The sequence below is a fragment of the Reyranella sp. genome (genome assembly GCF_052439685.1).
GTDB lineage: Bacteria > Pseudomonadota > Alphaproteobacteria > Reyranellales > Reyranellaceae > Reyranella.
In genome coordinates, this window is sequence record NZ_JBQVQG010000002.1 from 452,382 (window position 1) to 502,038 (window position 49,657).

Here is a 49,657-nt window from a genome sequence, read left to right on the forward strand (position 1 = left end):
GGCCTGGCAGGCTTCGGCAAAGAAACTGGAAGAACTAGGTGCCATCGTCGAGCCCGTGAAGATCCCCGAGTGGTATTTCAATCTCGGTGTCGGCGCGGGCTCGATCTCGGCCTCGGAACTGTGGTCGCTGCATCGCGGCTGGATCGAGGACATGAACCAGCCGATCGGCGCCGGCGTGCGCGGTCGTGCGATGGCAGCCAAGGGCTTCGCGCCGGCGCTCTACGCCGAAGAACTGCGCCGCATGGCCGGACGACGCGCCGAATTCAACGCGTGGATGGCGCCCTATGATGCACTGCTCACACCTGCGCTTGCCTCGGGTGCGATTCCAGTCACCGAGGTCGACGAGACCTCGCCCGCCATCTCGCTGATGACGCGTCCCGGCAACTATCTGGGCCTGTGCGGCCTTTCGCTGCCGAACGGATTTTCGAACGGCCTGCCGATCGGTATCCAACTCCTCGGCAAGCCCTATGCCGAGGGCACGGTGCTCCGGATTGGCAAGGCGCTGCAGGACGCGACCGACTTCCACAAGCGGACGCCGGACCTGTCGGCGCTGGGTCTGTAGGGTCTGTCGCTTCACCGTCATGCAGCGCGTCATCGTAAACGCCGTGCTGTTGCAAGGAGGTAAAGTCCTCCTTGCCCGACGGAGTCCAGCGCGGAAGGCCTATCCGGATTTATGGAGTTTTCCCGGCGGCCACGTCGAGCCGGGCGAGACGCTGGAAGAAGCGCTGGTCCGCGAGACGAGCGAAGAGATTGGAATCGTGCCGCTCACCTACTTTGCCCTCGGCACCATTACAGACCCGGACGCACCTGCCACCTATCACATGTTCGGCGTCACCTCGTGGGAAGGTGAACCGGCGATCCTGGACGACGAGCACACGGAACTGACCTGGTTCGATCCGGCAAAGGCCGCGGGCCTTCCGGATCTCGCACTCGAAGCCTATCGTCCATTGCTGAGAGGCTTGATCTCAGTTGAATGAATGAGTCTTCCAGGCAAGGAAGTCAGTCATTTCGACCGGAACGCCCCTCGAATGCCTCGGGGCAGGCTCCGCCGCGGAGCGGAGAGATCTTCTCTCTACGATTTGCCGGCTGTTGGTGGAGCGAAGGTCGCCACTGCGCACCTTCGGTGCTCCGTCGAGACGACGGTGTTTTTAAAGCTCAGTCGCGTTGCGGCATGCCTTGCGGCACGACGGTCTGTATCAGCGAGACGTCGAGCGCTTCGTAGTCGTGATAGCGGATCGTGTCGTAGAGTTCCTGCCGGGTCTGCATGCGGTCGATAACGTTCTGGGTGCCACCATCGCGCTGGATGGCGGCAAACACGCTCTCCTGCGCCTTGTTGGCGGCCCGCAGGGCCGACACCGGCCAGATCACCATCCGGTAACCCATCGCCTCGAACTCGGATGCCGTGAAGAACGGCGTGCGGCCGAACTCGGTCATGTTGGCCAGCAGCTTCACGCCGGGCATCGCCCGGGCGAAGGCACGGAACATCTCGGCATTCGTCAGGGCCTCGGGGAAGATCGCGTCGGCACCGGCTTCGAGATAGAGCCGCGCCCGCGCCACCGCGCCGTCGATCCCTTCGCTCGCCGCCGCATCGGTGCGTGCGACGATCACGAGACTGCGCCGTGCCCTGGCGGCCGCCGCGACCTTGGCCGCCATGTCATGCGGCGGGGCGAGCTTCTTGTCGTTCAGGTGGCCGCATTTCTTCGGCAGGAGCTGGTCCTCGAGATGGACGGCGGCAGCACCCGCTTCCTCGAACGCCCGCACCATGTGCATGACATTCAGCGCCTCGCCATAACCGGTGTCACCGTCGACCAGGACCGGCAGGCCCGAGGCGCGCGCCACCTGGCGGATGAAGAAGCAGACCTCGTCGACCGTGATGACGCCGAGATCGGGCAGGCCCATCGATGACGACATGGCGGCACCGGACAGGTAGAGGGCCTCGAAACCCGCCCGCGCCGCCTGGAGCGCTGCGATGCCGTTGTGCGTGCCCGGCATGCGCAGGATCTGCGGCCGCTCGAGCAGCGCGCGGAAACGGACTCCAGCCGGCTCGACCGGCAGATTGGCGGCAACGAGATACGGCATGGTCTCTCCCCCTTCAGCTCTTTTGCGGCTTGCGTCCCTGCCAGCCGACCATGAGGCCCGCGCCGACGACCACGGCGGTCCCGAGCCAGGTGTAGAAGTCCGGCACCTCCGCGAACATGAGGTAGCCCACGATGACCGAGCCAATCATCTGCGTATAGTTGAACGGCGCCACGAAATTGGCCGAGGCGTAGGTCATGGCCTTGGCGACGCAGTAATGGCCCAATGCCCCCAAGGCCCCCAGCGAGCACAGCAGCACCCAGTCGGCCCAGCCCGTCGGCGTCTTCCAGTGGAAAGGCAGCCAGGCCGACATGAGGATCGCCCCCAAGAGCACGCTGTAGAAGATCGACGTGGCGGGCGCGTCGATGCCCGCGAGCCGCCGGATCAGGATCTGGTACATCGCGTAGCAGACGGCGCTGCCCAGCAGCAGCAGCGACTGCCACTGGAACACGGCACTTCCGGGCCGGATCACGATCAGGACGCCGGCGAAGCCGACGATGACCGCGGCCATCCGGAAGAAGGTGATCCGCTCGCCCAGCAGCGGCCAGGCAAGCAATACGACGGCAAGCGGCGCCACGAAGGTGACCGCGATCGCCTCGGCGACGGGAATGGACTTCACCGCCGAGAAGAAAAACAGCGTCGACAGCATCATCATCACCGAGCTGACGAACTGCGTCCCGATGCGCCGCGTACGCAGCAACCCGAGCCCCATGCGCGGCATGAACACCGCGGCGACCAGCACCAGGTGCAGGATGATCCGGAACCAGACGATCTCCTGCGGATCGTAGGTTGCGGCCAGCAGCTTCACCAACCCGTTCATGATCGGGAACAAGGCGCAGGCCGTGCACATGAAGAGCACGCCCAGCAGCGGCCGCGACGTTCGGCTGGGCGCCTTGAGCTCGGCCACCGTCGATCTCAGCGCAGGAAGCGTTCGAGCGAACCCAGCAGCAGTGTGCCGCCCGTCGCGATCACGATCAGCGAGGCGGCGATGGCGGTGAAGCGCCCGATCTCCTGCGAGCGGCCCTCGGCAATGATCAGCCGGTGGGCCACCATCGACGCCATGCCGATGGCGGCCAGGGTGATCGCCATTCCGAGCGCAATGGCGATGACGCCGACCACGCCGGCCCACAGCACGTCGAGCGCGATCGAGAGCAAGATGATGATCAGCGCGCCGGCGCAGGGCGCAATGCCGGCCGCCGTCAGCAGCAGCCAGCCGGCGATCGTGCGCTGCGGCGCCTCCCGGCCATGGTCGTGGTGGTGGCCGTGGGCATGATCGTGATGATGATGCTCGTGCCCATGGGCATGCCCATGCTCATGGCCGTGATGGTCGTGGTCGTCGCCGTGCCAATGCTCGTGCAGCCGGCCGGTGATACCGGCCCACAGACGCCAGAAGCCCACCAGCACGATCAACGTGTAGGAAAGGATCTCGACGTTGCGCACTTCGCGCAGTGCGCCCAGCAGGCCGACCGTCGAGGACAGCTTGAGTGCGCCGGCAAGGAGAAGCGCCGCGAGCGTGTGGGTGAAGGCGATCCAGCCGCCGGCGAAGATGCCCTCGATCCAGGCGCGAGGACGGCTGCTATCGAGGAAGTAGGCCACCACGACGGCCTTGCCGTGGCCCGGGCCCAGCGTGTGCACGACGCCGTAGCCGAAGCACACCGTGACCAGAGTCCACAGCGCGAGCGAGCCCGTACCCGACTGCACGTCGCGCAGCGAGGTCGACAGGACCTGGTTGATGCGGCGCTGGTATTCGGCCGAGTAGCGCGCGAGTTCGGCGACACCGTCGCTGAACACCAGCGCGCAGCCGAGAGCGACGAGCAGAAGAAGCCCCACCCACAGGAAGGGCGAACGGAGAGCGGAAGTTTTCACGGAAGCTGGCATGTCACCACGTCGGCGAAGAAGGGATAGCCGCGCACGAACTCGGACTTGTGTGTCGGATGCTTGCCCAAGGTGCAGCCGGCCTGAACCGAGGCCTTGTCGACCTCGATCCGGATGAAATCCTCGGGATCGTACGTGGCGATCGACACGAGCTTGGAGGGCCGGGTCAGCGCGAAGCGCATCACATAGACGAGATTGCGCGCGCCCTGCTTGCGCGGCACGCCCGGCGCGTCGGCCCGCTTGTTGGCCGGCATCGGCATCCCGGCATTGTCGCCGGCGTTACGGTCCCATTCCGGCGGAACGAAACTCGCCGGATCGTCGATACGCACGGAAAACTGCGGCGCCTTGGGCGGCCGGAAGTCCTTTCCGCCGGTGTTGATCCAGCTCAGGTACCCGTCCTTGCCGAGCTCGGGCATCATCTCGTCGGCGAGCAGCTTGGTTTCGCGGGCAGAGACCTTGCCGTTCTTGTCCTCGTCGATCAGCGGGATCTCGACCTCGCTGGAGAACGGGTCGAATCGCCATTCGATCTCGACATGCGTGTATTTCCCATCCTTGACGACCATGCGCACGACCTGCTGCACGACGATGTGCGGATGGGCGAGCGCCACCGCCGGTGCGAACAGCGTCAAGGCGGCCAGGATCGGGGCGAACAGCCGCCTCACGCCGGCTCCTGGTGCGGCACGGGGCGCGGCTTGCCCTCGTCGTCGATCGCCACGAACACGAAGGTGCCGTGGGTAACCCGGATGTCGGTTTCCTCATGCCGGCGCTGGACGACGGTCTCGAGCCCGATGGTGATCGACGTCCGGCCGACCTTCACGACTTCGCCATAGATCGACACCATGTCTCCCACCTTGATCGGCTCCACGAAGGTCATGGCCGTGATCGCCACTGTGGCCACCCGCCCCTTCGCCACCCGGGCCGCGAGCGAGCCGCCCGCGATGTCCATCTGGCTCAACACCCAGCCGCCGAAAATGTCGCCATTCCCGTTCATGTCGGCAGGCTGAGGGACGATCCTTACGATGGGATCGCGGCGACTTTCGGACATCAATTCCTCACCGGATGTGGTTGCTTTCACGCGGTTTTGCTACCATACCCATGCCGGACCGGCCACCCAGCGATCCCCTCGCGCGGCCGCGGAAAGACAAGAAGCAGGCATGGCACGAAACGGCGATCTCTTTGATCGGTCTGGCGGCGGCAAGCGTGCCGCGGGTCCGAAGGAAAACTCCTACACGGCGAGTGACATCGAGGTGCTGGAGGGCTTGGAGCCCGTCCGCAAGCGCCCCGGCATGTACATCGGCGGCACCGATGAACGGGCCATGCATCATCTGGTGGCCGAGATTCTCGACAACTCGATGGACGAGGCCGTCGCCGGCCATGCCGACACGATCTGGCTCGAAATGCTGCCGGGCAACTACGTCGCGGTGCGCGACAATGGCCGCGGCATGCCGGTCGATCCTCATCCCAAGTTCAAGAACAAGTCGGCGCTGGAGGTGATCCTCACCACGCTGCATGCCGGCGGCAAGTTCAACAGCAAGGTCTACGCCACGTCGGGCGGCCTGCATGGCGTGGGCGCCTCGGTCGTGAACGCGCTGTCGGACGACCTCGTCGTCGAGGTCGCCCGCGACCGCCAGGCCTGGACGCAAAGCTTCTCGCGCGGCCTTCCGGTCTCGAAGCTGAAGCCTGCCGGCCCCGCGCCGAACCGGCGCGGCACGATCGTCACCTTCCATCCCGATCCCGAGATCTTCGGCAAGCAGCAGTTCGCCCCCGAGCGCCTCTACCGCATGGTGCGCTCCAAGGCCTACCTGTTCCGTGGCGTCGAGATCCGCTGGAAGTGCGACAAGTCCCTGCTCAAGAACAGCGGGATTCCCGAGGAAGAGACGTTCCGCTTCCCCAACGGACTGAAGGACTACATCACGTCCGAGATCGGCCAGCGGCCGACCGTCGTGCCGCAGCCTTTCGCCGGCGAGGCCAAGAGCGAGAGCAACGGCAAGGTCGAGTGGGCCGTGTGGTGGCCGAACGACGAGGAAGGCTTCGTCCGCTCCTACTGCAACACCGTGCCGACCGCCGAGGGCGGCACGCATGAATCGGGCTTCCGCAGCGCCTTGGTGCGCGGCCTCAAGCGCTACGCCGAGCTGACCGGCAACCGCAAGGGTTCGGTCATCACCGCCGACGACGTGATCGATGGTTCTGCAGCCCTGGTCTCCGTCTTCATCGAGCAGCCGCAGTTCCAGGGCCAGACCAAGGAAAAGCTGGTCAGCGTCGAGGCGACCAAGATCGTCGAGACGATCGTCGGTGACAATTTCGAACACTGGCTGATCGGCGACAAGGAAGCCGGCAACGTCCTGCTGGAGCATGTCGTGGCCAAGGCCGAGGAGCGGCTGCGCCGACGGCAGGATCGCGAGCAGCAGCGCAAGACCGCGACGCGCAAGCTGCGCCTGCCGGGCAAGCTCGCCGATTGCTCGAGTTCGTCGTCGACCGGCACCGAGATCTTCCTGGTCGAGGGCGATTCGGCCGGCGGTTCGGCCAAGGCGGCGCGCAATCGCGAGACCCAGGCGATCCTGCCGCTGCGCGGCAAGATCCTAAACGTGGCCAGTGCCACGTCCGAGAAGATGCGCGAGAATCAGGAGATTCAGGATCTCATCCAGGCGCTGGGCTGCGGCGCCGGCACTCACTATAATGACGATCGGCTGCGCTACGAGCGGGTCATCATCATGACCGACGCCGATGTCGACGGCGCGCACATCGCCTCGCTGCTGATGACGTTCTTCTATCGCGAGATGCCGAAGCTGATCGAGAACGGACATCTGTTCCTCGCCCAGCCGCCGCTCTTTCGCATCAGCAAGGGCGGCCGCACCGAATATGCGCAGGACGACGCCCAGAAGGACGAGCTGATCCGGACGGTGTTCAACGGCAAGGCCGACATAACGCGCTTCAAGGGCCTGGGCGAGATGCAGTCCGTCCATCTGCGAGAAACCACGATGGATCCGGCCAAGCGTGTTCTCCTGAAGGTCGACGTGCCGCTGATCACCGGCACCGAACCGGAGTCTCGCGTCGAGGACATGCGGACCCGTACCCTCGTCGAGGACCTGATGGGCCGCAAGCCTGAGAAGCGCTACGCCTTCATCCAGGAGAACGCCCGGTTCGCCCGCGACCTCGACGTCTGATACGGCTTACGCCGACCTGACGGACCGCGCGCAGAAATGTGACATTCCGGGAGTGGCGCCCGGCGCTATGATTGGAAAATATTCCGCGGAGGAGTTTGCCCAATGCGTTTCAGGTCCAAGATCGCCGCCGCCCTGCTGGCGGTCGCCGCCCTTCCGGCCGCGGCCTATGCCGCCGTGATCGGCGGCACCTACTACGCGGTGCAGTACGACTATCGCGAATTCTTCGCCGCAACGGACGGCAAGAACTTCCAGGTGGTGATTCATGGCAATCCCTTCCCCGGCACCGATCCGGCGGTGGTGGCGCGTGACCTGCTGCCGATGATGCAGGCGGCCAAGCCGATGCCCCGGCTCACCTTCACCTACGAGACGCCGGCGGAAAAGCCGCGGCCCGACTACCGCCTCATGCTGGTTTTCGATCCGGCCAACGATCTCAACAGCGACTCGGTCTGCAAGGGCACCGTGCGCTTCAAGCCCGGCAAGCCCGGCGTCTTCAACGTCTATGCCATCTACTGCCGCAACGACATGACGATGTCCGAGACCACCGCCTGGACTCCTGCGAATGGCCCGACCGACCCGCGGATCGGCGAGCTTTTCCGTGAACTGTTCATGGTCGTGTTCTCGGACTCACCGTCCCTGCGCCCGAACCAGGGCGGCGGCATGGGCCGCGATTAGCCGTCCCGGGCGCCCAAGCGCTCCACAGGGAACTTCTGCTAACCAGACGGCAATGGCCGTCTGGTATTCCCTCCTCGATCTCGCCCTCTCCCGTCTCGACGCGGAGGCCGCCCATGGCCTCGCCATCCGCGCCCTGAAGACAGGCCTCCTGCCGGGCGACCGGCGGACCGATGCCGTTTCCCTGGCCACGACGGTATGGGGCCGCTCGCTGCCCAACCCGATCGGTCTGGCCGCCGGCTTCGACAAGAATGCCGAGGTCGCCGACGCCATGCTGGCGCAGGGCTTTGGCCTGGTGGAGATCGGGAGCGTCACGCCGCGGCCGCAGGAGGGCAACCCGCGCCCCCGCCTGTTCCGGCTGCCGCAGGACCGCGGCGTCATCAACCGCATGGGCTTTCCCGGCCAGGGTCTCGACGCTGCCCGCTCCCGCCTTGCCGCCCGTCCGCGGCGCGGTTTCGTCGGCGTGAATGTCGGCGCCAACAAGGATAGCGTCGATCGCGCCGCCGACTATGTGACGGGCTGTGTGGCGCTGGCGCCCTATGCCGATTACCTCGTGTGCAACGTGTCCTCGCCCAATACGCCCGGTCTGCGCAACCTCCAGGGCCGCACCGAACTCGCAGGCTTGTTGAAGCGCGTGCAGGACGCGATTGCGGCCAAGCCCGTCCCGCTCGTGGTCAAGATCGCACCGGATGCCACGGACGAGGATCTCGACGACATCGTGTTCGTCTGCCGCGACCTCCGGCTGGACGGCATCATCATCGGCAACACGACCCTCTCCCGCCCGTCCTCGCTGAAGTCCGAGCGACGCAGCGAGACCGGCGGACTGTCGGGTGCCCCGCTCACAGCCCTGTCGACCGAGGTGCTCCGCAAGGCCGCCCAGCGCGTCGAGCGGCAGTTCCCGCTGATCGGTTGCGGCGGCGTGGGATCGGGCGCCGACGCCTACGCCAAGATCCGCGCCGGCGCCACGCTGGTGCAGCTCTACTCGGCGATGGTTTACGAGGGACCGCCGCTCATCCGCCGCATCAAGGACGAGCTGGCGGCCCTGCTGGCGCGCGACGGGATAAAGTCGGTGGCGGACGCCGTCGGTGCAGACGTTCACGGCTGATCCTCATCGCATCGCGAAAATCTAAACCGCAGACGCGGGACTATTGAGGCCATACACTCCCGGCAGGGAGATAAACGCCGTGCCGCTCTGGATACCGATCACCGTCGCAGCCGCTCTGTGCCAGAACATCCGCACGACGATGCAGCAGAAGATTCGCGGCATCCTGAGCGTCGATGGCGCCAACTTCGTGCGCTATCTCTACGGCGCCCCGCTGGCGCTCGGCATGCTCGCCTTCCTGGTCTTCGTGACCGGGCGACACGTGCCCTCTCTCTCGCTGCATTTTTTGGCCCTGGTGACGATCGCTGGCGTGGCGCAGATCGTGGCCACGTCGTTGATGATCCACGCCTTCTCGCTCCGGAACTTCGCGGTCGGCACGGTTTATTCCAAGACCGAGACGGTGTTCGTGGCCCTGTTCGCGACCTTCATCGCGGGCGAGCCGCTGAAGCTGGGTGCCTGGGCCGGCATCCTGGTCTGCCTGGGCGGCGTGGCCATCCTGAGCGTGCGGGGCAAGTTCTCCGACGTGCGCGGGGTGCTGGCCGACCTCACGCACAAGGGCGCGCGCTACGGCATCCTCTCCGGCGCGATCTTCGCCGTCGCCGCCGGCACGATCCGCGAGGCTTCGAAGCTGCTCCCGGAGGGCGACTTCATGGTGCGCGGCATCACCGTGCTGGCCTGCATGAACACCATCCAGGTCATCCTGATGGCGCTTTACCTGTCACGGCGCGACCGGCCGCAGCTCTCCAAGGTCTGGTTCAACTGGCGGTCCTCGATCTGGGTCGGCATCTTCAGCGTGCTGGGATCCGCCGGCTGGGCTCTCGCCATGACGCTCGAGAACGCTGCGCTGGTCCGCGCCGTCGGCCAGATCGAGCTGGTTTTCACCTTCATCTCCTCCCGCCTCATCCTCAAGGAGCGGCCGTCCCTCGGCGAGTGGATCGGCAGCCTCCTGGTGGTCGGCGGAGTCGTCCTCATCCTCGCAACCCGGTGATCCCATGACAGACATGACGAGGCCGCTCGACGGCCTGCGCATCCTCGATTTCTCGACCACCATCGCCGGCCCGCACTGCAGCCGCCTGCTCGCCGACATGGGTGCCGACGTCGTAAAGGTCGAGGCGCCCGAAGGTGACCTGATGCGCTCGCGCCCGGTGCAGCGGGACGGGTTCAGCACGATGTTCGGCCAGCTCAATGCCGGCAAGAAGTCGATCGTGCTCGATCTCAAGAAGCCGGAAGCGGTCGCTGCCATCAAGAAGCTGGCAGCCACAGTCGACATCCTGGTCGAGAACTACCGGCCCGGCGTCATGAAGCGGCTGGGCCTCGACTATGCCGAACTGTCGAAGGTCAATCCGCGGCTGATCTACTGCGCGATCTCGGGCTATGGCCAGACAGGTCCCGGCGCCGGCCGTCCCGCCTACGCACCCGTCATCCATGCCTCGACCGGCTACGACATGGCGCATCTCTTCTACCAGCAGGGCCGCCAGCGGCCCGACAATTGCGGCATCTTCGTCGCCGACTACGCCAGCGGCGCCTACGCGATGGGCGCGATCCTCGCTGCCGTCCACCAGCGCCATGCGACCGGCAAAGGCCAGATGGTCGACGTGTCGATGTTCGAGACGCTGGTCGGCATGCTGCTGGGCGAGGTCAACCGCGCGCAGTTCGACTTCGAGATGCCCTCGCGGCCGATGTACGGCCCGATCGAGGCGAGCGACGGCTATGTGATGCTGGCGACTGCGAGCGAAAAGACTTTCCAGGACATGGCGACCGCGGCCGGCCGGCGCGACTGGCTCACCGACCCGCGCTTCGAGAAATATCATGACCGACGCATGAATTGGGGCCTGCTCGTCGACGAGCTCGAGCAGTGGTCGAAGAAGATGAGCGTCAAGGAAGTGGTGGCCGCGCTGGAGAAGCAGGGCGTGCCGTGCTCGCCCTATGTCACGGTCACCGAGGCGCTGCAGGACCCGCAGGTGGAGCATCGCGGCTCGCTGTGCACCATCGAGGATGGCGGCGGAACCTATCAGTCGCCGGCCCCGCCTTTCCGGTTCTCCGGCTCAGCCCTGCAGAGCGGCCCCAAGGTCGCCGCCCTCGGCGAAGACACCAAGGCCGTGCTGGCTCAAGCCGGCCTGACCCAATCCGAAATCGAGGCCCTCGTTAAATGATCGATCCGCGTACCCCCATCCTGGTCGGCGCCGGCCAGATCACCGACACAGTCGGCAAGCCGTCGAGCGAGCGCTCGCGGGTCGCCTTCTGCGCCGAAGCAGCCAACCAGGCGCTCGAAGACACGCAGGCCGCCATCGGCGGGCACGCGCTCGGCCATCTGGTCGACGCCATCGCCGTCATGGAGTTTTTCAGCGACATCAGCCCGCGCTTCGCCTCGCCCTACGGCCGGTCGAGCAACCCGCCGCAGAGCGTCGCCAACCGGCTGCATGCCGATCCGAAGCAGCTGCTGTACACGCACTCGGGCGGCAACATGCCCCAGTATCTGGTGAACAAATTCGCCGAGCAGATCGCCCGGGGCGAGACCGAGCTGGCACTGATCTGCGGCGCCGAGTTGCTGCGCAGCACGCAAAACGCGCGGCGTGCCAACATGAAGATCGATTGGAACGAGGACCCGGGCGGCGGCGAGCCGACCCGCATCGGCGATCCGCGCTTTGGCTTCAGTGAGGAGGAGGCGCGCCACGACCTGCGCGCCGCCATCCACTTCTATCCATTGCTGGAGAACGCCATTCGCGGCGGCCTGAAACGCGACGTCGGCAGCCACATGAAGGCGATGGGCCGGCTATTCGAGCGGCTCGCCGCGGTGGCGAAGGACAATCCGCTGGCGACGCGCCGCGAGGGCTACAACGCCGAGGCCCTGTCCACCATCTCCCCGGACAATCGCTGGATCTGCTTCCCCTATCCGCGCCTGATGAACGCCAACGCCATCATCGACCAGGCGGCGGCCGTGCTCGTCACCTCGGTGGAGAAGGCCCGCGAATGGGGTATCCCGCAGGACCGCTGGGTTTTCCTGCACGGCTGCGCCGACGGTACCGACACGTGGGTGGTGTCGGAGCGTGAGAAGCTCGACGCCTCCCCTGCGATCCGCGGCTGCGCCCGCATCGCCCTCGACATGGCCGGCAAGAAAGTCTCCGACATCGACGCCTTCGACCTTTACAGTTGCTTCCCCTCGGCCGTCGAGGTCGCGATGACCGAGATCGGCATCGCCGAGGACGATTCACGCCCGATCAGCGTGACCGGCGGCCTGCCGTTCTTCGGCGGCCCCGGCAACAACTACGTCACCCACTCGATCGCCGAGATGATGAACGTGGTGCGGGCCAAACCCGGCTCCTTCGGCATGGTGACCGCCAACGGCAACTACCTCACCAAGCACTCGGCCGGCCTCTACTCGACCGAACCCACCAAGGGCGCATGGAAACGGGAGGACCCGAAGAAGTTCCAGGCCGAACTCGACGCGCTTCCGAAGCGCCGGGTCGCGACCAAGCCCACGGGGACCGGCACGATCGAAACCTACTGCGTCACCTACGGCAAGGACGCGCCCGAACGCGGCTACATCCTGGGCCGCCTCGACAGCACGGGCGACCGCTTCGTCGCCATGACGCCCGACGATCCCGCCCTCGTGGCCGATATGCTGACGCGCGAGCAGCTCGGGCGTAAGGTCTCGGTCTCCGAATCGGGCGGCCGCAACGTCTTCCAACCACTCTGAGCAACCCATGCGCCGGCGGCTCGCAATACTACTGTCGAAGCTCGCCGGAAGTCTGATTACTCTGCTGCTGGCTTTCGCCCAGCCCTCCTCAGCGCAATCAGATGCCGACTGGGCGGCGGGGAAGGCCGCTGTAGCGAGAGAATCAATTGGCACGCCCGAAGGCTGTCAGAATATCTGGGAGTTCTATTGGCGTTGGGCCAAGAACGGCAGCGTGGAGGCGCGCGTCGAGCTCTGGAAGCTCATAAGCCTCGGCTGGCTAAAGCCCCCAGGCTTGAATCAGGACACGGAGACGCTGTTGCGTCACCACTACACTCTCCTGATCCATAACATCGCGAGCGGCGAGCCGGTCGTCCTCGAGGCGGTCGAGCGCATGGTCACCGTTGATCGGCCGATGACTCAATCCTCGGCAAAACCGTACCTCGAATGCGTGAGGGCCCGTGACAAGAGCGCGTGTGTCGGTTCGCTCGTCCAAGCCGGCCTTGTTGCCGACTTCGATGCGTATGCGCGAGAATTGGACATGCTCGCGGCTGCCCCAGACGCCAAGCCCGCCTCCTGTCCGGACGGCGCCTTCCATTTTCCCCGATTAAAGAAGTAGTCTCACCTATCTGCAGGTCGAGGAATCCATGCCGAACGTGCTGAACGCGGCGCAGACCGCCGAATACAACGAGAAGGGCTTCATCTATGCACGCGGGCTGTTTGCGCCCGACGAGGTACAGCTGCTGACCCGCGCCATGGAGGAAGATCCCGCCGTGCGCGACAGCATCCTCGACCGTCGCGATGGTGAGGGCCGTTCGACGCGCATCGCGCTCTGGAATCGGGCTGGAGACAGCGTTTACGGACTGGCTGCGCGCGTGCGGCGTATGGTCGACACGTCGGCGGCGCTGCTGGGCGGGCCGGTCTATCATTACCAGTCGAAGCTGACGGCCAAGGAGCCGGAGGTCGGCGGCGCCTGGGAATGGCACCAGGATTATGGCTACTGGTACTACAATGGCTGCCTGCGCCCCGACATGCTCTCGGTCATGATCGGACTCGACTGCACCAACCGCGAGAATGGTTGCCTGCAGATCGCCACGGGATCGCACCGGCTCGGCCGCATCGATCACACGCCACTGTCGCCGACCCAGAACGAGGTCGATCCAACGCGCATGCCGCACATCCTCGAGAAGTGCCCGGTCGAGTATTGCGAGCTCGAAGCCGGCGACGCGCTGATCTTCCACTGCAACGCGATCCATCGCTCCGATGCCAACCGCTCGCCCAACCGGCGCTGGACCCTGCTGATCTGCTACAACCGGGTCGACAACGACACCTTCACGAAGGTCGACGATCGATACTACGTGCCGCTCGAGCCGGTCGACGACGACGCGATCCGCCGGGCCGGCCTGCGCTTCGCGCGCGGCGACGGGCAGGAACATTTCGCCAGCAAGCCCTATGTCCCCGACCTCCGAAAGGCATCGTAGAGATCATGCCGGCCCCCAGACTGATCGAGATCCTGCTGAAGCAGCGCGAAGCCCAGCTCAAGGACGGTGCGCCGACCGCCGAGCAGCGCATCGACCGGCTCAACCGCTGCATCGCGCTCCTTGTCGACCGGCGGCGCGATATCGAAGCAGCTCTCACCGAAGATTTCGGCGCCCGCTCGCCCACCGTGACCGCCTTTGCCGACGTCGCGAGCTCGATCGGCCCGCTGAAGCATGCGCGCGACCACGTCAGAGGCTGGATGAAGACCGAACGGCGCCGGACGACGCCGCGCATCCTGGGGTTCCTCGGCGCGCGGGCCGAGATCCGCCACCAGCCCAAAGGCGTAGTCGGCGTGATCAGCCCCTGGAACTTCCCGGTCAATCTCACCTTCGCGCCGCTGGCCGGAGTCCTGGTCGCCGGCAACCGGGCGATGATCAAGCCGTCCGAGACGACGCCCGCCACGTCTGAACTGCTGAAGCAGATGTTCGCCAGCGCCTTCGACGAGAGCGAGATCGCCGTCGTCACCGGCGGCCCGGAGGTCGGACAGACCTTCTCATCCCTGCCCTTCGACCATCTGGTCTTCACCGGCGCGACCGCGATCGGCCGCCATGTGATGCGGGCAGCCGCCGAGAACCTCGTGCCGGTGACGCTCGAACTGGGCGGCAAGAGCCCCGTCGTCATCGGCCGCTCGGCCGACATGGGCGTTGCCGCGGCGCGGATCATGAACGGCAAGACTCTCAACGCCGGCCAGATCTGCCTGGCGCCGGACTATGTGCTGGCGCCCGCCGACCGCCTGCCCGACTTCGTGGCCGCCGCGAAGACTTCGATCGGACAGATGTTCCCGAGCATCCGCGAGAACCCGGACTACACCGCCATCGTCACGGACCGCCACTATGCGCGGCTGATGGACTATCTCGACGACGCGCGGGCCAAGGGCGCGGAGATCGTCGAGATCAATCCAGGCGCGGAGGACCTGCGCCAGCAGCCCCATCGCCGCATCGCGCCGACCCTGATCCTGAACCCGACCGACGACATGAAGGTGATGCAGGAGGAAATCTTCGGGCCGCTGCTGCCGGTGAAGGCCTATCGCGACGTCCAGGAAGCCATCGACTACATCAACGGCCACGACCGGCCGCTCGGCCTATATTATTTCGGCAGCGACGCGGCGGAGCGCGACCGCGTGCTCGACGGCACGACGTCAGGCGGCGTCACGGTGAACGATGTCGTGATGCACGTCGCCCAAGAAGAGCTGCCGTTCGGTGGCATAGGCCCGGCCGGCATGGGCGTCTATCACGGTCATGACGGCTTCCGTGAATTCAGTCACCGCAAGTCGATCTACCACCAGATCAAATGGGACCTGGCCCCGCTGCGCATGCTGCGCCCGCCCTATGGCGCGGGGCTCGCGAAGTATCTCTCGATGCAGATCAAGCGCTGAAAGCGAAAGGTCCCTCGCAAGCGAGGGACCTTTATGTTCACGCCGCCTTGATGTTCGAGCGTTTGATGCGATCGAGATTGGCGCCCTCGATGCGCACCAGCCGGGTCAGACCGTCGCGCTTGGGCGAGTGGACGACGCCGACATCGTAGAAGTGGCTGTCGCCCGGCTTCAACACGTAGGTATTGGCGGGCTCGACCAGGGTCGGCTCATCGCCCTCACCCTTCTTGACGATCCGCCAGTCCGTCATCTCGGTGTCGCCGGTGGCCAGGCCGTAGATCGCCCAACTGGAGCCGTGATCGTGCGGCCCGCCGTGCGCGGCCGTCTCGTAGACATGTCCGCAGATGCAGAAGCCCAGCTCCGGATCCTCGTACAGGACCTTGCGCGGGCGACACTGGTCGGCGGTCAGGTGCGTGGCGACGAATTCATCGTCGAGCAGCACCTTCGACACCAGCTTGCAGACTTCCTGCTTCCCCGCGATGCCGGAATCGGCCTTGAGGGCCTTGCCGATATCGGCGCTCAACTGCTCGAGAGTATAGGTCATTCCTTGCCTCCATCTGAATATCCATAATCGCACGGTGGATACTGGAGATCACCTCTTCGCCACCGCCGGCAATCGCTCTGCGAGCCGTTCGCTGGCTAGACGCCCAACCTCTCCAGCGCCGTGCTCAACCGCGCGCCGGTCTGCTCGGCCTGCGCCCGGCGCTCGCGCTGCTCCTCGACGACCTCTTCCGGCGCGCGTGCGACGAAGGCGGCGTTGGCAAGCTTGGCGTCGATCTTGCCGACCTCGTCGGCGAGCTTTTTGATTTCCTTCTGGAGACGCGCGCTTTCGGCCTTGAGGTCGATCACGTCGCCGACCGGGAGGGCATAGGTCGCCTCGCCGACCACGATCTGCAGCGACGCCTTGGGCGCCGATGAAGCCGCCTCGACGCCCTCGATGCGGGCCAGGCGTTCGATGGCCGGGCGATGCGTCTCGAGGCGCGCCGCAGTCATGTCATTGCCGCCGATCACCAGCAGCTTGAGCTTGGCACCAGCCGGCACGTTCAGCTCGGCACGCGCCGACCGAATGTCCTGGATCAGCTTCACCAGCCAGCCCATCTCGGCATCGGCCGCTGCATCGACGGCCGCCGGTGCGGGCCAGGGCTGGCCGATCAGCGGTCCATGTTCGGCACGGTGGCCGAGCTTGTCCCACAGCTCCTCGGTGATGAACGGCATGACCGGGTGCATCAGCTTCACCGTCTCGCGCAGTACGAAGGCCGTGACGGCGCGCGTCTCGTCCTTCTCCGGCCCGTCGGCGCCCTGCACGATCGGCTTGGTGAGCTCGACATACCAGTCGCAGACGATGCCCCAGACGAACTCGTAGAGGGTGGACGCGGCCTCGTTCAGGCGGAAGTCGGTCAGCGCCTTGTCGATCGCCAGATTGGCGCGCGCGAGTTCGCCCAGCATCCACTTGTTGACGGGGAGCCTGGCCGACGCCGGATCGAATCCCTTCGGCAGCGCCGCACCGTTCATCTCGGCGAAGCGCGTCGCATTCCACAGCTTGGTCGCGAAGTTGCGCGCGCCCTCGACACGGGCCGGCGCGAGCCGCAGCCGGCCGGCCTGGGAGGCGGCCAGCGACGTCATGGTGAAGCGCAGCGCGTCGGCGCCGTACTTGTCGATCAGCTCCAGGGGATCGATCACGTTCCCCTTGGACTTGGACATCTTCTGGCCCTTCTCGTCCGTCACCAGCCCGTGCAGGTAAACGGTGCGGAACGGCACCTCCTTCATGAAGTGCATGCCCATCATCATCATGCGGGCGACCCAGAAGAACAGGATGTCCCAGCCCGTGACGAGCGTGCTGGTCGGATAGTATTTCGCCACTTCCGGCGTCTGGTCCGGCCAGCCCAGGGTCGAGAACGGCCACAGGGCCGAACTGAACCAGGTATCGAGAACGTCAGGGTCGCGTTCGAGCGTGACGTCCTTGCCGTAATAGACCCGCGCCTCTTCCTTCGCCTCTTCCTCGGAGAGCGCCACGAAAACCTTCTTGTCCGGCCCGTACCAGGCCGGGATCTGGTGTCCCCACCACAGCTGGCGCGACACGCACCACGGCTCGATGTTCTCCATCCAGCGGAAGAAATCCTCGCGGCCGCGCTCGGGCACGAACTTCACGCGGCCGTCGCGCGCGGCGGCGAGCGGCGCCTCCGCGAGCTTCTTGGCGTCCGCGTACCACTGCTCGGTGAGATAGGGCTCGACCGGCACGCCGCCGCGATCGCCGTACGGCACTGCATGCGTGTGCGGCTCGATCTTCTCGACGAGACCCAGCTCTTCCATTTCCCCGACGACGACCTTGCGCGCCTCGAACCGGTCGAGGCCGCGATACTTCTCCGGCGCCTTGTCGTTCACCCGTGCGAACTTGTCGAAAATGTTGATGGCTTCAAGATTGTGTCGGCGGCCAACCTCGAAATCGTTGAAGTCGTGCGCCGGCGTGATCTTGACGGCGCCAGAGCCTTTCTCCGGGTCTGAATATTCGTCGCCCACGATGGCGATCCGGCGGCCGACCAGTGGCAGCACCGCATGCTTGCCGATGAGGTGCTTCCACTTCGGGTCGTCGGGATGCACGGCGATGCCGGTGTCGCCCAGCATGGTCTCCGGCCGCGTCGTGGCGACGACGATGAACTCGTCCGGGCTGCCCTCGATCGGGTACTTGAAGTACCAGAGATGGCCCTTCACCTCGCGCGACTCGACCTCGAGGTCGGAAATCGCGGTCAGCATCTTGGGGTCCCAGTTGACTAGCCGCAGATCCTTGTAGATCAGGCCCTGCTTGTAGAGTTCGACGAACACCTTGAGCACGGCCTTCGACAGGCCCTCGTCCATGGTGAAGCGCTCGCGGCTCCAGTCGCAGGAGGCGCCGAGCCGGCGCAGCTGGCTGGTGATCGTGCCACCGGAATAGGCCTTCCACTCCCAGACCTTGGCCAGGAATTCCTCGCGGTTCAGCAGCTTCTTGTTGGCATCGTTGCGGGCGGCGCCCTCGACTGCGAGACCGATTCCTTCCTGCTCGAGGTTGCGCACGACCACCATCTGCGTGGCGATGCCCGCATGGTCGGTTCCGGGCTGCCAAAGAACGTCATCGCCCTTCATGCGGCGCCAGCGGATCAGCACGTCCTGCAGCGTGTTGTCGAGCGCATGGCCCATGTGGAGGCTGCCCGTGACGTTGGGCGGCGGGATGACGATGCAGTACGGCTGCTTCGGCGACTCGGGATGGGCGCGGAAAGCCCCGGCCTTCTCCCACTCTGGGTAGCGGCGGGCCTCGATTTCCTTGGGGTCGTAGGTCTTGTCGAGCATCTTCTGGCCTTAAACGAAAAACGCCACGGTTGCGACACCGTGGCGATGATTGAGGGTGGCGCCCGGGGTCAGCGGCGAGTCAGCCGCGCAATCTCGCGTTCGACATAGCGCTCGACCATCGGCGGCAGGTTGGTGTCCAGCCATTCCTTGAGCATCGGGCGCAGCATTTCCTTCACCAGCTCCTCGATCGTCTGCCCGGCGCCGCCGACCCTGGGGCCGGGATCGGTTGCCGTCGGCGGCGGCACGCTGTCCTGGACTGCCTGGTTCAGCCGCGCAAAGGCCGAACTGGTGGCGCCCGCGACGCCCGCTCCGACCAGCGTTTCGCCGGCGCCCGCCTTCGCGGCCGGCTTCTCGCTGACGGTAGGTTCCGTGGAGGGCTGCGGCATCTCGGCCACGTTCACGGGATCGATCGGCGGCATCGCTGCGGGCTGTTCGTTCGGCATCGACTTGGGTTCTTCCACGATCTCGGTGAGCAGTAAGACGTCGTCGCGCGGCGCGGAGGGCAACGCAGACGGCAGTACGGGAGGTATCACGAGCGGACGCTCGGCGGGCCCGGCGTTGGCACTGCGCAGGCCCCCGACCTGGGCGCGGGCCTCGTCATCCGAGATGATCTTGCGGATGGACGCCAGGATATCATCCATCGAGGGGTCCTGGCTGGGACCGCTCCTCGCGTCGCTCATTTGCCGCCGCTCCCCATCGGGGCAGCCCCGGCCACGCCGGCCGGCGAAGTGGACGGCGGGATGTTGCCCGTACCGGATTCGCCACTGCTGCCCCAGCCGATCCAGCGGGAGCCGACATCCCTGTAGTAGCGCTCCTCGTCGTAATACTCGACCGGCAGCGCCAGCGTCCGGGCGGTCAGGCGACCGATACCCGCCAGCACGCCGTAGTAAGCGACCTGCACGTCATGGCGAGCCTGGATCAGGTTGACCTGCGAGTTGAGAAGCTCCTGCTCGGCGTTCAACACGTCCAGGGTGGTGCGCGAACCCACCAGCGCTTCCTGCCGCACGCCGTTCAAGGCGACTTCGTTGGCGCGGACCTGCGATTCGAACGACGTGACGCGCGAGCGCGAGGAATCGAGCTGGCGCCAGGCCCGGATGACGTTCTCCGCCACGGCGCGTCGGGCGCTGTCCAGCTCGTTGCGCCGCTGTCCGACCAGCTCGCGGGCCGAGCGGACGCGCGACCATTCGCTGCCGTTCTGGAAGATCGGGATCACCGCCTGGAGGCGGACAGCGTAATTGTAATACTTGTCGTTCGGAACCTGCAGGTCGAACTGCTGCTGCAGCGCCCCCACCAGGTTGACCTGCGGCAGCAGGTCACCGACCGCCGAGTTCACGCCGTAGTTGGCGGCCGTGATGCGATGCGCGGCGGTGACGGCGCGGGGGCCAGCATCCATCGCCAGGCCGATCGCTTCCTCTTCGGACGACGGCAGGCCGCCGATCAGAGGGATCTCGCCCAGCTTGCCCGGCTTCTTGCCGATCGTGCGCTGGAACGCCGCTTCGGCGATTCGGACCTGGGTCTCGGCCTGCACCAGGTCGGCCTTGGCCAGTTCCAGGCGCGCCTCGGACTGCGATACGTCGGTGATGGTCAGTTCGCCGACCCGGAAACGTTCGCGTGTGGCGTCGAGCTGCTGCACCAGCACCCGCACGTTGTTGCGGCGGGCGTCGGCGATGCCGATGTTCTGCACGAGGTCGGCATAGGACGTCACCGCCGACAGCAGCACGTTCTGCTCGGTGTCGGCGAGCTGGGCACGCTGCGCCTGAATGTTGGACTGGGCCTGCTTGGTCTCGGCAATCGTCTTTCCGCCGCGGAACAGCGGCTGGACCACCTGCAGGGTCGTGAACTTGCCGTTCAGCGCATAGAAGGTCGGCGAGCTGCGCTGCGAGTACGAGTCCTGCTCGACCTTGTTGTATTCGACGTTCAGGGTGACACGCGGACGCCAGTTGGCGACCGCCTGAGACAGGGTCTCATCGGTCTGCCGCAGGATCGCGCGGCTGGCCAGAAGATCGGGGTTGCTGTTGTAGGTCGTCGACAGCGCCTCGACCAGGCTCTGCGACCACGCGCTGGGAGCTCCCCCGAGCCCGACCGCCAGGATGCACGCGGCCGCGGTGCGGGCATGCCTCAAACCGGGCCGGATACGCATTGCTTTACCCTCATCTTTGGATGGCACCCTAGCATCAGGCGCAACACTGTGGGTAGCCCTCGGCATGGGAAAGACCTGAACGCGTCAGAAGGTAAAGCGGGCGGGCCGCGCGAAACCCGGCAGCAAGGGCGTGCCGGCATCGAACAAAGGCCGCCCCGACACCACTCCGCCCTGCTTCACGAAGAGATGCGCAACCCCGAGCGCGCCGCTCGGATCGGCAATGACCGTCGCCAGGCGCCCACCCTCGGCGAGCTGATCGGCGATGGCCCCAGGAACTTCCGGCACCGCGCCTTCGATCAGGACGATGTCATAGGGAGCGGATGCTGCGGCGCCCTGCTCGGCCGGGCCCGCCACCTGCTCGACGCCGGTCACGCCCAGTTCCTGCAGGGTCTTGCGGGCAGCTGCGGCAAGGCCCGCATCGGCCTCCACTGCTACGACCGACTTCGTCAGCCGGCCCAGAATGGCCGCCCCATAGCCCAGGCCGGCGGCTGCGACCAAGGCCTTGTCCTCGGGGCGAGGCTGAAGGATCTGGATGAGACGCGCCAGCACCATCGGCTCCATCATGAAGCGCCCGTTGCCCAGCGGCACGTCATCGTCGGCGTAAGCAACCGACCGCAGCGCCTCGGGCAGGAAACGCTCCCGCGGCAGTTCGCTGAGCGCCGCCAGCAGTCCGGCATCGTTGACCCGGTTGGGCCGGAGCTGCCCGTCCACCATGTTGCGTCGCGCGAGCGCGAAATCCGTCATCGGCTGCCCCCTAGATGTAGCGGTGTTATATAGGCGGCAGCGGACGACAGCGTCAAAGGTCTCTCCGTCGCGCCCGGCTTGACCGGTCCGTCACACCATGAGTATAGCACCGCGCGCTTTCGTGCGGCCCGGTAGCAAAGCGGCTATGCAGAGGACTGCAAATCCTTCCAGGCCGGTTCGACTCCGGCCCGGGCCTCCACGAATGCACAAGCGAGAGGTCTTGCATGAGCCGACATGCTCTGTCACAAGACCGCGCCTTCGCGGCAGAGTTACCGCCGTCGCGACGAGTTTCATTCCGGAGTAGCTCAGCGGTAGAGCAGGCGACTGTTAATCGCCCGGCCGTAGGTTCGATTCCTACCTCCGGAGCCAATTGGGGGCCGTTCTCGAAAGAGAGCGGCCCCTTTTCGCTTATGGAGTGCATGTCATGCCTTCGGTCGCGCTGCCCGGTGAAAAGGCCGAACTGCTCGAACGGACGGTAGCCTTCCAGGGCTACTTCCGTCTCGCCCGCTACCGGTTCCACCACAGCCTCTACCGCGGCGGCGTGAGCGGCGCGTTCGACCGCGAGGTCTTCGAACGTGGCCAGGCTGCCGCCGTGCTGCCCTACGACCCGGTCCGCGACGAGGTCGTGCTGATCCGCCAGTTCCGTGCCGGCACCTTCGCGGCCGGGCGCCATCCCTGGTGCTGGGAGATCGTGGCCGGCATGATCGAGGACGGCGAGACGCCGGAAGATGTGGCGCGGCGCGAGGCGGTCGAGGAGGCCGCGATCGAGATTCAGGATATCATGCTGCTCTACAGCCTCGTGCTGAGCCCCGGCGCCTGCTCGGAAACCTGCAACATTTTTCTGGGACGGATCGATTCCACCGGCGTCGGTGGCGTCCACGGGCTCGCCACGGAGAACGAGGACATCCTCGTGAAGACGATGCCGTTTGCCGACGCGCTGGCACTGCTCGCTCGCGATGAGATCGACAACTCGGCCGCCGTGATCGCCCTGCAATGGCTCGCGCTCCACCGCGACGAGCTCCGCAATCGCTGGCCCTGAGGCGTCGCCCTACTCGTAAAGAAACCCGACCGGCCTGCCCTGGGTACGTTGCGGCCGCGCCTCCGTACGGGTGACGATGCGGCCGGCCAGCCCGTCGATCTCGTCGCGCTGGGCCGTCGTCCATCGGCGGAGATCGTCCATGCCCTTGAGGAGGCCGAGCCGGAGAAGCTGCGTATTCTCCCCCAGCCCCACCAGCGTCGCCGCGTTTTTCCCGGCGGTGATCGAATCTCCCATCGCGAGTTCGAACCGCTTGCCCGCCCCGTCCTTGAACTCGGCGGTGCCGCGAATGACGCGGTAGACCACGACCTCGCCCTTCCCCAGTCCCGTGATGTCGGCGGCACCGGCCGTGCCCTTGGGCAGCAGGGACTGGCCGCGCGGGTCGGTGGCAATGATGTGGCCGACGACAAGATGTCCGCTTGGCGCCACGATAGCGAGGTCACGGACGTGGGCGGGCATGGGTGATTTCACGATGCCGTCGGGCAACGGACGGTAGAGCGCGTCGAGCGACAGCGGATCCTGGAACCAGAAGCTCGCCGCCGGCGGGCGGTCGTGGAACGGATGGCTCCAGGCCAGACGCGGCGTCTCGGCCTCGTCGATCTCGTCCGAGTGGACCACCGTGGGATTGGGGAAGGTCGTCGGCTCGGTTATGAACGCCTCGATGAACTTGCCCGAGTAGCCCATGGAGAGCGGATCGGGCACGACCGTCTGCGCGGTCTTGAGGTTCGCGTCCGTCGGAAGTCCCGACCAGCTGTAGGAACTCTGCCGGTGCACGATCGCGCTCTGCAGGATCAGCGCGCCCGGCCCGACATGATGCAGCAGCCCGTCATAGTCGAAGGTGAAGAGCCCCGACGTGACCAGCACCAGCTGGAAGCCGCCCGGTGGAAGATGGAGGTGGAAATCGGTCGGCCCGGCGTCCGGCCGGTAGATCGGCAGGTTCGTCGCGACTTCCTGCAGCAGGAAGGCCTCGTTGTTTGCCTGGAAACCGTTGATCACGCGATTGTAGAGCGCCTGCGGTCGATAGATCGGGTCGTAGGTCGCGTCCCGATCGCGGTCGATGGCCACGAAGTCCTGATGATTGAGACGGATGGGATCGCCGTTCGGATGAACGAGGCTCGCCCAGTTCGAATGGACAGCGGCAGGCGCACTCATGGGATCTTCCAATCTGGGCCCTGCAGGGCGCACGAGCCCGATAGGGACCATGCGAATTCCGGGCCAATCATGCCGCCAAACGGTATCGTCCGGTTGCGATCCCCCCTGCTCCCTGTCTACGGTCCGGCTCGGGGGCGGCGCAGCGTCAGCAGAGCGAGTAGGTCATGAACGTCCGGTCGGGTTTCATCGATAGCATCGGCAACACGCCGCTGATCAAGCTGCGCGCCGCCTCCGAGGCGACGGGCTGCAACATCTACGGCAAGGCCGAGTTCCTCAATCCGGGCGGCTCCGTGAAGGATCGCGCCGCGCTTGCCATCATCGAGGACGCGGAGAAGAGCGGGAAACTGAGGCCGGGCGGCGTGATCGTCGAGGGCACGGCCGGCAATACCGGGATCGGCATCGCACTGGTCGCCAATGCGCGCGGCTACCGCTCGGTCATCGTAATGCCGGAGACGCAGAGCCAGGAGAAGAAGGATATGTTGCGCCTGTGTGGCGCCGACCTGCGCCTCGTCCCGGCCGCGCCCTACTCCAACCCCAACAACTATGTCCGCTTCTCGGGTGCGCTGGCCGAGGAGCTGGCGACCAAGGAACCGCACGGCGCGATCTGGGCCAACCAGTTCGACAACACGGCCAACCGGGACGGCCACTACCGCACGACGGGGCCAGAAATCTATGACCAGACCGACGGCAAGGTCGACGGTTTCACCTGCTCGGTCGGCAGCGGCGGCACCCTGGCCGGCGTGGCGCGGGCCCTGAAGGAGCGGAACCCCGAGATCAAGATCGCGCTCAGCGATCCCATGGGCTCGGCGCTGTTCAACTGGTTCGCCAAGGGCGAGCTCAAGGCCGAGGGAAACTCGGTCACGGAAGGCATCGGCCAGGGCCGCGTCACGGCCAATCTCGAAGGCACGCCGATCGACATGGCCTATCAGATCACCGACGAGGAGGCCCTGCCCGCCCTGTTCGACCTGATCGAACATGAAGGCCTGGTGCTGGGCGGCTCGACCGCCATCAACGTCGTGGGCGCCATGCGCCTCGCCCGCGAACTCGGACCGGGCAAGACCGTCGTCACCATCCTCTGCGACGGCGGCAGCCGGTATCAATCCAAGCTCTTCAACCCGGACTTCCTGCGCGAGAAGAACCTGCCGCTCCCGCGCTGGATGGCGTGAGCGCGCCCGCATGAGCCGGGTCGTCGTCTGCGGCAGCCTCAACATGGATGTCGTCGTGCAGAGCGCCCGGCGGCCCGCGCCGGGGGAAACGCTCCTGGGCGCGGAAGTCTCGTTCCTCCCCGGCGGCAAAGGCCTCAACCAGGCGATCGCCTCGGCGCGGCTCGGCGTGCCCACTGCCATGGTCGGCGCGGTCGGCGACGATGCCTTCGCCAACAGCCTGCGCGGTTACCTGGCCGACAACGACGTCGACAGCACCGGCGTGACCGAGATCGACGGGCCGGCGACGGGCGTGGCGCTGATCCAGGTCGCGGAAGGCGACAATTCGATCACCGTCGCGTCGGGCGCCAACATGCACTTCACCGCCGCGATGCTGCACGACGAGCCACGCCGCGACGAAGTGTGGGTGGCGCAGTTCGAGACGCCGCTTGCCGCCACACAGGAAATCCTCACCCGCGCCCACGCGGCCGGCGCCCGCACCGTCCTCAACCTCGCGCCCTATGCCGAGCATCCGTCAGCGCTGCTGCAATCGGTCGATGTCGCCGTGCTGAACGAGATCGAGCTCTCCCAGGCGACGGGCACCAGGCTCGACTCGGCGAGTTCGATGGACGACGTCGTCGCGGCCTGCAACGTCCTGCGCGAGCGCGGCGCGCGAGCCGTGATCGCGACATTGGGCCCGCGCGGCGCCGTCGTCGTCGGCGCGACGGGCGTCGACACCATTCCCGCTTTCCAGACGGAAGTCGTCGACACGACGGGCGCCGGCGACTGCTTCGTGGGTGCCCTGGCCTCGCAGCTGGCCGCAGGGCGAACACCGGCGGAGGCCGCACGGTTCGCCAGCGCCGCAGCCTCCTGCTCGGTCGAACGCCTGGGCGCCGCGCCAGCCATGCCGACCGGCGACGAAGTTGCGGCGCGTCTGGCGAAGGCCTAAATCCCGGTCATGGTCGAAGAACTCTTCAGGCAGGACGCCTACATCAAGGAAACCGACGCCACCGTGACCGCCGTCGAGGAGCGCGGCGTGCGGCTGGACCGCTCGATCTTCTATCCCACCGGCGGCGGGCAGCCCGGCGACACCGGCCTGCTGCGCTGGGACGGTGGCGAGGCGCGGATCGTCGATTCGGTGAAAGCCGACGGCGGCGACGTGCTGCACGTGCTGGCCCCGCATGCGCCACGGCCGGATGTCGGGACCAAGGTCCATGCGATCCTCGACTGGGAGCGTCGCCACCTGCACATGCGCATGCACACGGCGCTGCACGTGATTTCGGCGGTCATCAAGGGCAACGTCACCGGCGGCCAGGTCGGAGCGGACAAGAGCCGTCTCGACTTCAATCTCGAAGGCGAAGTCCCGACCAAGGAATGGGTGACCGAGGAGGTCAACAAGCTGATCGCGCTCGACCGTCCGGTGACGCAGCAATGGGTCACCGACGAGGAACTGACGTCGCGCCCCGAGCTCGTGAAGACGATGAGCGTGCGGCCGCCAATGGGCGCCGGACGCGTCCGTCTCCTGTCGATCGAGGGCGTCGACCTGCAGGCCTGTGGCGGCACCCACGTCGCCCGCAGCAGCGAGATCGGCAGGGTCGAATGCATCAAGATCGAGAACAAGGGAAAGATGAACCGGCGCTTCATCATCGCGCTGGCCTAATTCAAGTTCCTCTCCCCCGCTCGGGGGAGAGGTTGGGTGAGGGGGTTGCGCACAACCTTCGACGCCCCCCTCACCTAGCCTCTCTCCCCCTCGCGGGGGCGAGCAACATGAAAGCCTAAGAGGAAGAGTTCCCATGGACTATGCAAGGCCCGACGCCCTCGTCAGCACCGACTGGCTTGCCGCCCGGCTCGATGCGCCCGACGTGCGCGTCGTCGACGGCTCTTTCTACCTGCCAGCGCAGAAGCGCGATCCCAAGGCCGAGTTCGTGAATCAGCACATTCCGGGCGCGGTGTTCTTCGACATCGACGAGATCGCCGACACGACCAGCCCACTGCCGCACATGCTGCCACCGCCGGAGAAGTTCTCCGCCCGCGTCCGCAAGCTGGGCCTCGGCGACGGCAACAAGATCGTGATCTACGACACCACGCCGATGACCGGCGCCTGCCGCGTGTGGTGGATGTTCCGCGCCATGGGTTACAAGGACGTGTCGGTCCTGAACGGCGGCCTGCCGAAGTGGATGAGCGAAGGCCGGCCTGTCACCGACGATCCGACGCCGCCGCGCGAGCGCCACTTCACGTCGCGCCTGAACAATACGCTGGTCCGTTCGGTCGACGACGTGCTGGGCCTGATCGAAAGCAAGCGTGAGCAGATCGTCGACGCCCGCGCCGCCGCTCGATTCCGCGGCGAGGCGCCGGAGCCGCGTGCGGGCCTGCGGGGCGGCCACATGCCGGGCGCCTTCAACCTCCCCTACAACGAGCTGCTCGATCCGACGACCGGCGCGATGCTGCCGGCCGACAAGCTCGCCGCCCGCATCGCCGCCTCCGGCATCGATCCGTCGAAGAAGGTGACGGCGAGCTGCGGCTCCGGCGTCACCGCCTGCGTCATCGCGCTGGCCCTCTATCTCACCGGCTCTCCCGAGGCCGCGGTCTACGACGGCTCGTGGACCGAATGGGGCGGCCGCGCCGATACGCCCATCGTCACCGGCCCCTGATCTCCGATCTCCCTTCAACGCCTTGCCATAGTCGAGTCATGACCTCCAAGAAAACCTATACCCGCCCCGACACCGTTCTGGCCGTCTCCGGCCGCGACCCGGACAACAATTTCGGCATCGTCAATCCACCCGTCTATCACGCGTCGACGATCCTCTCGCCGACCATGGACAAGTTCGAGAACCGCATTCCGTTCGAGGGCTTCGGCTACGGCCGCAACGGCACGCCGACGCAGAAGGCCCTGGAAGACGCCGTCGCCGCCATCGAAGGCGCGCACCGCTCCATCGCCGTTCAGTCGGGCCTGGCCGCCGTCACCGGCGCCATCGTGGGCTTCCTCAAGACCGGCGACCACATGCTGGTGACCGACAATGCCTACGGTCCGGCGCGCCGCTTCGCCAACACGACCCTGAAGGGCTTCGGCGTCGAGACGACCTACTTCGACCCGATGATTGGCGCTGAGGGCATCGCCAAGCTGATGCGCCCGAACACCAAGGTCCTCTATCTCGAGGCGCCGGGCTCGCAGACCTTCGAGGTCCAGGACGTCGACGGCATGGCCGCGGTCGCGAAGAAGGCCGGCGCGACCGTGATGATCGACAATACCTGGGCGACGCCGCTCTACTTCAAGCCATTCGACCATGGCTGCGACATCTCCATCCACGCCGGCACCAAGTACATCGTTGGCCACTCGGACGCGATGATGGGCATCATCTCCTGCGCCACGCGCGAGATGTTCGAGACGGCGAAGACGGCCTGCCAATCGTTCGGCTTCCACGCCGCCCCCGACGATTGCTACCTCGCGCTCCGTGGCCTGCGCACCATGGGCGTACGCCTGCGCCATCACGAGAAGAGCGGCCTCGAGATCGCGAACTGGCTGAAGACCCGGCCCGAAGTCGACAAGGTGCTGCACCCGGCCCTGCCCGACTGCCCCGGCCACGAGAACTGGAAGAAGCAGTTCCAGGGCTCGTCGGGTCTGTTCTCCTTCACACTGCGCGACGGCATCAAGCGCCCCGCCGTGGCCGCCATGCTCGACGGCATGGACATCTTCGGCATGGGCGCGAGCTGGGGCGGCTACGAGAGCCTGATGATCCCCGCCCATCCCGACCAGTATCGAACCGCCGTGCCGTGGCCCGAGGGCAAGCAGCTCCTGCGAGTCCATATCGGACTGGAAGATGTCGAGGATCTGAAGACCGACCTGGCCGAGGGCTTCGAGCGCCTGAACCGGGCGCATAACGCTTGATCCACCCTCGTCGTCATGGACTGAGCCGCTCGACGAGCGGCTCAGTCCATGGATTAATTACGACGCACGAGCCTGCCTGTACTGCCGGTCTTCCGATCGATAGTGGAAATGCCAGAGCACGTTCATGCGTTCCTTGAATCCAGAATGGTCACCCGACAGCTTTCATGCTCGGGTTGCTGCGCTGGCAGAGATTCCTGCGAATGGAAAAGTACTGGACCTCGGCTGCGGCAAAGGTCTGACTTTGCCCTATCTCCTAGCGGCATCGGGACCATCAGGCGAAGTTGTTGGGGCAGATCGCGACCAGCGGAGCCTTGATGCGATCAGGTCAGGATTTCCCGAGGAGATCGCTAACGGTCGCCTCACACTGACCAACGTCAGGATCGACGACACGCTACCTTTCCTGGCAGAGCGTTTCGATTCGATCGTCTGTCAGAACGTCATTGAATGCATCCCCGACAAAGGGGCATTGCTTACGGATATCGCACGAATTCTGAAGCCCGGAGGCGTTGCAGTCATTGGCCATCATGATTTTGATGGCGTGCTGCTGGCAAGCGATGACCGCGACCTGACAAGGCGTTTGGTTCATGGATACGCCGACCATACTCAGGAATGGCAAGAAGTCTCGGACGGTCAAATGGGACGGCAACTTCCCGGCCTCGTTGGCGCCAGCCCGCTCTCGACAGCTGTCACGGAGACCGTACTGTTCGTGGATCGAACGCTGTCGAGGAATAGCTATGCCCGGCAACATCTCGAGGGAATGGTCTCTCTAGCGCGAGAGTCCGGCGTTACAGATGATGAGGCAGGGGCATGGCTGGCCCGCCTTGAGGCTCGCGCCGAGGCCGGCCAATTCTATTATGCCTTGCCGTGGGTGTACGTCGTTTCCCGGTTGCCTTCACCCTAGGGCAGCGAACGGTCAATCAGGCGTCCCGGCACTCGCCGCAGATGCCGGTCACTTCCAGGGTCATGTCGCGCGCGGTGAAGCCGCGGCGGGTGGCGCTGGCGGCGATGGCGTCGGACAGGCCATCGCCTTCGATCTCCTCGGCGTTGCCGCACTCGCCGCAGATCAGGAAGAAACCGCGATGGGCCTCGCCCGGATGGCTGCAGCCGACGAAGGCGTTCATGCGCTCGATACGGTGGATCAGTCCGTTCTCGATCAGGAAGTCGAGCGCGCGGTAGACGGTGGGCGGCGCCGAGCCGAGGTCCTCGTTGCGCAGACTGTCGAGCAGCGCATAGGCGCCGACCGGCTTGTGGCTCGACCAGACGAGTTCCAGCACCCGGCGACGCAGCGGCGTGAAGCGCAGGTCCTTGGCGGCACAAAGTTTCTCGGCCGCGGCGATTGCGTCCTCGACACAGTGCTCGTGATCGTGGGCGTGCCCGGTGGGCGCCGCTTTGGCCGGTTTCTTCACGGGACTCCGATTTGCCAACGGATTGAGCGACGATTATACGCGCCGTTCCTTCCGGAGGCCAAGGCTCGCCCCATGTCCCCAGTCATGCCCCCTGCAATGACCCCGACCACCTACCGCCAGCCCGAGATCGACGCGGCCCTCGCCGTCATCAAGTTCGATGCGCAGGGTCTCGTGCCGGCGATCGCCCAGCAGCACGACACCGGCGAAGTGCTGATGATGGCCTGGATGGACCGCGCCGCCGTGGCCGAGACGATGCGCACGGGCCGTGCGTGCTACTGGTCGCGCTCGCGCAAAGGCCCATGGCGCAAGGGCGACACGTCGGGTCACATCCAGACCCTGGTGGAGCTGCGCATCGACTGCGACGGCGACACGCTGCTGGCGCTCGTCGAGCAGACCGGCGTCGCCTGCCACACCGGCCGGCACAACTGCTTCTTCCGCGCGGTGCGGGGCGGCGTGCTGGCGGAGATCGCCCCCATCGAGATCGACATGGAGAAGGACAAGGTTTGAGCACCCTCGCATCGACTCGTCGCGGCTTCCTGCTCTCGGCCACGCTCCTGCCGCTGGCCGCCTGCACCACGACGCCCGCGCCCAAGTACACGCTCTCGCCGCGCGGCGACCGTCTGGTGGCGCTGATCCAGAGGACCGGGCGGGACAACATGACCGCGCCTGAGGCCTTCGCGCTGATGGGCATCACCAACCAGGGTCGCGACATTCCGGTGCGCCAGCTGGCCGACGACGGTGACGACGGCCGCTACGTCGTGAACCTCGTGAACATCCGCAAGTATCACGAGTTCGTCTTTCAGCGCCGCCAGGGCGACGTACTGATCCTCCATTCCGCCGATACCGCCTTCAAGCGCCTCGTGAGCGTGCGCTACGCCCGCAACGGCAAGCCCACCGTCATCGCGGACACCGCTTTCGCCGAGCAGGATTTCCAGCAGCAGACCGCCTTTTGGTTCGACCGGATACCCGGCCGCTAGTATTGTGACGGTGAGATGACAATCACCGTCTCGGTACCCTCCACCGCCCGCCGCACCCTCACCGTCTGCGGCGGCGCGCATGCCCTGCACGATGGCTTCACCGACCTCCTGAACGTCCTCTACCCGCTGCTGCAGTCACAGTTCGGCTTGAGCTACGGCGCCATCGGCGCGCTGAAGACCTGTTATTCCGGCGCCATGGCCACCGGCCAGATCCCGTCGGGCCATCTGGCCGAACGCTTCGGCGGTGTCCGTATCCTGGCCATCGGCACGCTGCTGATCGCCGGCGGGTACACACTGGCGGGACTCAGCGGCTCGCTCTACGGCGTCATTGCTGGGCTACTCCTCGCCGGCTTGGGCGCCAGTACCCAGCATCCCATCGGCTCCAGCCTGGTCGCCGCCGCCTATCACGGCCCGCGCTCCCGCACGGCGCTCGGCACCTACAATTTCACCGGCGACGTCGGCAAGGTCCTGTTGCCGGCCCTCTTCGCCCTGATCGCGGCCTCGCTCGGGTGGCAGCAGGCACTGGTCGTCATGGCCGCCCTCGCCGTCCTTGGCGCCGGCATCATCCTGGCCTCGCTGAAGCCCATCGTGATGCACGGCACGGCGGAAGCGTCGAAGGCGGTCGCCGGACAGGACCGGCCCTGGGCCTACTGGCTGCTGTTCTCGATCCACATCGCCGACGACCTGGTGCGGACCGGCTTCCTGATCTTTCTGCCGTTCCTGCTGCGAGACAAGGGCGCCGACCTGCCGACGATCGGCCTCGGCCTGTCGTTGATGTTCGCGGGCGGCGCCGCCGGCAAGCTGGTGATGGGCTGGGTCGGTCAGAAGCTCGGCGTCGTGCCGTCGGTGCTGCTTACCGAAGCCGCCACGACCCTGTTCATCCTGGCCGCCCTGCCGCTCTCGCTCGACTTCGCTCTGCTGCTGCTGCCGGCCGTGGGCCTGGTGCTGAACGGCACCTCGTCCGTCCTCTACGGCACCATCCCGGAATTCGTCAGCCCGGAGCGGCGGACCAAGGCCTTCGCGGTCTTCTATACCGGCGGCTCCGTCGCCGGCGCGACGGGCCCCTTGCTGTTCGGCCTGTTCGGCGACGTGGTGGGCCTCACCACGGCGCTCGTCGCCGTCGCCTGCGTCGCGCTCACCACCCTGCCGATGGTCTGGGCGCTACGGCCGGCCTTCGCCGACGACTGACGGGGTTTGGCGCCTTCCGTGCTAGGCAGGTTGCAGAAGCACAAGACAGTGGGTGAGCAGAGATGGACTTGCGCCAGTTGCAGACCCTGCTCGTGGTGGCCGAAGTCGGCAGCCTGAAGAAGGCCTCCGAGCGACTGCGCATCGTCGAGACGGCCCTCAGCCGCCAGATCCGCCTTCTCGAGGCGGAGTTCCGCACCCCCCTGTTTCGCCGCCACGGTCGCGGCCTCACTCCGACCGAGGCGGGACGTCATCTGATCGAGCGTGCGCAACCCATCCTTGCGTCACTCGATCAGCTCAAGGCGGAGATGCAGTCTTCCCATGAGGCCATCGCCGGCAAGGTTGCCGTCGGCATTCCCTGGCTCCTGCTCGACACGCTGAGCACACGCCTGGCGACCGGCTTCATGCCACGCCATCCCGCGGTCAACATCCGACTGGTCGGCGGCGTGTCGACCCAGCTGCAGCGCATGCTGCAAGCCGGCGATCTCGACGTTGCGTTGTTCTTCGACAGGAAAGCAACGCCAGGGCCGCCCCTGAGACCGTTGTTCTCCGAGCGCCTCCTCCTGGCCGGTGACCGCTCCCGCGACTACCGGCTGGATCGGCCGCTGCCCTTTTCACATCTGGCCGACGTGTCGCTGGCCTTGCCGGACACCAGCGAGTCCTTTCGGCGGCATCTGGAGGCGCTTGCAAGAGAGCGCGGGATGTCCCTCGACGTGCGTTTCGAGGTCGGCGCACTCCAGGCGTTGCGAACGCTGGCTGCCAACGGGTTGGCCCATGTATTCGTCTCGCTTCATGCGGTGCGGGCCGATCTCGAAAGCGGCAAACTCTCGGCCGCGCCGATCGACGATCCTCCGATCGTCCGCACGCTGATGCTCGGTCTCTCCGGCGATCGTAAGCCGTCGCGCGCGGCGCGGCACCTGGCCGACGTCCTCGGCGAGGAGATCGCCGCGATGGTCTCCGCCAGCAGCTTCCTAATCGCCGGCTGAGAGACGGGCCAGCCTGCGAATCCTGCGCAGCCTGCCTTATCCCCTTTGCCAACGTCCGGAGACGCCGGGCCTTGTATTGAGGAGGCTCCACATCCGGGAGCTGTACCATGAACGGCATCGGCCGCCTCTGTGTCTTCCTGCTGACTCTGATGTTTGCCGCGCCGTCATCGGCTCAATCGGGTTGGCCCGGCGGCCCCATCTCCATCGTGGTCCCCTACGCGGCGGGCGGCATCACGGACACTCTCGCCCGAATCGTGGCGGAGCGACTCTCCGCGCGCCTTGGCGTATCGGTCATCGCCGACAATCGAGCCGGTGCCGGCGGTGTCATCGCCTCCCAGCTCGTCGCCGGTGCCAAACCCGACGGCCGTACCCTTCTGATGAACAGCAGCGCCATTCTGCCGGTGGCCGCCAACATGAAGGACCTCCGCTTCGATCCGACGAAGGATCTCGCCGCCGTGGCCTTCGTGGCCGGCCTGCCGAGCGTGCTCGTGGTTCATCCCTCCGTGCCGGCGAACGACATGCCGGAATTCCTGGCCTACCTGCGTGCCAATCCCGGCAAGCTGAACTGCGGCATCCTGGGCGAAGGCGGCGGCGACCATCAGGCCTGTCTCGCCCTTGAGAAAGCCGCCGGCAGCCGGATGGAGCATCTCATTTATCGGGGATTGCCGCCGCTCAACCTCGACCTGCTGGCCGGCGTCATTCAGGTCAACGTCGGCTCGGCGGCCGTGCAGATGCCGCTGGTGCGCGACGGCAAGCTCCGCGTCCTGGCGACGGCGATGGCACATCGCGTGCCGGACTTTCCCGACGTGCCCACCCTGCTGGAATCGGGCGTGCCCATCGACGCGCTGGCAATCAACGCGCTCTTCGCACCGGCCGCGACGCCGCCTGACGTGATCGCCCGGCTGAACGCGGAGATATCGGCAATCCTGAGCGAGCCGGAGGTACGCCGCCGCATCGAGGCCATGGGCCTGTTGCTCGGCCCACCCGATGTGGAATCGCTGCGCGCCACGTTCCAGCGCGACTGGGAGCGCGCGAAGGCCGCCCTGAAACCCTGACGTTCTGGAAAGGAAGAAGAAATGACTTACTCCATCGTTGCCTGCTGTCCGCGCAGCGGCCAGTACGGCGTGGCCGTCGCGACCTATTCGCCCATGGTCGGGAGTGCCGTGCCGCTGGTCGTCGGAAGGCGTGCCGCCGTGGCCTATCAGGTGGTTGCCTCCCCCATTCACCGGGCCTTGGCCGGCCAGTTGCTCTCAGCGGGGGCCTCGGCCGAAGGCGCGCTGGCGGAACTCGCCATCAAGGATCCCTATTGGCAGAGCCGCCAGGTGACGCTGGTCGACATGTTCGGCCGCGTCGCCGGCTTCACCGGAGCGAATGCCCCTGCGCATTGCGGCCACCGGCTCGGCGAAGGGTTCGCCGTCGCCGGGAACGTCCTCACCGAGACCTGCCTGGACGACACGTGGAAAGAGTTCAGCGCCACCCAGGGTGGTGAGCTTTCACTGGCGGAGCGACTGGTGCGCGCCCTGGAAGCCGGCGCGCGCTCGAACGGGCAGCCGGAAGGGCTGACGTCAGCCGCGCTTCTTGTCCACGGGCCCGAACCCGTGCCGCTCGTGGATCTGCGAGTCGACGTCCACGATGCGCCGGTCAAGGAACTACGCCGCATATGGGAGTTCGTCAGCCCGCTGCAGGGCTTCTATCTCCAGCGCAAGACCAACCCCGCGGGACTGCCGCGCTGGTGGCAAAGACGCATGGAAGTGGTCCCCGGCTGGAAGCCCAATCACCTGGTGAAGGTCGTTCCCCAGCAATAGCCGGGAGAGCCCTCAGCCGCCGTGCACGGGTCCCATGGGCTTCAGGCGGATGCCCTTGCGCAGGTGCTTGTAGGGCATGTCCACAGGATCGGTGATGTGGGCGCCGGTCGATTGCACGACCAGGATCGTCTCGGCGATCGGCTGGAAGTCGGCGCGGAAATGAACCGTCGACTTGAGCGCCAGGATCGGCACCTTCGAAGGCTCGACCCCGACCGCGCGGAACATTTCCTGGTCAGCCGCCTGTACGCGCTTGCACGCGATGACGGCAGACACGCCCGACGCCTCGTCGGTCAAGAGCGCCATCGGCCCGATCTGGAACTTGGCGCCGCCGTAGAACGGGCCGGTGCCGGTGAAGACGCCGTCACTCAGTTTGACCACGCGCCAGTCGGCTTCGACCGGCTTTTCGCCGCCGTACCCAACGACCGCACCGATGCCGCGGCGCATGACGTTGCCTTCGCCGGTTGCGACAGCCTCCTTCGCCGCGCCCTCGTCGACGATCATGCCGATCACCGCGCCCTTGGCCTTGTTACGCATCAGGGCCGCCAGCAGGCCGATCGTGTCGGAAGTGCCGCCGGCACCGGGATTGTCCTGCACGTCGGCCAGAACGATCGGCTTCGTGGCATTCTTCGAGAGTTCGATGGCCCGCAGCGCGGCCTGGTCGGGATCGAGCAACTCGCCGTCGAACGCCTTCTCCTGCGCCTTGACCGTGGCGGCGAGCTTATCGGCCGCGGCCTCGACGGCCTCCTTGTCGTGGCCGTACACGACCAGCGCCGGGCCGCACTGGGCGATGTCGGCCGGCGGGAAACCCGGCGTGTGGGTGACGCTGACGATTCCCTGGTTGTGGCTCTTCTCTCCGGCCTCGAGTTCGCCCACCAGGTCGAAGATGCCCTTGGCCGGCTCGATGAAGGTGCACTGCCAGACCAGCGGGATCAGGAAGTCGAGCTGGCGGTAGGCGCGATAGACCGGCCGCTTCTCGCGCAGCAGCTTGTCCAGCAGTTCGATCGCGCGGCTGCCGGTCACCGCCATGTCGATATGCGGATAGGTGCGATAGCCGACAAGCGCCGTGGCGAGCTTGGCCATCTCGGGCGTCAGGTTGGCGTGATAGTCGAGGCTGGCCACGATCGGCAGCTCCTCGCCCACGAGGCCGCGAATCCGGCGCAGCAACTCGCCCTCCCCGTCCTCGGTGTTCTCGGCGACCATGGCGCCGTGCAGGTCGAGATAGATCGCGTCGAACGGTCCGTGCTTCTTCAGATCCTCGTCGAACAATGCCCACATCTTCTCGTAGGCGTCCTCGGTCACGTAGGAGGCCGGCGATGCGGCCGCCCAGGCGAGCGGCACGATCTCGTGCCCCAGCTCCGTCAGCTTCCTGACCGCGCCGGCGATCGGGATGTTGAAGCCCTCGACCCCGGGAATCATCTCGGCGCCGCGCAGCAATGGCGGCCAGGCATCGGCGCGCACGAATTCCTCCCAGGTCGCCTGCTGCGGCGCAAAGGTGTTCGTCTCATGCTGAAAACCGCCAACCGCGATCCGCGCCATCCCAAATCTCCCCGAAAGCAATTCTATCCTCGCTGCGGACAGTATTACGCATGTGAGGCAGCGATTGCGAGACACCTGCGTTGCGTGCGGCATGCGCAGTCTGTCGTGGCCGGCCTTCCTCAAGAATTTTCCGCAAGGGCATCTCGTCGTCGCCGTAGCGGTCGACGTGGGCGCCGACGAGATCGGAAGCCGCCGACTGCGTGGTCTCCGTGACCTGCTCCACCGCGTCATCGGACGCATGGCCGTGTCGAAGGGTGGCTTCGCCCTGACGGTCTCGCGGGCCTCCGGATTCCCGGAAATCCTGTGTGGGTTCGAGGCACGTGCCGATGCCGACGCCCTGTCGGTCTTGTCGAACGCCCAGCCAACGGACCGCTACCCGGGATTCGCCACGCAACAGGTCTTCGATCTCGACACCGCGATGGAGGCGGCACTTCGCGCCGGTTTGCTGAGCGATGGGGACATCGACCAGCGCTGAACGTTGCAGATGGACGTGCAACTTCCTTTCCGTATTATCCTGGCCGATGCCTGAAGGCCCGCAGGTATCCGTATTGCCTCTGCGAGTCCCTCAGCTTTCATGCCCCTGTTCGCTTCATCGTTCGCCCGCCGGACGATCGCCTTCCTCGCCGCCGGCGTGCTTGCGCTTTTGGCCATCGTCGCCGTTTCGGCATGGCTTTCCGTCCGCACGGCGCAACATGCCGAAGAGGCCGTGGTGGAGCGCGATGTACGCGCTCTCACCACTAATCTCCTGGCATCGACCATCGACGCCGAGACGGGGCAGCGCGGCTATCTGCTGACCGGCGAGTCCCGCTATCTCAATCCGTTCGAGCGTGCGCAGCCGCGGCTGCGCAAGGACATCGCCACCCTGCGGGAGCTCGTGGCCAGAGACCCCACACAGTTGGCCGCAGTCGACGAGCTCTCCGAAGTGCTCGATGCCAAGATGGCGGAGCTGACCGAGACCATCGAACAGGCAAAAGCCGGCCAGCGCGACGCAGCGATCCAAACCGTCTTGTCGGATCGTGGGCGGCTGCTCATGGAAAAGGCGCGAACACAGCTTGCCCACCTGATCGCGAATGCCGAAGGCAGGGTTACCGCCCGTCTGGAGGCGGTGACCGACGGCGCCGAGATTCTCACCTGGGTCACAGCGGCGGGCAGTCTCCTGATCGTCCTGTTCGCCGCCGGCGCTTCCTGGACGGTGGTGCAGTACACGCGGGACCTGGTGGCAGCCCGGGCAGAACTGCAGGCCCTGAACGTCGGTCTGGAGGAGCGCGTCGCGGAACGCACCGAGGCCCTCACCCGCGCCAACGACGAGATCCAGCGCTTCGCCTACATCGTGAGCCACGACCTGCGTTCGCCGCTGGTGAACATCATGGGCTTCACCAGCGAACTGGAAGCCGCCATGAAGTCGGTCGGGCCCTTCGTCGCCGGCGACACCAAACTTGCGGACAAGGCCCGACTGGCGACCGAGGAGGACATCCCTGAGGCCCTGCGTTTCATACGAGCGTCGACCGGCAAGATGGACGGGCTGATCAATGCCATCCTCAAGCTGTCCCGCGAGGGACGCCGCGAGCTGCGCCCGGAACCGGTCGATCTCGTCACGCTCTTCAAGAATGCCGCCGCCAGCGTTCGACATCAAACCGAAGAGGTCGGCGCAGAGATCGCGGTCCCTTCATCGGCCCCTGCCCTCTTCAGCGACAGACTGGCGATGGAGCAGGTCGTCGGCAACGTCGTGGACAATGCGGTCAAGTATCTGGCGCGCGACCGGCCCGGACGCATCGTGATCACCACCGGCGAGACCGCCCGTCGCGTGCAGATCGACATCACCGACAATGGCCGCGGCATCGCCGAACAGGACCATGAGCGCATCTTCGAGCTGTTCCGCCGAGCGGGTGCCCAGGATCGGCCCGGCGAAGGAATCGGCCTCGCCCATGTCCGTGCGCTGGTACGACGGCTGGGCGGCGATATTACCGTGCAGTCCGAACTTGGTCGCGGTACGACGTTTCGGATAGATTTGCCGCGACGGCTGAGACTCAACGAAAACAGGTAGAGGCTGCGAATGAACGCCAAGCCCGTTTCCATCGTCATGGTGGAAGACGACGAAGGCCATGCGAGGCTGATCGAGCGCAATATCCGTCGCGCCGGCGTCAACAACGAGATCGTCGCCTTCAAGGACGGGACCTCGGCACTGGCATACCTGTTCGGCGCCGACGGAAGCGGCGAGGAAAGCAGCGCGCGCTCGTTGCTCATCCTGCTCGACCTCAACCTGCCCGACATGACCGGCGTGGACATTCTCGCGAAGGTCAAATCGAACACGCACCTCAAGCGTTCGCCCGTCATCGTGCTGACGACGACCGACGACCAGCGCGAGATCAAGCGCTGCTACGACCTCGGCGCCAACGTCTACATCACCAAGCCGGTGAACTACGAGAGCTTCGCCAATGCCATCCAGCAGCTCGGCCTCTTCCTCTCCGTGATGCAGGTTCCGGCCACCGATTGACGATGGATCAGGTCCGCGTCCTCTACATCGACGACGATGCGGGTATCGGCAGGCTGGTGGAGCGCGCGCTCGCGCCGCACGGCATCAGCATCCGGCACGTCGCCTCCGGGGACGAGGGGATTGCGCTCCTGGCCGGCGAAAAATTTGATGCCATCGCCCTCGATCACAATCTGACCAATGAGACGGGTCTCGACGTGCTGGCAAAGATCCAGCGCGTCACCGTCGACCTGCCGGTGGTCTATGTGACCGGCTCTGAAGATGCGCGCGTCGCCGTGGCCGCGCTCAAAGCAGGCGCCGCCGACTATGTCTGGAAGGATGTGCAAGGCCATTTCCGCGAGTTGCTCGGCTCGGCCATCCGCTCCTCCCTGCAGCAGCAACGGCTCAAGGCCGAGGCGGAAGAAGCCCAGCGCACGATCCGCGAGGCCCGCGACCGCGCCGAACTGCTGCTGCACGAGGTCAATCACCGCGTCGCCAACTCGCTGGCGCTGGTGGCCTCCCTGGCTCGCCTGCAGGCCAACGCCGTCCAGGACGAATCGGCTCGCAGCGCCCTGATGGAAATGCAGGCGCGCATCATGGCGGTGGCGGGCATCCATCGCCGCCTCTACACCTCGTCGGACGTCCGGATCGTCGAACTCGGCTCGTATCTGATGAGTCTGGTCGACGAGCTGAGCGCCGCCATCGACGCCGCCGACAAGAAGAACACCGTAGCCCTGCATGCCGATGCCGACATCCGCGTACCCACCGACAAGGCCGTGTCGATCGGCGTGATCGTCACCGAACTGCTGACCAACGCCTACAAATACGCCTATCCCGCCGCGATGCGCGGTGAGATCCGGGTAATCCTTCAGAAGATCGGCGAAGACACCGTCTCTCTCGCGGTGGAGGACGACGGCGTGGGCTGGAAAGGCTCCGGGGCGGCGCAGGGCACCGGCCTGGGAACGCGCGTCGTCACCGCGATGGCCGCAAACCTCCAGTCCAAGGTCGAGTACGACACCGGCGTCGAAGGCACGCGCGCCAGCCTGCGGTTCAGGCTGTAGGGCGCCGCGCAGCGTCCTTGCGAGCCATCGCTCTTTTCCTGTTGTTTGCGGTGGTAGCCTGCGCCGGCCCCGGCCCCTGGCAGAAGCCCGGCACCACGCCCTCCGACGCCTCGAACGATCTCGCCTCCTGCCGACAGGAAGCCCTGGCCGCCATCGATCGCCTCTACTCGTTCAGCTTTCCGTACCCCTACCCGCTGGGCTGGAACGGCGGCCGGCAGGTCGGCTATCTCGAATGGCAGCAGCGCGTCGAAACCTTCAAAGCCTACGAGGAGGCCCGCCTCGCAGCCGCCTGCATGCACGAGAAGGGATATCGGGAAGCCGGGTAGCGTCAGGCGCCGCCTTTGCCGGTTGCGTCCTCGATCGCCTTGAGCAGGACCGGCCAGTACTCCTCGCCATGGCCCAGTTCCACGGCGCGCTCCATCACCTCGCGCGCCACGTCGGCACCGAGGGCCGGCACGCCGGCCTGCTCGGCCATGTCGATGGCATAGCTCAGGTCCTTCAGGGCGTACTTGGTGGAGAAGGCCCGCTCCGGGAAGACACCCGTCAGCAGCGCCTTCATGCCGTGGTTGCGCAGCGCGAAGGAATCGGCCGAGCCCTTGGTCAGCGTCTCGAACAAGATCTTGCCGTCGACGCCGTTCGCGCGGGCGATCGACAGGCCCTCTGCGAGTGCGACCACGGTCTGGAACAGGACCATGTTGTTCAGGATTTTGACGGTCTGGCCCGCGCCGACGTCGCCGCAATGCGTGACCTCGCTCGCCATGTGGCTCAGCAGCGGCGCGATGCGCTCGAAAGTCGGCGCGGTCGCCCCCACCATGATCGAGAGCGTACCGTCGATCGCGGCCTGCCGGGTGCGCGCGACCGGGGCGTCGACGAAGGCCGAAGCCTTGCCCTGGAACTCCTCGTAGAGACGCCGCGCCAGGATCGGCGGCGCCGTGCTGAGGTCGACCACCGTCCAGCCGAGCCTGGCCTTCGAGACCAGGCCGCTGTCGCCCAGGCAGACTTCCTCGACTTCCCTGCCGCCCGGCAGGGAGAGGAAAATCGTCCGGCAGCTCGAGGCAATCTCCTCGACCGAGGCCGTCTTCACGCCATCGGCCGCCAGCCGCTCGAGAGGCGCCTTGTCACGATCGGCGGCGAGGACGGTCATACCGCTCTTGCGCGCGAGATTGCGGCACATGGGTTCGCCCATGGTGCCCACGCCGATAAATCCGATCATGTCCGTCATGTCAGTCCACTATGAAGAGTTTGGCACCGGTCGCCGTGCTCGACCGGTGACCGAGCGTGTTGTCGGCGACTTGGTAACTCTGGCCCTGTTTCAACTCCACTGTCTTGCCGTTGGCGAGCTCGGTCGACAGCTCGCCTTCGAGCACCAGCAGGATGTGGCCCTTCTGGCACCAGTGATCCGCCAGGTAGCCGGGCGTATACTCTACGATCCGCACGCGGATGTTGTTGAAGGTCCTGGTCCGCCAGAACGCCTTGCCGGTCTCGCCCGGATGTTCGGTGCGCTCGACGGCTTCCCAATCGGTCGTGCCGAAGGGTATTTCAAACATAAGCATCCTTCGCTCTAGCACATTGACCGGCTCCAACGGATAGACGAAAAACGTCACATGATCACTGCAAAATCGGCGAAGCGCCGCCAGAACAAGTCCGAGCGGATCGCACGGGTCGGCAAGCTGGCGCGCGGTAAATTCGTGAGCCCGGGGAATGTGCCGGAGGTGCTACGGCGCATCATCGAGCCCGGTGACATCCTCTGCCTCGAGGGCGACAACCAGAAGCAGGCGGACTTTCTCGCCAACCAGCTCGCGACGCTCGGCAAGAAGGACCTTCGCGACATCCATCTGGTGATGTCCTGCATCACCCTGCCGGCCCATATCGAGCTCTTCAACAAGGGCATGATCAAGCAGGTCGACTTCTGCTACGCCGGCCCACAGGGCACCGCCGTCGCCGATCTCGTGAAGGCGAAGAAGTTCCCGGTTGGCGCGATCCACACCTACAACGAGCTGTACGCGCGCTATTACATCGACCTGACGCCGCGCGTGGCGCTGATTGCCGCGGCGAAGGCCGATCGCAAGGGCAACCTCTTCCTCGCCGCCAATACCGAGGAGACGCCCGCGATCGTCGAGCCGACCGCCTTTTCCGACGGCATCGTCTTCGCCCAGGTCAACGAGATCGTCGACAAGCTGCCGCGCATCGACGTTCCGGCCGACCAGGTCGACCTCGTCGTCGAGGCCCCCTACCCGATGCATCTCCAGGCGCTTTTCACGCGCGACCCGGCCGCCATCACCGACGTCCAGGTGCTGATGGCCATGGTGGCGCTGCGCGGCATCTACGAGAAGTACGAGGTTCAGTCGCTGAATCACGGCGTCGGCTTCAACACGGCCGCCATTGAGTTGCTGCTGCCGACCTTCGGCGAACGGCTCGGCCTCAAGGGCAAGATCTGCAAGTACTGGATGGTCAACCCGCTGCCGACGATGATCCCCGCCATCGAGTCCGGCTGGGTCGAGAGCGTCTTCGCCGTCGGCGGCGAGGTCGGCATGGAGCGCTACACCGCGGCGCGCTCCGACGTCTTCTTCACCGGGCGCGACGGCAGTTTCCATTCCAACCGAGCGATGGGCCAGCTCGCCGGCCACTACGCCATCGACATGTTCATCGGCGCCTCGCTGCAGATCGACATCAACGGCAACTCCTCGACCGTCTCCAAGAACCGCATCACCGGCTTCGGCGGTGCGCCCAACATGGGCTGCCAGCCGACCGGCCGCCGCCATCCGACGAAAGCCTGGCTGAAGGCCGGCGCGGAAGCCAATCCCGGCCCTGGCTCGCCGCCCGGTCGCAAGCTCGTCGTCCAGATGGTCGAGACTTTCCAGGCCGGCCGCGTGCCGACCTTCGTCGAGGAACTCGACGCCACCGACCCGGGCATTCGCAAGGCGCTGCACGGTGTCACGCCCGTGATGATCTATGGCGACGACGTCACCCACATCGTCACCGAGGAAGGTATCGCGAACCTCGCGGCCTGCCGGTCCGTCGCCGAACGTCAGGCGGCCATCCGAGCGGTCGCCGGCTACACGCCAGTCGGACTCAAGCGCAAGAAACGTGAGACCGAAGACCTGCGGGCACGCGGCATCGTCCAGTTGCCCGAGGATGTCGGCGTGCGCCCGTCTGAGGCGAGCCGCAGCCTGCTGGCCACACAGGACATCAAGGGCCTGGTGCGCTGGTCGAACGGGCTCTACGACCCGCCCCCACAATTCGTCGACTGGTAGGACCGATCAGCATGGAAAAGTTCGCCAAGTCTTTCCCCTCCAAGCCGCTCGGCGCCAAGACAGCCAAGCCGTGGGCGCTCGCGGGCGTCGTCGGCTCCGGCAATCTGGAAGTCCTCATGGAGCGTGGCGGCAAGCCCGCTGACGCGATGGAGTGCCAAGTCGAAACCTCGATTCCCGGCTACAAGGCCTCCTGGCTAGCGGCTCTCGCCGACTTCGCCCACCACTATCCGGCCGGTGGGACGAAGATCACGATCAACGACCAGGGCGCCCCGCCCGTGCTCGTCAATCTGCGCCTGCGCCAGGCTTACGACCATCTCACCAAGGGCGACAAATGACCGGCGCACCACTTTTCCACGAACTGACCGCGCGCCAGCGCATCGCGGCCCTTGCCGACCCGGGCTCCTTCACCGAGCTGTTGCCGCCGCCGGAGCGGCTGACCAGCCCCTACCTGGCCCAGCTCGGCATCCCGGTGTCTTTCGACGATGGCATCGTGATCGGCCATGCCAGGATCAAGGGCAAGAAGGTGTACCTCGCCGCCCAGGTCGGCCAGTTCGTCGGCGGCGCCGTCGGCGAGATCCACGGCGCGAAGCTCACGGGCCTGTTCAAGGCCGCCGCGCGCGACGAGGTGCCGTGCGTGCTGATCATCGAGAGCGGCGGCGTGCGCCTGCACGAAGGCTCGTCCGGCGAGATCGCCATCGCCGAAACGATGCGCGCCATCTTCGAATGCCGCGCGCTGAAGGTCCCGACCATCGCCGTCATCGCCACCGATATCGGCGCCTATGGTGGCATCGGTATCCTGTCGACCTGTTGCGACTTCCGCGTCATGACCGAGCACGGCCGCCTCGGCATCTCCGGTCCGATCGTGATCGAGAAGTGGATGGGCAAGAAGGCCTACGATTCCGCCAATCGCGCGTTGGTCTGGAAGACGAGCGGCGGCAAGACCAAGTACCTGCTGGGCGATGCCGATGCGCTGGTGCATGACACGGCCGACGCGGTGCGCGACGGCATTTCCAAGCTCCTCGGGAAGTCTCGCGCCGTCAGCCTCACCGCCGTCAAGGCGCGCCAGAAGGAACTTGCGAAGAGGCTGAAGAAGTTCGGCGCGGCGACCGATCCGGACGCCGTCTGGAAGGGCATGGGCGTGCGGAACATCGAAGCCGCGTCCCTGGCCTCCGGGCCGGAGTTCGCTGCCCTCGCCAAGCGTGGGAAGTAGGTCATGAAGAAACCGACACCGAAGAAGCCGTCCGCCCGCGCCGTGCTGAACCGCCTGTTCGGCGCCTCCGCCACCGGTATCGCCATCGAGAAATCCGTGCTGGCGGGCTACGCCATGGTCGGTGGCAGCAAGGTCTGTGTCATCGGCACCTGCGATGGCACCTACATCGACAACGAGGCCGCGTTGCGCCTCGCGGCTCATGTGATCGAGTGCATCGAGCGCCAGCCGAAGACGCCGATCGTCATGCTGGTCGACAGCGCCGGCCAGGAGCCGAACCGCGTCGCCGAGATGCTGGGCCTCGCCAGCTACTTCGGCCATCTCCTGTCCTGCCTCCAACTGGCACGTCGCAAGGGCCACAAGCTCATTACCGTCGCGACCGGCCAAGCCGTGGGCGGCGCCTTCCTCTGCTACGGCATGTTCGCCGACCGGATCTACGCCCTCGACCAGGCCAGCGTCGGGCTGATGCCGATCGCGGCGATGTCGGCGGTGACCAAGATCCCCGCGCCCGTTCTCGAGAAACTCTCGAAGACGATGCCGTCGCTCGAATTCGGCGCCGCGCCCTTCGCTTTGCTGGGCGGCGTCGAGGAAGTCTGGTCGGAGAAGGATGACGTGCCGGCGAAGCTCGCCGCTGCCATCGCCGCCTCGTCGACCGAGGACAATCGCGCCGAACTCGGCAAGCAGCGCGGCGGCCGCAAGCTCGCCCTCGATATCCGCAAAAAGGTCCTCGCCGAATCGGCGCGATGACCGGCCTTCGCCGCCACACGCTGGTCTGGCTGTCGCAGGCGCCCGGAGCGGACACCGAAGACGATCGCGCCCGGGCGGCCCGCTGGCATGAGGCCAGCCGTCCCTTCGTCGTGACTCGCCGCCGGGACGATGGACTCGATGTCGGGCTGGGTTTCTGCACCACCGATCCCGCCCGCCCCGACCTGCGGCCACGCCGCGTGGCAGCCCGCATCGATCCCGATCGTATCGTTCGCCACGCCCGTCCGCCCGGCCTCGCGGAGATCGCACGCTGCCCCGCCGCGACGACGAAGGCCGACTCCTTTTCCCGCCTGATCTCGGCCGCAGCCCCCGCCGGTCTCGACATCCGTGTCTACGGAAGCTGGATGTGGCAGGCCCTGACCGGCGAACGCCATGTCCACGAGGCGTCCGATCTCGACCTGGTGATCGACGTCGCCGACCTAGAGGGCGCCGGGCGGACAGCGGCCTTCCTCGCAGGCGCAGAACAGGACCTCGCCTTTCGCATCGACGGCGAACTGTCCTTCCCCGGCGTCGGGGAGGTTCAATGGCGCGAACTTCTCCAGGACAAGGACGAAGTCCTCCTGAAGTCGGTCGACACGCTGAAGCTCGTGCCGCGCTCCCAGATCGGACGATGAGCCTGGACGACCAGGCGATTGCCCGCGCGGCGGTCACGGCGATGCGCGACGAGCTGCAGGCCTATCCCAAGCCCGGCCTCGTCAGCCCCGTCGATTCCGGCGCTCACGCCGACATGGATTTCGGCCTGATGTGCCGGTCGGCCGATTCGCTGCTGCCTGCCTTCGTTGCCCTCGCCGCGGCGGGCCGCGCCGGCCGCTCGTTCGACCAGAGCCTCGTCCCGCTCGGCATCGAGGCCGAGCACGGCATGCTGGCCGTCACCGGCGGCATCAACACGCATCGCGGCGCCATCTTCTCGGTCGGCCTGATCGTCGCCGCCATCGCCCGAGCGCTGGCACTCTCTCCCGTGCTCTCTCCAGACGCCGTTCGCGCGGCGCTCACGGAAACCTGGGGCGACGCGCTCAACGCGCATGCCGAACGCGACCATGAGGCCAGCCATGGCGGCCTCGTGCGCCGCCGGACCGGCCGCGACGGTGCCCGCCGTGAGGCGGCTCGTGCCTTTCCCAGCGTGTTCGAACTAGGTGTCCCCGCCTATCGGCGCGCCCGGGAAACCGGCCTCGACGACAATGCCGCCGGCATCCAGACCCTGTTCGCCCTGATGGCGTCGATCGACGACACGACGGTTCTCTATCGCGGCGGCCTCGAAGCGGGCTCTTTCGTGCGCCAGTCGGCGGCGGACTTCCTGGCCGACGGCGGCTGCCACCAGCCTGGCTGGTTCGAGAAAGCAGAAACGCTGCACCGCGCCTTTATCGCACGAAACCTGTCGGCCGGCGGCTCTGCCGACCTGCTGGCCTGCACGCTCCTCATCTCGCGCTGCTGCGAGGACTAACCCCAGCCCGCCAGCGCGCGTTCGAGACTTTCCGGCCCGCGGTAGAGCATGGCGCGCCAGCCGGCCATGCGGGCGCCGTCGACGTTGCTGGTCTTGTCATCGACGAACAGGATCGACTGCGCGACCGTGACGCCCATCCGGGCCTGCGCGTTGGTGTAGAAGACGCGCTCGGGCTTGCAGACGCCCAGCGCCGCCGAATAGACGATCTCGTCGAAATGCGCGCCGAGCCCCATCCGGTCGCGCAGATAGGCGATGCGATGATGCTCCTGGTTGGTCGCCGCAAAGACGCGGCCGCCGGTGCGCTGGCGCCAGGCGTCGGCCTGGGCGAGCACGCCGCGGTCGATATCGGAGTCCTTCTCGAACCAGTAGGAGACGAATTCCTCGAGCCGGTCGGCCAGGCCCTTGGTTTCGAAATACTCATGCAGCGCCACGTAAAGGTCGAGCCGGCCGCGCAGGACCTCCATGAATTCCGGCTTCAGGAAGAATTCCGGCGCCAGCTCCTCATCATGACTGAGGCCCCAGTCCTCTTTGAGCGTGGCGTACCACGGGTGCGGCGAGCCCGGCTGGGCGAGCGAGACGACACCATCGATATCGAGGACGAGGATGGGGCTGGAACTCATGGGCCGGCATGCTACAGCACCCTGCCTGTCAAAAGGAAAGTCCGTTGCAGCTCATTGTGCCCGATCTCGCCCATCTCGAAGGGTATACCGACGCGCTCCGCCGCGGCTGGTCACCCGACAATGTGCGGGTCGACGAGGCGCCACGCGAGGAGCTCGCTCGCATCGAGGCCGATCCGACGGGGTTCGTAGCCTCGCTCGACGATCCCGAAGCCAAGGCCGGCCCGGTCACCCTGCCCGACGGCACGATGGTCCCGCGGATGCCGGGCTATCGGCGCTGGATGTGGGATGGCGAGTTCTGCGGCTCGATCGGCTTTCGCTGGCAGCCGGGGACGGCGGCGCTCCCCTCGTACGTTCTTGGCCATATCGGCTATGCTGTGGCGCCCTGGAAGCGCCGCCGGGGCTACGCGACCCTGGCGCTCGGAATGCTCCTGAAGGAGGTCCGGCAGCACGGACTGCCCCATGTCGACCTGACGACCGATCCCGACAACCTGCCGTCGCAGAAGGTCATCACCGCCAATGGCGGCGTCCTCGTCGAGCGCTTTGCCAAGGTCGCCGCGCACGGCGGGACAGAGGCGTTGCTGTTCCGCATCCCTCTCTGAGCATCGGTCGGCTCAGGGCCGGGCGAGACGCGCCACGGTGTCAGCCATCGCCGCAAGGGCAGCGAGGCCCCGGGCCTTCAGGGCCCTCGAGGAATCGCGGCGCCCGATCTCTCCTTCGAGCACCAAGGTGATGAACCCGTGCATGGTGCCCCAGGCAAGGTCGGCTGCCTGCTGGCGCACTTCGTCTGCCGCGTCGCCGACCACGTCGTCGAGAACGGCCGCCAGGAGCCGACGGACGCTCTCAGCACCCTCATCCCCTTCCTTGGGCTCGATGTGGTTCGCCTCGCGGCTGAACATGAGCTGGAACAGCGTGGGATTGGCGGCGGCAAACGCCATGTAGCCGACGCCAAGGCCTACCAGTCGCGCCGCGGGTTCATCGTCCGCTGCCCGCGCGGCTTCGGTCGTCATGGCCGCCGTCAGTTCCGCGAAACCGCGACGGACCAGTTCGGCCAGCAAGTCGTCCATCGACGCGAAATGGTGCGCAGGCGCCGCATGGGAGACTTCGGCCCGGCGGGCGCACTCTCGCAGCGTGAAGCCTCGGATTCCCTTTTCCTCGACGAGCTTGCGCCCTGCCACCACCAGCGCCTCGCGCAAATCGCCATGGTGGTAGCCTCGCGGCTTGGAACGGGTCATTCAGCCTCCAGCAGGATCGCACACACTATAAACTTGACGATGATAGGAGGCCAATTTTCGGCTGACGTTAACGTCGGGTCATGGCTTTATGACCCAAGTTTACGAGGTTTTTATTTATGTCCTTTGAAGCCTGGATCGCCTTCGCGGCAGCGTCGAGCGTTCTTCTGGTGATCCCGGGGCCAACCGTGCTCCTGGTCGTGTCCTATGCCCTTGGACAGGGCTGGCGCACCGCGCTGCCGATGGCCATCGGCGTCGCCTTGGGCGACTTCACGGCCATGACCCTCTCGATGCTGGGACTAGGCGCCCTCCTGGCCACCTCGGCCACGCTGTTTACTCTCCTGAAATGGGCGGGAGCGGCCTATCTGGTCTATCTTGGTATCAAGCTCTGGCGCGCCGGCGGCACCCTGGACGCCGCCCCGCGGACCGATACGGTCTCCGCCGCGAAGATGCTGGGCCACGCCTGGCTGGTGACGGCCCTCAATCCGAAGAGCATCACCTTTTTCGTAGCCTTCCTGCCCGCCTTCCTAGATCCCAGGGCGGACTTCCTCACCCAGATGCTGGTCTTCGAAACGACGTTCCTGGTGCTGGCCTTCGCCAATGCCTTCGGTTACGCGCTGGTCGCCTCGCGGGCACGGCGGTTCGCTTCGGACCCGCGCACCATTGGCGTCGTCAACAAGGTGGGCGGCGGGCTCCTTGTCGGCGCCGGCGTGGCGACCGTCAGCCTCGCCGGAACACGTAGCTAGGCTTCAGCGCGCCGGTTCGCTGACGAAGGCGATCTTGGAGAGGCCGCCTTTGGAGGCGTCGGCCAGGGTCTCGGAGAC

At 66.2% G+C, this 49,657-nt stretch carries 54 protein-coding genes and 2 tRNA genes (1 of these 56 running past the window's edge); 39 read left to right on the forward strand and 17 right to left on the reverse strand.

Going from position 1 to position 49,657, the window contains the following annotated elements:
• Both ACT6UX_RS05230 and ACT6UX_RS05235 read left to right on the forward strand, forming a co-directional pair.
• On the forward strand, window positions 1-562 hold the end of the coding sequence (locus ACT6UX_RS05230) for an amidase (protein WP_444774076.1). 842 nt of this gene lie to the left of the window's left edge; the window shows 562 of its 1,404 coding nt (coding positions 843-1,404); its start codon lies beyond the left edge, outside the window; it ends in the stop codon at window positions 560-562.
• A 19-nt stretch (window positions 563-581) separates the two neighbouring features.
• Entirely contained in the window at window positions 582-977 is a 396-nt protein-coding gene (locus tag ACT6UX_RS05235) for an NUDIX domain-containing protein (RefSeq protein WP_444774077.1), read from the forward strand.
• 178 nt (window positions 978-1,155) lie between these two features.
• On the opposite strand, the gene prpB is transcribed toward ACT6UX_RS05235, so the two are convergent.
• Genes prpB through ACT6UX_RS05260 form a run of 5 tightly spaced genes read right to left on the reverse strand, consistent with a single transcriptional unit; the run spans window position 1,156 to window position 4,996 of the window.
• Window positions 1,156-2,079 (reverse strand): methylisocitrate lyase, encoded by a 924-nt coding sequence (gene prpB / locus ACT6UX_RS05240; protein WP_444774078.1) that lies wholly within the window; start codon window positions 2,077-2,079, stop codon window positions 1,156-1,158.
• Window positions 2,080-2,092: 13 nt separating this feature from the next.
• A complete protein-coding gene (locus ACT6UX_RS05245) occupies window positions 2,093-2,983 on the reverse strand; it encodes a DMT family transporter (protein WP_444774079.1) in 891 nt (296 codons plus the stop codon).
• 8 nt (window positions 2,984-2,991) lie between these two features.
• Window positions 2,992-3,942 (reverse strand): HoxN/HupN/NixA family nickel/cobalt transporter, encoded by a 951-nt coding sequence (locus ACT6UX_RS05250; RefSeq protein WP_444774080.1) that lies wholly within the window; start codon window positions 3,940-3,942, stop codon window positions 2,992-2,994.
• The gene (locus ACT6UX_RS05255) at window positions 3,939-4,613 is read right to left on the reverse strand and encodes a DUF1007 family protein (RefSeq protein WP_444774081.1); all 675 of its coding nucleotides are present in this window, start codon (window positions 4,611-4,613) and stop codon (window positions 3,939-3,941) included. Before ACT6UX_RS05255 ends, ACT6UX_RS05250 begins: the two co-directional genes overlap by 4 nt.
• Complete coding sequence (locus ACT6UX_RS05260; protein ID WP_444774082.1) at window positions 4,610-4,996, reverse strand: acyl-CoA thioesterase; 387 nt, start codon at window positions 4,994-4,996, stop codon at window positions 4,610-4,612. Before ACT6UX_RS05260 ends, ACT6UX_RS05255 begins: the two co-directional genes overlap by 4 nt.
• A 109-nt stretch (window positions 4,997-5,105) precedes the next feature.
• Between ACT6UX_RS05260 and parE the strand changes: the two genes are divergently transcribed.
• The 9 genes from parE to ACT6UX_RS05305 all read left to right on the forward strand — a co-directional run bounded on the left by parE (window position 5,106) and on the right by ACT6UX_RS05305 (window position 15,473).
• Window positions 5,106-7,115, forward strand: coding sequence for a DNA topoisomerase IV subunit B (parE, locus tag ACT6UX_RS05265; RefSeq protein WP_444774083.1), 2,010 nt, complete (start codon window positions 5,106-5,108; stop codon window positions 7,113-7,115).
• A gap of 102 nt (window positions 7,116-7,217) precedes the next feature.
• Window positions 7,218-7,787: a hypothetical protein gene (locus ACT6UX_RS05270; RefSeq protein ID WP_444774084.1), complete on the forward strand. Its 570-nt coding sequence runs from the start codon at window positions 7,218-7,220 to the stop codon at window positions 7,785-7,787.
• A 52-nt stretch (window positions 7,788-7,839) separates the two neighbouring features.
• Window positions 7,840-8,889: a quinone-dependent dihydroorotate dehydrogenase gene (locus ACT6UX_RS05275; protein WP_444774085.1), complete on the forward strand. Its 1,050-nt coding sequence runs from the start codon at window positions 7,840-7,842 to the stop codon at window positions 8,887-8,889.
• 79 nt (window positions 8,890-8,968) lie between these two features.
• Window positions 8,969-9,874: a DMT family transporter gene (locus ACT6UX_RS05280; RefSeq protein ID WP_444774086.1), complete on the forward strand. Its 906-nt coding sequence runs from the start codon at window positions 8,969-8,971 to the stop codon at window positions 9,872-9,874.
• 4 nt (window positions 9,875-9,878) lie between these two features.
• The gene (locus ACT6UX_RS05285) at window positions 9,879-11,039 is read left to right on the forward strand and encodes a CaiB/BaiF CoA transferase family protein (protein WP_444774087.1); all 1,161 of its coding nucleotides are present in this window, start codon (window positions 9,879-9,881) and stop codon (window positions 11,037-11,039) included.
• A complete protein-coding gene (locus ACT6UX_RS05290; protein WP_444774088.1) occupies window positions 11,036-12,583 on the forward strand; it encodes an acetyl-CoA acetyltransferase in 1,548 nt (515 codons plus the stop codon). Before ACT6UX_RS05285 ends, ACT6UX_RS05290 begins: the two co-directional genes overlap by 4 nt.
• A gap of 7 nt (window positions 12,584-12,590) precedes the next feature.
• Window positions 12,591-13,178, forward strand: a complete 588-nt coding sequence (locus ACT6UX_RS05295; protein ID WP_444774089.1) for a hypothetical protein — start codon at window positions 12,591-12,593, stop codon at window positions 13,176-13,178.
• 28 nt (window positions 13,179-13,206) lie between these two features.
• Entirely contained in the window at window positions 13,207-14,040 is an 834-nt protein-coding gene (locus ACT6UX_RS05300; RefSeq protein WP_444774090.1) for a phytanoyl-CoA dioxygenase family protein, read from the forward strand.
• Window positions 14,041-14,045: 5 nt separating this feature from the next.
• Complete coding sequence (locus ACT6UX_RS05305; RefSeq protein ID WP_444774091.1) at window positions 14,046-15,473, forward strand: coniferyl aldehyde dehydrogenase; 1,428 nt, start codon at window positions 14,046-14,048, stop codon at window positions 15,471-15,473.
• A gap of 37 nt (window positions 15,474-15,510) precedes the next feature.
• Here the strand turns inward: ACT6UX_RS05305 and ACT6UX_RS05310 are convergent, their stop codons facing one another.
• The 5 genes from ACT6UX_RS05310 to ACT6UX_RS05330 all read right to left on the reverse strand — a co-directional run bounded on the left by ACT6UX_RS05310 (window position 15,511) and on the right by ACT6UX_RS05330 (window position 21,675).
• Window positions 15,511-16,014: a hypothetical protein gene (locus ACT6UX_RS05310; protein WP_444774092.1), complete on the reverse strand. Its 504-nt coding sequence runs from the start codon at window positions 16,012-16,014 to the stop codon at window positions 15,511-15,513.
• A 95-nt stretch (window positions 16,015-16,109) separates the two neighbouring features.
• Window positions 16,110-18,791 carry a valine--tRNA ligase gene (locus ACT6UX_RS05315; protein WP_444774093.1) on the reverse strand — a complete coding sequence of 894 codons (2,682 nt, stop codon included), beginning with the start codon at window positions 18,789-18,791 and terminating at the stop codon, window positions 16,110-16,112.
• A 68-nt stretch (window positions 18,792-18,859) separates the two neighbouring features.
• Window positions 18,860-19,471 carry a DUF2497 domain-containing protein gene (locus ACT6UX_RS05320; RefSeq protein ID WP_444774094.1) on the reverse strand — a complete coding sequence of 204 codons (612 nt, stop codon included), beginning with the start codon at window positions 19,469-19,471 and terminating at the stop codon, window positions 18,860-18,862.
• Entirely contained in the window at window positions 19,468-20,931 is a 1,464-nt protein-coding gene (locus ACT6UX_RS05325) for a TolC family outer membrane protein (protein WP_444774095.1), read from the reverse strand. The genes ACT6UX_RS05320 and ACT6UX_RS05325 overlap by 4 nt, the downstream gene beginning before the upstream one ends.
• An 84-nt stretch (window positions 20,932-21,015) precedes the next feature.
• Window positions 21,016-21,675, reverse strand: coding sequence for a protein-L-isoaspartate O-methyltransferase family protein (locus tag ACT6UX_RS05330; RefSeq protein WP_444774096.1), 660 nt, complete (start codon window positions 21,673-21,675; stop codon window positions 21,016-21,018).
• A 125-nt stretch (window positions 21,676-21,800) separates the two neighbouring features.
• Between ACT6UX_RS05330 and ACT6UX_RS05335 the strand changes: the two genes are divergently transcribed.
• The 3 genes from ACT6UX_RS05335 (at window position 21,801) to ACT6UX_RS05345 (ending at window position 22,714) form a co-directional block, all read left to right on the forward strand.
• Window positions 21,801-21,874, forward strand: a tRNA-Cys gene (locus tag ACT6UX_RS05335).
• Between the two features lie 95 nt (window positions 21,875-21,969).
• Window positions 21,970-22,044: transfer RNA gene (locus ACT6UX_RS05340), tRNA-Asn, on the forward strand.
• Window positions 22,045-22,099: 55 nt separating this feature from the next.
• On the forward strand, window positions 22,100-22,714 hold the full coding sequence (locus ACT6UX_RS05345; protein ID WP_444774097.1) for an NUDIX domain-containing protein: 615 nt from the start codon (window positions 22,100-22,102) through the stop codon (window positions 22,712-22,714).
• Between the two features lie 9 nt (window positions 22,715-22,723).
• Here ACT6UX_RS05345 and ACT6UX_RS05350 read toward each other — a convergent pair whose 3' ends face one another.
• Window positions 22,724-23,863 carry a hypothetical protein gene (locus tag ACT6UX_RS05350; protein ID WP_444774098.1) on the reverse strand — a complete coding sequence of 380 codons (1,140 nt, stop codon included), beginning with the start codon at window positions 23,861-23,863 and terminating at the stop codon, window positions 22,724-22,726.
• A gap of 164 nt (window positions 23,864-24,027) precedes the next feature.
• Between ACT6UX_RS05350 and ACT6UX_RS05355 the strand changes: the two genes are divergently transcribed.
• From ACT6UX_RS05355 to ACT6UX_RS05380, 6 genes are all read left to right on the forward strand, one after another.
• Complete coding sequence (locus ACT6UX_RS05355; protein ID WP_444774099.1) at window positions 24,028-25,029, forward strand: cysteine synthase A; 1,002 nt, start codon at window positions 24,028-24,030, stop codon at window positions 25,027-25,029.
• A gap of 10 nt (window positions 25,030-25,039) precedes the next feature.
• A complete protein-coding gene (locus tag ACT6UX_RS05360) occupies window positions 25,040-25,954 on the forward strand; it encodes a ribokinase (RefSeq protein ID WP_444774100.1) in 915 nt (304 codons plus the stop codon).
• Between the two features lie 9 nt (window positions 25,955-25,963).
• Window positions 25,964-26,665 carry an alanyl-tRNA editing protein gene (locus ACT6UX_RS05365; protein ID WP_444774101.1) on the forward strand — a complete coding sequence of 234 codons (702 nt, stop codon included), beginning with the start codon at window positions 25,964-25,966 and terminating at the stop codon, window positions 26,663-26,665.
• 133 nt (window positions 26,666-26,798) lie between these two features.
• Complete coding sequence (gene sseA / locus ACT6UX_RS05370) at window positions 26,799-27,656, forward strand: 3-mercaptopyruvate sulfurtransferase (protein ID WP_444774102.1); 858 nt, start codon at window positions 26,799-26,801, stop codon at window positions 27,654-27,656.
• A 38-nt stretch (window positions 27,657-27,694) separates the two neighbouring features.
• Window positions 27,695-28,891: a cystathionine beta-lyase gene (gene metC, locus ACT6UX_RS05375; protein ID WP_428682559.1), complete on the forward strand. Its 1,197-nt coding sequence runs from the start codon at window positions 27,695-27,697 to the stop codon at window positions 28,889-28,891.
• 124 nt (window positions 28,892-29,015) lie between these two features.
• Window positions 29,016-29,792 (forward strand): methyltransferase domain-containing protein, encoded by a 777-nt coding sequence (locus ACT6UX_RS05380; protein ID WP_444774103.1) that lies wholly within the window; start codon window positions 29,016-29,018, stop codon window positions 29,790-29,792.
• A 16-nt stretch (window positions 29,793-29,808) separates the two neighbouring features.
• Here the strand turns inward: ACT6UX_RS05380 and ACT6UX_RS05385 are convergent, their stop codons facing one another.
• On the reverse strand, window positions 29,809-30,297 hold the full coding sequence (locus ACT6UX_RS05385; RefSeq protein WP_444774104.1) for a Fur family transcriptional regulator: 489 nt from the start codon (window positions 30,295-30,297) through the stop codon (window positions 29,809-29,811).
• A 96-nt stretch (window positions 30,298-30,393) separates the two neighbouring features.
• Here ACT6UX_RS05385 and hisI point away from each other — a divergent pair, with 96 nt between their 5' ends.
• The 6 genes from hisI (at window position 30,394) to ACT6UX_RS05415 (ending at window position 35,250) form a co-directional block, all read left to right on the forward strand.
• A complete protein-coding gene (gene hisI, locus ACT6UX_RS05390; RefSeq protein ID WP_444774105.1) occupies window positions 30,394-30,804 on the forward strand; it encodes a phosphoribosyl-AMP cyclohydrolase in 411 nt (136 codons plus the stop codon).
• Entirely contained in the window at window positions 30,801-31,274 is a 474-nt protein-coding gene (locus ACT6UX_RS05395; protein WP_444774106.1) for a hypothetical protein, read from the forward strand. The genes hisI and ACT6UX_RS05395 overlap by 4 nt, the downstream gene beginning before the upstream one ends.
• A 15-nt stretch (window positions 31,275-31,289) precedes the next feature.
• Window positions 31,290-32,462 (forward strand): MFS transporter, encoded by a 1,173-nt coding sequence (locus ACT6UX_RS05400; protein ID WP_444774107.1) that lies wholly within the window; start codon window positions 31,290-31,292, stop codon window positions 32,460-32,462.
• Between the two features lie 62 nt (window positions 32,463-32,524).
• A complete protein-coding gene (locus tag ACT6UX_RS05405; RefSeq protein WP_444774108.1) occupies window positions 32,525-33,445 on the forward strand; it encodes a LysR family transcriptional regulator in 921 nt (306 codons plus the stop codon).
• 107 nt (window positions 33,446-33,552) lie between these two features.
• Complete coding sequence (locus ACT6UX_RS05410; RefSeq protein ID WP_444774109.1) at window positions 33,553-34,500, forward strand: Bug family tripartite tricarboxylate transporter substrate binding protein; 948 nt, start codon at window positions 33,553-33,555, stop codon at window positions 34,498-34,500.
• A 21-nt stretch (window positions 34,501-34,521) separates the two neighbouring features.
• Complete coding sequence (locus ACT6UX_RS05415; protein ID WP_444774110.1) at window positions 34,522-35,250, forward strand: DUF1028 domain-containing protein; 729 nt, start codon at window positions 34,522-34,524, stop codon at window positions 35,248-35,250.
• Window positions 35,251-35,262: 12 nt separating this feature from the next.
• Here ACT6UX_RS05415 and ACT6UX_RS05420 read toward each other — a convergent pair whose 3' ends face one another.
• The gene (locus ACT6UX_RS05420) at window positions 35,263-36,786 is read right to left on the reverse strand and encodes a M81 family metallopeptidase (RefSeq protein WP_444774111.1); all 1,524 of its coding nucleotides are present in this window, start codon (window positions 36,784-36,786) and stop codon (window positions 35,263-35,265) included.
• Window positions 36,787-36,877: 91 nt separating this feature from the next.
• On the opposite strand from ACT6UX_RS05420, the gene ACT6UX_RS05425 reads away from it, so the two are divergent.
• The 5 genes from ACT6UX_RS05425 (at window position 36,878) to ACT6UX_RS05445 (ending at window position 40,643) form a co-directional block, all read left to right on the forward strand.
• On the forward strand, window positions 36,878-37,261 hold the full coding sequence (locus tag ACT6UX_RS05425) for a hypothetical protein (protein ID WP_444774112.1): 384 nt from the start codon (window positions 36,878-36,880) through the stop codon (window positions 37,259-37,261).
• A 168-nt stretch (window positions 37,262-37,429) separates the two neighbouring features.
• Window positions 37,430-38,830, forward strand: coding sequence for a sensor histidine kinase (locus ACT6UX_RS05430; protein ID WP_444774113.1), 1,401 nt, complete (start codon window positions 37,430-37,432; stop codon window positions 38,828-38,830).
• A gap of 9 nt (window positions 38,831-38,839) precedes the next feature.
• Window positions 38,840-39,280: a response regulator gene (locus tag ACT6UX_RS05435; protein ID WP_422014103.1), complete on the forward strand. Its 441-nt coding sequence runs from the start codon at window positions 38,840-38,842 to the stop codon at window positions 39,278-39,280.
• A 2-nt stretch (window positions 39,281-39,282) separates the two neighbouring features.
• Window positions 39,283-40,317, forward strand: a complete 1,035-nt coding sequence (locus ACT6UX_RS05440) for a sensor histidine kinase (RefSeq protein WP_444774114.1) — start codon at window positions 39,283-39,285, stop codon at window positions 40,315-40,317.
• Between the two features lie 17 nt (window positions 40,318-40,334).
• The gene (locus tag ACT6UX_RS05445) at window positions 40,335-40,643 is read left to right on the forward strand and encodes a hypothetical protein (RefSeq protein WP_444774115.1); all 309 of its coding nucleotides are present in this window, start codon (window positions 40,335-40,337) and stop codon (window positions 40,641-40,643) included.
• 2 nt (window positions 40,644-40,645) lie between these two features.
• On the opposite strand, the gene ACT6UX_RS05450 is transcribed toward ACT6UX_RS05445, so the two are convergent.
• Together ACT6UX_RS05450 and ACT6UX_RS05455 are read right to left on the reverse strand one after the other, a co-directional pair.
• A complete protein-coding gene (locus ACT6UX_RS05450; protein ID WP_444774116.1) occupies window positions 40,646-41,539 on the reverse strand; it encodes an NAD(P)-dependent oxidoreductase in 894 nt (297 codons plus the stop codon).
• A gap of 1 nt (window position 41,540) precedes the next feature.
• A complete protein-coding gene (locus ACT6UX_RS05455) occupies window positions 41,541-41,870 on the reverse strand; it encodes a DHCW motif cupin fold protein (protein ID WP_444774117.1) in 330 nt (109 codons plus the stop codon).
• A gap of 51 nt (window positions 41,871-41,921) precedes the next feature.
• Between ACT6UX_RS05455 and mdcA the strand changes: the two genes are divergently transcribed.
• From mdcA to mdcB, 6 genes are read left to right on the forward strand one after another with little or no spacing between them, the layout of a single operon-like run.
• Window positions 41,922-43,571: a malonate decarboxylase subunit alpha gene (mdcA, locus tag ACT6UX_RS05460; protein ID WP_444774118.1), complete on the forward strand. Its 1,650-nt coding sequence runs from the start codon at window positions 41,922-41,924 to the stop codon at window positions 43,569-43,571.
• Window positions 43,572-43,582: 11 nt separating this feature from the next.
• Complete coding sequence (mdcC, locus tag ACT6UX_RS05465; RefSeq protein WP_444774119.1) at window positions 43,583-43,906, forward strand: malonate decarboxylase acyl carrier protein; 324 nt, start codon at window positions 43,583-43,585, stop codon at window positions 43,904-43,906.
• On the forward strand, window positions 43,903-44,781 hold the full coding sequence (locus tag ACT6UX_RS05470; protein ID WP_444774120.1) for a biotin-independent malonate decarboxylase subunit beta: 879 nt from the start codon (window positions 43,903-43,905) through the stop codon (window positions 44,779-44,781). The genes mdcC and ACT6UX_RS05470 overlap by 4 nt, the downstream gene beginning before the upstream one ends.
• Before the next feature lie 3 nt (window positions 44,782-44,784).
• Window positions 44,785-45,525 carry a biotin-independent malonate decarboxylase subunit gamma gene (locus tag ACT6UX_RS05475; protein ID WP_444774121.1) on the forward strand — a complete coding sequence of 247 codons (741 nt, stop codon included), beginning with the start codon at window positions 44,785-44,787 and terminating at the stop codon, window positions 45,523-45,525.
• A complete protein-coding gene (gene mdcG, locus ACT6UX_RS05480) occupies window positions 45,522-46,157 on the forward strand; it encodes a malonate decarboxylase holo-[acyl-carrier-protein] synthase (protein ID WP_444774122.1) in 636 nt (211 codons plus the stop codon). The genes ACT6UX_RS05475 and mdcG overlap by 4 nt, the downstream gene beginning before the upstream one ends.
• Window positions 46,154-46,984 (forward strand): triphosphoribosyl-dephospho-CoA synthase MdcB, encoded by an 831-nt coding sequence (gene mdcB, locus ACT6UX_RS05485; RefSeq protein ID WP_444774123.1) that lies wholly within the window; start codon window positions 46,154-46,156, stop codon window positions 46,982-46,984. Before mdcG ends, mdcB begins: the two co-directional genes overlap by 4 nt.
• Here the strand turns inward: mdcB and ACT6UX_RS05490 are convergent.
• Entirely contained in the window at window positions 46,981-47,604 is a 624-nt protein-coding gene (locus ACT6UX_RS05490) for an HAD-IA family hydrolase (RefSeq protein ID WP_444774124.1), read from the reverse strand. The two genes, mdcB and ACT6UX_RS05490, sit on opposite strands and share 4 nt — an antisense overlap.
• Before the next feature lie 8 nt (window positions 47,605-47,612).
• Here ACT6UX_RS05490 and ACT6UX_RS05495 point away from each other — a divergent pair, with 8 nt between their 5' ends.
• The gene (locus ACT6UX_RS05495) at window positions 47,613-48,203 is read left to right on the forward strand and encodes a GNAT family N-acetyltransferase (RefSeq protein ID WP_444774125.1); all 591 of its coding nucleotides are present in this window, start codon (window positions 47,613-47,615) and stop codon (window positions 48,201-48,203) included.
• Window positions 48,204-48,215: 12 nt separating this feature from the next.
• Here the strand turns inward: ACT6UX_RS05495 and ACT6UX_RS05500 are convergent, their stop codons facing one another.
• Window positions 48,216-48,836 carry a TetR/AcrR family transcriptional regulator gene (locus ACT6UX_RS05500; protein WP_444774126.1) on the reverse strand — a complete coding sequence of 207 codons (621 nt, stop codon included), beginning with the start codon at window positions 48,834-48,836 and terminating at the stop codon, window positions 48,216-48,218.
• 116 nt (window positions 48,837-48,952) lie between these two features.
• Between ACT6UX_RS05500 and ACT6UX_RS05505 the strand changes: the two genes are divergently transcribed.
• Window positions 48,953-49,579 carry a LysE family translocator gene (locus ACT6UX_RS05505; protein WP_444774127.1) on the forward strand — a complete coding sequence of 209 codons (627 nt, stop codon included), beginning with the start codon at window positions 48,953-48,955 and terminating at the stop codon, window positions 49,577-49,579.
• Window positions 49,580-49,657 lie beyond the last annotated feature (78 nt).

What these genes read in the sequence shown, in the direction of transcription:
- ACT6UX_RS05355 (WP_444774099.1), top strand. Translation starts at nt 24,028, where the DNA reads ATGAACGTCCGGTCGGGTTTCATCGATAGCATCGGCAACACGCCGCTG.
- mdcG (WP_444774122.1), top strand. Translation starts at nt 45,522, where the DNA reads ATGACCGGCCTTCGCCGCCACACGCTGGTCTGGCTGTCGCAGGCGCCC.
- hisI (WP_444774105.1), top strand. Translation starts at nt 30,394, where the DNA reads ATGACCCCGACCACCTACCGCCAGCCCGAGATCGACGCGGCCCTCGCC.
- parE (WP_444774083.1), top strand. Translation starts at nt 5,106, where the DNA reads ATGGCACGAAACGGCGATCTCTTTGATCGGTCTGGCGGCGGCAAGCGT.
- ACT6UX_RS05425 (WP_444774112.1), top strand. Translation starts at nt 36,878, where the DNA reads ATGCGCAGTCTGTCGTGGCCGGCCTTCCTCAAGAATTTTCCGCAAGGG.
- ACT6UX_RS05315 (WP_444774093.1), bottom strand. Translation starts at nt 18,791, where the DNA reads ATGCTCGACAAGACCTACGACCCCAAGGAAATCGAGGCCCGCCGCTAC.
- mdcA (WP_444774118.1), top strand. Translation starts at nt 41,922, where the DNA reads ATGATCACTGCAAAATCGGCGAAGCGCCGCCAGAACAAGTCCGAGCGG.
- ACT6UX_RS05490 (WP_444774124.1), bottom strand. Translation starts at nt 47,604, where the DNA reads ATGAGTTCCAGCCCCATCCTCGTCCTCGATATCGATGGTGTCGTCTCG.
- prpB (WP_444774078.1), bottom strand. Translation starts at nt 2,079, where the DNA reads ATGCCGTATCTCGTTGCCGCCAATCTGCCGGTCGAGCCGGCTGGAGTC.
- ACT6UX_RS05360 (WP_444774100.1), top strand. Translation starts at nt 25,040, where the DNA reads ATGAGCCGGGTCGTCGTCTGCGGCAGCCTCAACATGGATGTCGTCGTG.
- ACT6UX_RS05475 (WP_444774121.1), top strand. Translation starts at nt 44,785, where the DNA reads ATGAAGAAACCGACACCGAAGAAGCCGTCCGCCCGCGCCGTGCTGAAC.
- metC (WP_428682559.1), top strand. Translation starts at nt 27,695, where the DNA reads ATGACCTCCAAGAAAACCTATACCCGCCCCGACACCGTTCTGGCCGTC.
- ACT6UX_RS05285 (WP_444774087.1), top strand. Translation starts at nt 9,879, where the DNA reads ATGACAGACATGACGAGGCCGCTCGACGGCCTGCGCATCCTCGATTTC.
- ACT6UX_RS05495 (WP_444774125.1), top strand. Translation starts at nt 47,613, where the DNA reads ATGCTACAGCACCCTGCCTGTCAAAAGGAAAGTCCGTTGCAGCTCATT.
- mdcB (WP_444774123.1), top strand. Translation starts at nt 46,154, where the DNA reads ATGAGCCTGGACGACCAGGCGATTGCCCGCGCGGCGGTCACGGCGATG.
- ACT6UX_RS05400 (WP_444774107.1), top strand. Translation starts at nt 31,290, where the DNA reads ATGACAATCACCGTCTCGGTACCCTCCACCGCCCGCCGCACCCTCACC.
- sseA (WP_444774102.1), top strand. Translation starts at nt 26,799, where the DNA reads ATGGACTATGCAAGGCCCGACGCCCTCGTCAGCACCGACTGGCTTGCC.
- ACT6UX_RS05345 (WP_444774097.1), top strand. Translation starts at nt 22,100, where the DNA reads ATGCCTTCGGTCGCGCTGCCCGGTGAAAAGGCCGAACTGCTCGAACGG.
- ACT6UX_RS05305 (WP_444774091.1), top strand. Translation starts at nt 14,046, where the DNA reads ATGCCGGCCCCCAGACTGATCGAGATCCTGCTGAAGCAGCGCGAAGCC.
- ACT6UX_RS05440 (WP_444774114.1), top strand. Translation starts at nt 39,283, where the DNA reads ATGGATCAGGTCCGCGTCCTCTACATCGACGACGATGCGGGTATCGGC.
- ACT6UX_RS05415 (WP_444774110.1), top strand. Translation starts at nt 34,522, where the DNA reads ATGACTTACTCCATCGTTGCCTGCTGTCCGCGCAGCGGCCAGTACGGC.
- ACT6UX_RS05410 (WP_444774109.1), top strand. Translation starts at nt 33,553, where the DNA reads ATGAACGGCATCGGCCGCCTCTGTGTCTTCCTGCTGACTCTGATGTTT.
- ACT6UX_RS05330 (WP_444774096.1), bottom strand. Translation starts at nt 21,675, where the DNA reads ATGACGGATTTCGCGCTCGCGCGACGCAACATGGTGGACGGGCAGCTC.
- ACT6UX_RS05505 (WP_444774127.1), top strand. Translation starts at nt 48,953, where the DNA reads ATGTCCTTTGAAGCCTGGATCGCCTTCGCGGCAGCGTCGAGCGTTCTT.
- ACT6UX_RS05435 (WP_422014103.1), top strand. Translation starts at nt 38,840, where the DNA reads ATGAACGCCAAGCCCGTTTCCATCGTCATGGTGGAAGACGACGAAGGC.
- ACT6UX_RS05320 (WP_444774094.1), bottom strand. Translation starts at nt 19,471, where the DNA reads ATGAGCGACGCGAGGAGCGGTCCCAGCCAGGACCCCTCGATGGATGAT.
- ACT6UX_RS05500 (WP_444774126.1), bottom strand. Translation starts at nt 48,836, where the DNA reads ATGACCCGTTCCAAGCCGCGAGGCTACCACCATGGCGATTTGCGCGAG.
- ACT6UX_RS05420 (WP_444774111.1), bottom strand. Translation starts at nt 36,786, where the DNA reads ATGGCGCGGATCGCGGTTGGCGGTTTTCAGCATGAGACGAACACCTTT.
- ACT6UX_RS05405 (WP_444774108.1), top strand. Translation starts at nt 32,525, where the DNA reads ATGGACTTGCGCCAGTTGCAGACCCTGCTCGTGGTGGCCGAAGTCGGC.
- ACT6UX_RS05365 (WP_444774101.1), top strand. Translation starts at nt 25,964, where the DNA reads ATGGTCGAAGAACTCTTCAGGCAGGACGCCTACATCAAGGAAACCGAC.
- ACT6UX_RS05455 (WP_444774117.1), bottom strand. Translation starts at nt 41,870, where the DNA reads ATGCTTATGTTTGAAATACCCTTCGGCACGACCGATTGGGAAGCCGTC.
- ACT6UX_RS05450 (WP_444774116.1), bottom strand. Translation starts at nt 41,539, where the DNA reads ATGACGGACATGATCGGATTTATCGGCGTGGGCACCATGGGCGAACCC.
- ACT6UX_RS05380 (WP_444774103.1), top strand. Translation starts at nt 29,016, where the DNA reads ATGCGTTCCTTGAATCCAGAATGGTCACCCGACAGCTTTCATGCTCGG.
- ACT6UX_RS05260 (WP_444774082.1), bottom strand. Translation starts at nt 4,996, where the DNA reads ATGTCCGAAAGTCGCCGCGATCCCATCGTAAGGATCGTCCCTCAGCCT.
- ACT6UX_RS05235 (WP_444774077.1), top strand. Translation starts at nt 582, where the DNA reads ATGCAGCGCGTCATCGTAAACGCCGTGCTGTTGCAAGGAGGTAAAGTC.
- ACT6UX_RS05325 (WP_444774095.1), bottom strand. Translation starts at nt 20,931, where the DNA reads ATGCGTATCCGGCCCGGTTTGAGGCATGCCCGCACCGCGGCCGCGTGC.
- ACT6UX_RS05350 (WP_444774098.1), bottom strand. Translation starts at nt 23,863, where the DNA reads ATGAGTGCGCCTGCCGCTGTCCATTCGAACTGGGCGAGCCTCGTTCAT.
- ACT6UX_RS05295 (WP_444774089.1), top strand. Translation starts at nt 12,591, where the DNA reads ATGCGCCGGCGGCTCGCAATACTACTGTCGAAGCTCGCCGGAAGTCTG.
- ACT6UX_RS05310 (WP_444774092.1), bottom strand. Translation starts at nt 16,014, where the DNA reads ATGACCTATACTCTCGAGCAGTTGAGCGCCGATATCGGCAAGGCCCTC.
- ACT6UX_RS05290 (WP_444774088.1), top strand. Translation starts at nt 11,036, where the DNA reads ATGATCGATCCGCGTACCCCCATCCTGGTCGGCGCCGGCCAGATCACC.
- ACT6UX_RS05470 (WP_444774120.1), top strand. Translation starts at nt 43,903, where the DNA reads ATGACCGGCGCACCACTTTTCCACGAACTGACCGCGCGCCAGCGCATC.
- ACT6UX_RS05270 (WP_444774084.1), top strand. Translation starts at nt 7,218, where the DNA reads ATGCGTTTCAGGTCCAAGATCGCCGCCGCCCTGCTGGCGGTCGCCGCC.
- ACT6UX_RS05300 (WP_444774090.1), top strand. Translation starts at nt 13,207, where the DNA reads ATGCCGAACGTGCTGAACGCGGCGCAGACCGCCGAATACAACGAGAAG.
- ACT6UX_RS05275 (WP_444774085.1), top strand. Translation starts at nt 7,840, where the DNA reads ATGGCCGTCTGGTATTCCCTCCTCGATCTCGCCCTCTCCCGTCTCGAC.
- mdcC (WP_444774119.1), top strand. Translation starts at nt 43,583, where the DNA reads ATGGAAAAGTTCGCCAAGTCTTTCCCCTCCAAGCCGCTCGGCGCCAAG.